Source organism: Paenibacillus sp. DS2015 (assembly GCF_050433705.1).
GTDB lineage: Bacteria > Bacillota > Bacilli > Paenibacillales > Paenibacillaceae > Paenibacillus_AQ.
In genome coordinates this window covers 1-57,671 of sequence record NZ_JBNPWS010000027.1, presented here as the reverse complement: position 1 = coordinate 57,671, position 57,671 = coordinate 1, and the positions used below count along the sequence as shown (strand labels likewise).

Below are 57,671 nucleotides of genomic sequence, written 5' to 3'. Positions count from 1 at the left end.
TTCCCCACACGAGTTCAATTAACTCGCTGCGGGAGAAGAGTCTTCCCGGGTATTGAGCCAGCTGTGCCAGCAATTCAAATTCCTTCACGGGTAGTAGTAAAACATCGTTCCCGTCGCTAATCTCATAATTTTTGCGATCAATGACCAGTCGATTCAAACGGATTTTATCATCAGAAGCGATGGAGTATCGACGAAATAAGGCTTTTATCCGATATAACAACTCCTCCGGTTCGAAAGGTTTGGTCACATAATCGTCCGTTCCGTGTAAATAACCTTGCTCCTTATCACTGAGTTGTTGGCGTGCCGTCAACAGAATGATTGGGATGTCGTAGGTTCCCCGAATATATTGGCATAATTGTAGCCCATCCACATGCGGCATCATAATATCTACGATAGCTAGATCCACGGTAGCCTCTTTCAATTTCTGTATGGCTTCCCGTCCATCAGCGGCTTCAAGAACGAGATAACCTTCGCGGGTCAGAACATGTCTCAATAGTGTGCGAATATGATGATCATCGTCGGCGATTAATAGATTTTTCATGATCTTTCACTCCTGGACTTCTTTTTTTTACCGAGTTTTATCGTACCCAGAGTTGTACCCTCGGGAACTTGTATCCATTGTGATTTGGAAATTCCAATCTGTTGAGAGGTATAGATACCTGTATGACCGGAGAAGAAATAGCTCACGAGACAAGCAATGAACATATAGATGGCGCCATTCGCTCCATTCGATCCGAACAACTCAATACCCATAAGAAAGCAAGCGATAGGTGTGTTGGTGGCCCCGCAGAATACGGCGATAAATCCCAATGATGCCAGAAAAGGGGCGTATAAATGCAGGAAGCCGGATAGCGCATTTCCTAGCGTTGCGCCGATTGCAAATAAAGGCGTTACCTCTCCGCCTTGGAAGCCAGCACCTAGTGTAAGCGAAGTAAATATTAATTTCCACAAGAAAGCAAAGGGGGAAACATCCTCCGTGAAGGAGTCTTGAATAAGTGGAATGCTGAGACCTAGATAATCCCTTGTCCCAAGGAAGTAGACCAAGACGATGATGATACAACCACCGGCTGCGCTTTTGATCATAGGATTGCGAAATACGTAGCTATAGCCCTTCTTTAGAGCATGTGTTAATTGGCTAAACAGCATGCTGGTCAATCCGAATAGGATTGAAGCGAATATAACCTTAAGGAGCACAAGGGTTGATAATTCGGGTACAGCGCCTACATTATATTGAAGATGAGATACACCCCAAAAAGATGTTGTCACTAGATGACCGACGAAGCTTGCCACAAAAGCAGGCAGCAGAGCTTCGTGACGGATTAAGCCGATAGCTAGAACCTCAAGGCCAAAGATAGTACCGGCTAAGGGTGTACCAAAAATTGATCCAAAGCCACCGCTAATTCCGCATATTAATAGAATTTTTCGATCTACCGGACTGACTCGTAGAAGCTTACCGAATCCTTCGGCTAAGCTCGCTCCCATCTGTACAGCAGTACCTTCACGGCCGGCAGAGCCTCCGAACAGATGCGTCACCAAGGTTCCGAACAGAACGAGAGGTGCCATTCGTAGAGGGATAGCCTCGTTCCCGTTATTGATTTGTTCCAGAATTAAGTTGTTACCCTTGGCACTATTCTTCCCTAGCTTCAAGTAAAGTAAGCTAACTAACGCTCCCCCGGCAGGTAAGAGAAACAACAGCCAAGGTTGTCCCATTCTCAAGTCAGTGACGTATTCCAGACTAAGGAGGAATGCGGCAGATGCCGTCCCAGATAATATCCCTACGCCGCTGCCTAGAATAATCCATTTAATAAAAGATCTAAGCAAAGCTGTATGTACAAATCTTTCAGATAATTGTGCCCAGCTCAATCTAATTTTCTGCATCAGTTCATATCTCCTTAAAGCATGTGTGAAATGGGTAAAAAAAAGACCGTTCTTCCTATTTGAATCGTTTGTACCACCAAAAGATTCATAAGGGAGACGATCTCTTAAGAAAATTCTATCACGATCTAGACTAACCTTCAATCGATCGCTTTTGTATCCATGGGGTATTGAGGGTTATAATCAATTTAAGCAAGAAATTGTGAGATCGTTGATTGACCTCAATATAGATTATAGATATAATTAATACTATTTTATGGAATTTTACAACTGAACTATCATAGGAGTGATCTAGATGAAATCTAACACCGCGATCTGCTCAGTACTAGAAGATTACATGAGAAATAATGGAGTCGACCTCCAGGGATTATCACAAGCAACGGGTATCGACAAAGGGATATTAAGTGCGATTATTGAGCGTAATCCCCCCCAAATTATTGCTATAAGTCATGTGGATCTAATTACAGCAGTGATGGGGCTTCCCGAGGGAGTATTATACATATTGTATGTGGATGAATGCTTCATCACGGATGCTCCGAATAGGGAATGGGTAACCCCCTTCCTTCAACGGTGTGCAGAGCTTGAAAGATACGACTGTATGGAGAATATATTGCAACGGCTTGGCGATGATCTATCATTTATGCCTGAACTATTTAACGCGGCAGAATTATTCTACCAACAAGGTTATACCCTAGCCGCAACTTTGTTGTACAAATGTGTTGTTGAAGGTGAGAAGTATCAACATTCCGAGAGGGTAGCTATTTCACAGTATCGGTTGTTCAAAGAAAAGTTAGGGAAAGATAATAGGATTAATTTAAGGGTTGCTAGTCAGTTCGATCCTTATATTCATCGGTTATCTGTGGATGATCAGCTGGATGCTTTAATAGATTTGGGTAATGTATATAGCGAACTTCATGCCTGGAAACGTTTAGAAGAGATTACCGATCAATCAGAAAAATTGGTGGGGGATATATACAAATCTGAATGTGAAACGAATAGATACGATGAATCGAATAGGAAGACTAAACATCCTCTGGTTGTGTATTACGGACAAGTCTATTTGATGAAAGCAGAAGTGTATAATAATCGTAAGGATTACGATCAGGCGAAGGAATACAATAACCGTTATGCTGATTTAAGCTGGTTTAAGGGACTGGGAGAAGAGGGTAAGGCATGTGTCGATAAGTTTAGTGAGTGGTCCAGGGCAAATGCCTATGTTTTTGATCTGAAGTTAGGAAAGACGGAGGTTCTTCCTGAGTATGTATCTTATATTGAGAATAGGGAATGTGAGATTCTTCCGGGCTTAGAAATCATTATGACGGCAGCCAATCAATATGGGATGAATGTGGACCCCGTTCTCCTGAAATTTGAAGATAGTATTTCGTCTTCCTTTCAATTGGAGTCTGAAGTGGAGGGTTATAATCATCAATTAAGTATGGATAGGTATACTATTTTATTTTATGAAGTGGCCTATTATTATTCTAGAAATTCTCAGCCTGAGAGGGCTAATAGATTTCTTTTGATTAGTTTGGAAAACGCTGTTAGAATGAATAATAAGTCAAGTATTATTCTATGTATGAAATTGTTTGAAGAGTTAAGAGATGTTGCCTCTAGAGAAGATTTACATAAGTACAAGACTATAGTTAAAGGAGTTGATGATGATGCGGAAAATGATATCTTCTTTATCGATAGCTAGTCTAGGTCTACTTATTTTCTTTTCAGGTTCAGAAAGCCTATCAAGTTTGATCCATGGTGTTGGATGGTTCTGATTTAGAAGTAACCTTTACTAATAAGTGTAGTTAAGTAACGTAAATAAGAAACAATTCAAGCCACATGCATACGACCCCTGATGGTCATGCATGTGGCTTTTAAATTCAAATAGGATGCTGCTACAATTGTGAAGTAGACGTATTAATAGAGGATAATTGAGTATACTTCTTGAATGATTGTTGAGAATAAACTTACAGTGGGAAGAAGGTTATGAAGTTGATTACAATCGATCCCTTAGACCAAAGTGAACGAGATAATTATAAGTTGCTTATAGGTAGCATTATTCCTCGACCAGTCGCCTTCGTTACAACGCAGACCTGTTCTGGCGTTCTAAATGGGGCACCCTTTAGTTACTTCAATATTGTAACGGCTGATCCTCCAATGGTATCTATATCGGTGGGTCGCAAGAAAGGTCAGCGCAAAGACACGGCTAGAAACGCCTTGGAGACAGGGGAGTTTGTTGTTCATATCTCAGATGAATCATTCATCGAGCAAATAAACGAGACTGCGGCAAGCTTGCCTTCAGATGAAAGTGAAGTACTCTTGGCAGGACTTACCCCTACGCCAAGCACCAAAATTAGTGTTCCAGGGATAGCTGAAGCTAACATTCGGATGGAATGTCATCTCGAACATATCATCCCCCTTGGTGGAACGACAGAATCCCCTGCTACTGATTTACTAATCGGACGCGTGGTATGCTTTCATATTGCAGAATCCTTATATCACAATGGATATATTGATCCCGAAGGACTGAAGCCAGTAAGTCGGCTTGCTGGCAATTCCTACGCGAAATTGGGTGAGATTTTTACTATTGAACGGCCTGAATAAGATAGAACAAGGATCAATGAAGGTCCCGTTTGGGAAACGGAGATCTCGTTGATCCTTTTTTTATTGTGGTCATTTTCTGTATTATGTCTGATCTATATTTATATAGGCCTTCACGGTTGGAGGGTTATAGGTAGTGAACTTCTCAATTAATTCTGCCGGATTAGAATCAATGATCGCCATTGCATGATGCTTATCTTGTAGAAATTGTTGTTCATTCATATGATCAAAAAAAGAAATGAGTAAGTCATAATAATGATTGATATTCAGAATTCCGCAAGGTTTTTGATGAAGTCCAAGTTGGGCCCAAGTGAAAACCTCGAAAAATTCTTCTAATGTTCCAGGTCCCCCAGGTAAAGCAATAAACCCATCTGCTAAATCAACCATTTTGGTTTTTCTTTCATGCATAGAACCTACAATAATTAACTCCGTTAAATTCGGATGAGAAATTTCTCGATCCTCTAACATTTGTGGAATAACTCCAATCACCTGTCCTCCCGATTCCAAGACGGCATCGGCTATTGTTCCCATAATTCCGACGCTAGCCCCACCATAGACAAGGGTAATACCTCGTCTTGCTAATTCTCTACCAAGCTGAATAGCTCCCTCTTTATAAGCAGGTGATGCTCCCTCACTTGATCCACAGAAAACGGCTATTTTTTTCATGTTTACCTCATCCTCCTTTTATTTAAATTATTGCATTGAATCTGAAATAATGGTGTATAACTTTGGTAATAGCATGTAGGTTTATTATACTGTGGTCACCCTGATAACGGAATATAAGTTTAAACAGTAAAGAGGGAACTAGACATACAGTTGTCCACTTCCTCACGGTACAATAGTGAAAACTATGAAAAGAGGAATCATACATGCTAAAGACTAGTCATGAACATAAGCCCCAAATAACACTTACAGGAATAAGTGTTAGAACGACTAATAGACAGGAGGCAGGTCCACAGGGACTGATTCCTGAGTTGTGGGAGCGCTACTTCCAGAGCGATATTGCATCACAGATGGATGTGCGTCATCCCCATTTCATTTATGCACTGTACACAGATTATGAGAGTGATGCGACAGGTGAGTATACCCTTCTTATTGGACACGAGTGTAGTGACAATAGCAGTCCAATAGCGGGGTTGGAGCAGGTTATAATTCCCGAAGCGCAATATATCGTTTTTGAGACGAAAAGGGGTCCTGTCCAACAAGTGGTCATAGAGGCGTGGCAGGAGATTTGGAGGACTTTCGAAGATTCTACAATCAAGAGAACATATAGCGGAGATTTCGAGTTATATCAGACAAGCGATTCTAATCCCGAAGAGTCTGTGGTGCAGATTTATATTGCGGTGGAATCTTAGGGGACAAGCGGAATCCCGCGTCATGCCTACTTACAATTGAAGCTTATGGTGAATAAATGGAAGTAAATTAGAAACTTCACAACCCATGCTGAATACAATGACCATAAGCTTCATTATTGTAAGAAATGGAGGAGCGCGGGGTGCCAAATCAAGATCAGCATGCTAAGTTTAAAAGCATCACCAAACGATATGGGCTGCGTTTACATCGTGTTAAGACGCATGATTCTTTATACAAAAAAAATGCTGTGCATTGCGCGTCAACAGATAAAGGGAGATTTCTAATTAAAGTATTATCCATCCGCAATCTCGATCAGAGATTGACCAAAGAACAGCTCTTTTCGTACATCAAGAAATTAAAAAAAGCACATTATCCGAATTGCCCCAAATGGCTTACAACACGACGAACGGGTAAGTATTACGTAACTAGCCACGGAAAGCGCTACTATGTGACGGAATGGATTACCGGGCGTAGCTTGCAAGATGATGTTCAGGATTATGAGGATCTGGGAAGAGCATTGGCGGGTCTTCACACGCTATTGAAACATAACCACACAAGCATGTCCTCTTTTACCCACAAACAAATGAGTAACTTTCAACGACAAGGCCACCTCTTTCATTCGCATTTACGTAAAATAAACTCTAAGAGTACCGTTTCTAAAAAATGGTTTAAAAAGAATGGGCATCAATGTGCTCATTTAGCTCATGAAGCATGGGCAATGATGAACACGCCTGAGGTTAAGCGGATTCTCGCAGACGAGCGGAACCACCCAGCATTAATACATGGTGATATCACGATACCTAATGTTGTAATTAATTCAAAAGGATTGTACTTGGTCGATTGGGATTGTTTAAGGAAGGGATCTATTTATTACGAAATTGCCAAAACGCTTTCCAATACTACGCATTACAATCCCGTTTATATGCAGGCTTTATTGCGTGGCTATGTAGAAATACGCCCGTTAAATTCGGCTGAGCGGATCTTGATCAGTGCCTTTTTTCGGTTGCCTCGTGAAGCATGGATTGAAGCGCGGAGAATTTCACAGGGGAGAAGTCAACGAGGTTTAGCATTATTAGCTTTATCATGGGATAATCGTTTGAATGCTATAGCCCGACTAGATGAATGGGCTCATGAGTAAGGAAATGGGGATAAAGAGGAGTCAAATATGACGTGAATAAGGTGATAAGAGATGTTCGCATGGTTAAATCTTGAACAGGAATATGGTATTCGAATCGTAAGACAGGTGAGTGTGCGTGACGTATTTAAGATTTATACGCGAGATCATGGCGTTTTATGTTTAAAAGGCTACAATATATCCGAATCAGAGATGGGTTTTATTGCCCAAGTATTCACACATCTAGCTAGACATGAGTTTGTACATTGTCCTAGATTACTTCTAACCACGTCACAAGCTCCTTGGATTACAAAAGATGGCGTCCACTACATGTTGACCAATTGGGTCATTGGCGAACATCCACAATTCAAGAATAAAGAGCATCTCAAGAAGGGAATACGTCTCCTTGCTAGATTCCATACGGTTGCTCAAGGATTAACAGCCCCGCAGATCCTGGAAAGAGTAAGGTATAACAGTTTGCCTGCGCTGATTACATCGTACCGAAGCGACCTCGACAAATATCGGAGTATGAGGTATATGGTTGCCCTTTGTGATCAAGCGCTGGAGCAGTTACAGCATTCCTCAGTGATCAAGGCCATCGCAAATGAACAAGCTGCAGCAGCGTTTGTACATGGGGATTATAATTATCCAAATCTCGTTATAGATACCTCGAAATCGATGCATTTGATTGATTTTGATAACACATCATTAAATGTACGCATGCAGGATTTCTCTCATATTTTGCATCGTAATTTACCATGGAAGGGCCAGCAGACTTTACGTTACATCGAGTATTATGATTCTAAGCGTGCTTTAAGTAAGGAAGATCTGCACTTATTGTATACATTACTGCTGGTTCCATACCCCATCATAAGGGCAATAAGACGAAAAAAATTAATAAAACATGCTCAAATAGCGTCGTTACCAACATCGAAGCAAATAAAGGACTATAAGGTGCAGTTAAAGCAATTAATATAGCTAAAAGGGATCTGTTGAATATAAAAATCAAAATGCCGTAGGCTGTCGTTATAGATAGCTTACGGCATTTTTAATATGTCTGATACGATATTCATTCCCTATTCTTGCTCTTCTTTAGGAATCCAATCGAAAATTTGCCCAGATTCTAATGCGTCGATAAAACGGCCTAACCATTTATAATAATCGATAGCATGAGTCATTTTTTCAATATCTTTATCAACTTGTGTAACTAATATTTCGTTATCTATATGATCTACACGTAGTTTCTGTATCTCTGCTCGTGATTTCGCTAAAGAGTGAAGATTCATTTCCATGGATTTGCGCCATTTAATGGAGAAGTAATCAACAAAATTTTGGTGCCAGTCCCCTTCTACTCCATACAGATCTTTCCGCGAACCTTTTCCCCAAACCTTATTGATCATTTTTAGATCTACTAGAGCACGCATACCTGTACTCATACTGGTCTTGCTCATTCCCATTTCCTGACCCATCTCATCCAGCGTGACGGGACCATCATGGAAGTACATATTTCCGTACAAATGACCAATGGACATCGTGACCCCATAAAGATCCATATTCGTTCCAATAGAATCCATGACGCGTTGGCGCGATTTCTCGATCACTTTAATCTGTTCTTCATTTAATCCATCAAATGTTGTCATATCGTACACTCCCTTGAATAACGCTTGCGATGAGCGGAAACAATATCCACAGCATCCATTGTAAAAAAAAGAGTCTGAAAAGTAAAGAATAAGGCTCTGAAGGAATTGTAAGTTAAACAGAGCATACAGTTAATATAGTATGTAAAGTTTAAACTGTACACTCTATACGGTCATTTTTACATTTTGACCCTTTTTTTGAAGAAGTCTAGACTGTATAAGTGCCATATATTAGATCCGGATGATTGAAAGGGTGATGAAACATGGCGATTATTGAAGTCAAATCGTTAAGTAAGGTGTTTGGCAATGATCCGAAGAGGGCGTTTCCCTTATTAGATCAAGGGTGGTCTAAAGAGCGCATTGCTAAAGAAACGAAATTGACAGTAGGGGTTAATCAGGTCAACTTTTCTATAGAACCTGGTGAGATCTTCGTCATTATGGGCTTATCGGGTAGTGGAAAATCAACGGTGGTCAGATTGTTGAATCGTCTCATCGAGCCTACAGCGGGGCAGGTCCTTATTAATGGTAAGGACATTGTGCGAATGAACAAGGAAGAACTACGACAGGTTAGAAGAAAGACAATGAGTATGATTTTTCAGAAATTTGCGCTTTTTCCCCATCGTACGATATTAGAGAATGTTGAATATGGATTAGAGGTACAGGGGATTGGAAAAGAAGAGCGGGTAAAGAAAGCGATGGAATCCTTAGCATTAGTTGGTTTGGCAGGACTAGAGCATCAGAAACCAGATCAATTAAGCGGTGGGATGCAGCAACGTGTTGGGCTAGCACGAGGGTTGGCTAACGATCCTGACATTCTGTTGATGGACGAGGCTTTCAGTGCACTTGATCCGCTCATTCGTAAAGATATGCAGGACGAGTTACTTGAGCTACAAGAGAACATGAAGAAGACCATTATATTCATCACCCATGACCTCGATGAGGCTTTGCGTATTGGAGATCGAATTGCCTTGATGAAGGATGGGGCTATCGTTCAGATTGGTTCGCCAGAGGAGATTCTTATGAATCCCGCAAATGCTTATGTTGAGCGATTTGTCGAGAATGTAGATTTGTCCAAAGTACTTACAGCGGCTCATGTGATGATTCGTGCGGAGACGATTACTATGGACCGCGGGCCAAGAGTAGCATTACAACTAATGCGTGATCGGTCGATTTCAAATCTTTATGTCGTTGACAAATCTCGTCAACTGATAGGAGTCGTGACAGCAGAGGATGCAGCGGCTGCCATTAAATGGGGACAAACCTTAGAGGATATTATCCTTCGGGATACCCCAATAGTATCACCAGATGTTCTTCTGGTGGAGCTATTCGACGTGGTAAGTAGCACAAAAATTCCAGTCGCTGTTATTGATGAACGGAAACGTTTAGTTGGTATTGTGATTAGAGGAGCAGTCCTCGCAGCGTTAAGTGGAAATAACGAAACAGAAGCAACGGTAGAAGCAGAAGTAGAAGTAGAAGCAGAAGCAGGTGAAACTCAATGAGTATACCAAAGATCCCTATTGCGGAATGGGTAGAAGCGCTGGAAGGCTGGCTCGAGACGAATTTTGAACCCGTGTTCGATGGGGTAAAACTTGTTGTTGGTAATATCGTGAATGGCTTGGCAGATGGATTTAACTTCTTGCCTCCGCTTGTTGTGATTGCTTTGTTTACGATCCTTGCCTATTGGCTAGGAAAGGTTAGACTTGGGGCATTTACACTTCTAGGTCTGTTACTTGTGCTTAATTTAGGCTATTGGGAACATACCATGGATACACTTGCATTGGTACTGACGGCTTCGTTTATTTCTATAGTATTAGGCGTGCCGATCGGCATTCTGTGTGCTGGGAATAAAAGAGCTCAGAGCATCATTACCCCGTTACTTGACTTGATGCAAACGATGCCGGCGTTTGTCTATTTGTTGCCAGCGGTTGCATTCTTCTCATTAGGTGTTGTGCCTGGCGTAATCGCCTCGGTAATATTCTCCATTCCGCCAACTATTCGGTTAACTAGTTTGGGTATTCGTCAGGTTCCTGAAGACTTGGTAGAAGCAGCAGATGCTTTTGGTTCAACGAGTATGCAGAAGTTAATCAAGGTACAGTTGCCGATTGCGGTTCCAACCATTATGGCAGGAATTAATCAGACGATCATGCTTTCACTATCGATGGTTGTTATTGCCTCGATGATTGGAGCTCAAGGTGTGGGTGCTGACGTCTATAAAGCAGTGACACAGGCGAAGACAGGTATTGGAACGGAAGCGGGTCTGGCTGTCGTTGTTCTTGCAATTATGCTGGATCGTATGACACAGAAATTAGCGAAGAAAAATAAGAAGGAGTGATTGTAAGATATGATGAAGAAGAAAATGAGTATATTGTTAATGGCATTTATGGCGGTAACCTTGGTGCTTGCGGGTTGTTCTAGTAACAAGAACAATGCGGAGAATGGAAATACATCAACGGCAAAGAAAGATAAGAAAATTACGATGGCTTATGTAGCATGGGATTCTGAAATTGCCAGTACGAATGTTGTAAAGGAAGTATTGGAAAGCAAATTAAACTATAAAGTTGAGATGCTACAGGTTGATGCGGGGCCTATGTACGTAGGTGTTGCAGATGGTAGTGCAGATGCGATGGTGGCAGCGTGGTTACCGAGCACACATGGTGAGAATTACTATGAACCAAACAAAGATAAACTCGAAGATCTAGGCGTTAATTTAGATGGAACCAAAAGTGGACTGGTTGTACCCTCCTACATGGATATTAAGTCGATTGAGGATTTAAATAAAGAAGAAGTAGGAAAATTAGTTGATTACACGATTACAGGGATTGAACCGGGTGCGGGTATTATGACGCAAACGGAAAAGGCAGTTAAAGAATATGACTTGAAAAAATGGAACGTACTAGAGAGTTCCTCTGCAGCGATGGTCAAAGTACTTCAAGATGCTTATGCTAAAAAAGAGCCAATTGTGATTACAGGTTGGACACCACATTGGATGTTTGCTGATATGGATTTGAAATATCTTGAAGATCCAAAAGGTGCATATGGCGGTGCCGAGCAAATCCACACACTCGTGCGTCTAGGTCTGAAAGAAGATCAACCTGAAGCATATCGTTTCTTAGATCAATTCGAATGGACACCCGCAGATATGGAATCTGTGATGGTTGATATATCGGGAGGCATGTCTGAACAAGAGGCTGCTAAGAAATGGATAGATGCTAACGAAGCTAAGGTTAACGAATGGGTTGCTGGAATATAATGAGTTAGTAGGATAAAGAAGCAGACCCGAATTGAAATCGGGTCTGCTTTTTTGACGGTACGGAAACCATCCAATTACTCACACACAATAATTTGTCTAGAGAAGGCTCTTTTCTTCGCCACACAACGGTCTGTAATCACGAATCCAGCCTCAGCAATCATCTCATCAATCGTTTCAATCGTAATTATAACAACTTTACTTGCAAAACGGCGAGTATGTTGAAGAAGGGAAAGTTGCTCTTCAGGCGTAGTTGATGAGAATAGATTGTATGGCATGTCTATAATAGCTACATCATAATTCGTATGTACATCACAGATATCCCCTAATATTAGTTCTGTTTCATAGCCAAAATGGGCAGTGTTCGCACGTGCCCCTTGAATGATATGAGGATTGAGGTCACGCCCCACAATATTAATCCCCATGGAGAGGGCCTCTATAATGACTGTTCCAATGCCACAGCATGGATCAATGGCAGTGATGCCTAGCGGTTTCGGGATCGCAATATTAACAGCGGCTCTAGCTAGACGTGTACCAAGGGCAATAGAATAGTTGCGAGGCTTCTTCATATGGAGGAACCAGATGGGCTCGTTCTTTACATATTTACCAAAATACCAACGCCCACCAAGTGCTATGATACCGAAGGTATGATCTGGGTGATGGACATCCGCTTCAGCATCAATATGTAATCCAAGATCTCGCTCGATGATACGGCGTTCGTCGTATTCTATTTTGACAGAAGGATCAAGATCATTGATTTTGTTAAAAATAACCTTGAATGTCGAGCCATTCAATTGGATAGCTTCCACTTTCTCTAGTATCTCGGATAAATGATCCCCCTCGTACATGACTTCAATCCGTTCTTTAATAAACGGGCTTCGGTTAGGGTCGACCTCAATGGAGCTTCTTAAGATGTATGATGTGGTATCGATTCCGAAAAAAGAGCGCATCTCTAAATGACATAAGGAGCGTTCGTCATCACTATATGCATAGGTGTAAATATAGTCGGGTAATAGGCTAACTGTATTCAATCTTGTCCCATCCTTTATATTAGGTTGTTCAAAAAGTCACCTATGGATCACGAAGTAACGCTTGAAGGATAGTCGACTTTTTGAACTCACAGTAATAATTAAATTTATATTCGTCTCACCACCATATCCGTAAAAGTGTAGAAAAGCAAAAAATAATGCGAATTTAGCGGCTATGAAATGGTAAGATAAGTACATGCGGTATAACGACTACATGATAAGAATGGAGAACAATAATATGGCTCAGATGGATGCAACAAGAGCAGCACAATTACTAGAAAAGTGGATTTCATTTAATGATATGGACGATAAATCGGCTTGGGAGCCGGGAGAGTACTCTTTTATCCAGAATACCTCGAAAGCCATTCGGTTATCTGTACAAGTCCTTAAGGGGAAATCTTCAGCCAAAGGAGCTCAACTGCAAGACGCCGCCGCACAATTGGAGGAATTTGCTGATGAGTACGGCATGGATAGTCCTGAAGAATGGGAACGAGAGAATGTTGCCTACGTGAAGGAAACGTATGAAGCATTTCAATTTACAGTCTCCTTACTCAGAAAGAAATAGGACCTCTCAGGTAGCTCAACAGATAACACCAACTCGCTAAGGCACTAGCGGGCTTGGTGTTATCTGTTGAGTATTTCTGTACATAAACGTTCTGTTAGGGCTATTAAGAGAGATACAAGGTTTTAGTTAATTCAGTTAGGGTGTGGAACTAAACAAAAACCGCCTATTCGCGGATCGGCGCGAAGGCGGCACTAAAGTATGTATTATTTATGAGATTTGAAGATGCCGAAGGGTGCGCCAACAGGTAAGAATATCCGACCGAAATGTACGTTCAGAACGGCAGCGCCTGTACCATATAGCGACATGATGCCAATACCCAATTCTGCATAGGCTGCAACCGAATGGAATAATTCCGGGGCAATTCCAAATGCGTCGAAGGTTAAACCAAGAAATAGGAAGTCGATGAGTACGAAGATGATGAATAATACTTTATGTGTCTCCATAGCCCCGAGGGTCATGAATAGCGAGAATACCAGGTAGCCAGCGAAGACGAATCCAAGTTGCTTACCGTCTATGTTCGATTGAAGAATGGAGCCAAATACGCCTAGCTTGATGAGCCAACTGGCAGCCATTCCGAACCAGAAGAATGCGAAAGCGCCAAAGGCAGTCGATCCAAAAGTGTTATTATGCTTAGCATCTTGGATACAAGCGAATAACTGAGCGAAAGCTCCAAGAAATATGGCCCAAGGAATAGCGTAGCTTAGTCCCGTTGTGATTCCGAGTTTCTGAGATGAAGCGACGAGCGTAACGATGGCTAGTCCGAACAAGCCCATGGCGCTAGGATCGGCACTGATCATTTTGACGTTAGTATAGGAAAGTGATTCATTCTGCAATTGAAGGCCTCCAGTAATGTTAAGTAACGGAATCCGCCGAATCCGGACACACTTGCCATATTGTAAAACAATTCGACATTATATAAAAGAATATTTTGCATGGAAAGCCAGAAAACAAGTTGTAAATTCAACATTGTTACTGAAATAGACGCATTGTTCCGAATAAATGGATGACAGATTGAGGTGTTTACTTGCTTAAACTTACTAGATTTATTAAACCTTATTGGTTCGTTGCTCTTCTAGGTCCGTTATTTATGTTACTTGAGGTCTGTATGGATCTTCTTCAGCCTAGATTAATGGCCAGTATTGTGAATGATGGCGTTATGTTAGGTGATCTTGGGCATATTGCCCAAACGGGTCTAATCATGTTGATGGTTGCGATTGTTGGATTAGTCGGAGGTGCATGTTGTACCATCTTTTCAACGATCGCCTCACAAAATTTCGGCGCAGATTTACGGCAGAAGTTATTTCAAAAAGTGCAATCGTTATCTATTCGAAGCTTAGACCATTTCGGGGCAGGTACGATTGTAACTCGGCTAACGGGCGATATTACGCAACTTCAGACCGTGGTTATGATGGTGCTTCGTGTCTTTGCACGGGGCTCATTTATGATTATCGGCAGTTTAATTATGGCATTCACCATTAGTCCCAAGCTCTCGTTGATTCTGCTAGCTATGATCCCGTTGTTAGTGGTGTTCCTTGTGGTGACAACGAGAGTAACCATACCGCTATTCTCCACCGTACAGCAGCGGTTAGATCAAGTGAATACAGTGATGCAGGAGAATCTGTCTGGTATTCGGGTGGTGAAGGCTTTCGTACGATCTGATTATGAGGAAGCTAGATTCGGTGAGAGTAATACGAACTTTCTTCACGCGAGTCTTAAGGCTGCTAAAGTGGTGGCTTTAAACACACCTATTATGTCTATTATCCTCAATTTTAGTGTTGTGGGTGCTTTGTATTATGGAGGGGTTCTCTCTGAAGAGGGTTCGCTTTCCGTGGGTAACCTAGCGGCATTCCTAACCTACATTACACAGTTATTGCAATCTACCCTTGGACTCGGTAACCAATTGATGGTGATCTCACGGGCGAAAGCCTCTGCTGACCGAGTGAATGAAGTATTAGATGATGTTTCCTCAGAAGAGGCGGTTGCTGACAAGGAGTCCCTTAGTACGGCATCTACATTACATGCGGGTCGCTTAGAATTCAGAGGGGTTGGGTTTAGTTATGAGGGTAGAACAGCGAAGCACGCGGTTCTACATAATATTAATTTAATTGCTGAGCCCGGTCAGACCCTTGGAATCGTGGGGGTGAACGGAGCAGGTAAATCGACACTGGTAAGTTTAATACCACGTTTCTATGATGTAACCGAAGGAGAAATCCTGATCGATTCGATCAATGTCAATAACCTTGAACCAGAGCAACTTCATCGTCAAGTTGGGATGGTGCTTCAACAAGCATTACTATTTAGCGGTACGATTCGTGATAACATTCGCTACGGAAAGCCTGAAGCCTTGCAAGAAGAGGTAGAAGCAGCGGCCAGTGCTGCGCAGGCACACGATTTCATTATGAATCTACAGGATGGGTACGATACGATGCTTGGCCAGCGAGGCGTTAATTTATCGGGCGGTCAGAAGCAACGCTTGGCCATTGCACGAACGTTACTCATGAAACCGAAGATTGTTATTCTTGACGACTGCACCAGTGCAGTAGACTTGAACACGGATCTGCGGATACGGCAGTCACTGAACAACATCATGCAGGATAGTACCTGCATCATTATAGGACAGCGAATTGCTTCCATCGAGCATGCAGACCGTATTATTGTGCTAGAGCATGGTGAAATTACCGCAGAGGGTACACATCATGAGCTACTTTCACGTAGCCAACTGTATCGGGATATTGCTAGATCCCAGCAAGGAGCCTAACGTATGAATACTACATTATCTTCATTACGCAAACTTGGACGTTATCTACTTCGCCAACCTTTTCGGTTGTTTTCCGTTATTATCCTTACAATTATTGCAGCAGGGTTTGCGCTAGCTGGACCTTATCTTACCGGAATGGCACTGGACCAATATATTATTCCAAGGGCTTACGAGGGCCTATTCCAGTTATGTATGACCATGTTATTGATATATGGATTAGGTAGCCTAGTGACATGGCTACAAGCTTTCATTCTTGCGGATGTATCACAGCGTACTGTGTGGAGTCTTCGAGGAGATCTGTTCAGCCATCTCCAGAAGCTACCGATTCCGTTCTTTGCCAGCAAGAGTCATGGTGAGCTTATGAGCCGTACAACCAACGACATTGATAATGTCTCCAATACGTTGAATCAGAGTCTAATCCAAATGATTTCCAGTGTAACCATGGTGATCGGTTCGTTAACGATGATGTTGATATTGAATGGCTGGCTAACGCTTGTGGCTTTGGTGACGATTCCCCTGATTACGATCATTACGAAGAAGATTGCTAAGTTCACCCAGCGTCAATTCAAAGGTCAGCAACAAAAGCTTGGTGAATTGAACGGCTTCATTGAAGAAACGGTATCGGGTCAGAGAGTCGTCACGTTGTTTCATCAGGAGACGAGAATTGCTGAGGAATTCAGCATCACCAATACGAAGCTAAAAGAAGCTGGAATTAAAGCACAGATATACTCGGGGATGATGGGTCCTTTCATGAATGTATTCAACCATTTGAGCTATCTATTAATTGCCGCAGTGGGTGGTTATCTCGCGATCCATGAGATGGCGACGGTCGGCGTTATCGTCAGTTTTTTAGCTTATGCGAAACAATTTAGTGGACCTCTTAACGAGGTCGCGAATCAATATAATATGATCCAGTCCGGGGTAGCAGGGGCAGAACGAGTATTTGAAATTATGGAGATTCCATCAGAGTATGATGATGTCCAATCGACAAATAACGTGACTTCCATGATGGGTAAGGTTGAATTCAGGGATGTCCACTTTCAGTACGGCATAGGAAATGCAACTTTACGTCACATTACCTTTACGGCCAATCCAGGTGAGACCATTGCTCTGGTAGGACCGACAGGGGCGGGAAAAACGACGATTGTTAACCTCATCGGACGATTCTATGAGATTCATGAAGGTGAGATTCTTATTGATGGAGTAGATATTCGTCATATGGAGAAGAATAGTCTGCGGAGACAACTTGGGATGGTATTGCAGGATGCACACCTATTCTCTGGATCTATCCGTGATAATATCCGCTATGGTCGGCTCGATGCTTCCGATAAAGAAGTCATAGCAGCTGCGATTCAGGGGAATGCCCATCCGTTCATCAGTCAACTTCCACATGGATATGATACGATCCTGTCCGCAGAAGGTGGAAACATTAGTCATGGACAACGACAGCTCATTACCATTGCGCGTGCCATTCTGTCCGATCCTGCATTGCTGATACTGGACGAAGCTACGAGTAGTGTGGACACTTTAGCTGAAATACAGATTCAAGAAGCGATGAACACCCTGCTTCAAGGAAGAACGAGCTTCGTGATCGCCCATCGATTAAGTACCATTCGGAATGCAGACAAGATTCTTGTCATTGAAGATGGACAGATTATTGAGCAGGGGAGTCATGAACAACTTTTAGAACAGAAGGGTTTATACTACGAGCTGCATGGGAATCAATTTCAGGAAAGTGTAGGTGTGTAACAGTAGGAGGTTATAACAGGAAGTGAATTCGATCGCGTGAGTCTGCGATACATACCTTGGTCGGTTGTTCTTACTGATTTGCAATTCCTCATAAATGTAACTATAATAGTTACAGAAAGTACATTTAAGTAATGGGAGGACTAATCAGATGGAAGCTAAGTATAATCCGCTTTTCGAATCATTTACTTTTCGTAGTGGTGTGCAGGTAGGGAACCGTGTTGTGATGGCGCCTATGACGAACTGGTCTTCAAATTTAGATGGAACAGTCTCAGATGCTGAGATTGATTACTATAGCCGTAGAGCGGGTGGAGTGGGCTTGGTTGTTACGGCCTGTACGAATGTCTCCGTAAATGGTCAAGGATTTCATGGTCAATTTGCAGGTTACAGCGATAACTTCATTCCTAGCTTGGCAAGAGTCGCAACAACGATTCAGGAAAAAGGGTCGAAAGCTGTCCTGCAAATTTTTCATGGTGGACGTATGTGTCCGCCTGAACTCGTAAATGGTGATGTTGTCAGTGCTAGCGCAGTGCCAACGGATGATGGCAAAGTGACACCACGTGCCCTTTCAGATGAAGAAATTGTCGCTATAATTCAAGAATTCGGCGAGGTTACTCGTAGAGCTATTGAAGCGGGTTATGATGGCGTCGAAATTCATGGAGCTAACAATTACTTGTTGCAACAGTTCTTCTCTGGATTCACGAATCATCGTGAAGACCGTTTTGGAGGAAGCCTTGAGAAGCGTTTGGCATTCCCACTAGCAATTGTAGATGCTGTAAAGCAAGCAGTAGCTCTACATGCGAAGGGTCCGTTCTTAGTAGGGTATCGTTTGTCCCCTGAAGAACCAGAAGAGGCGGGCATTACGATGAAAGATACATTCGCATTGCTTGATGCATTAGCAGAGAAGGATCTAGACTACATCCACATTTCCCTTATGGACTTTTGGTCCGAGCCAAGACGTGGCGTAGAAGCTAATGGTCTTTCACGGATGGAATTAATTAGAGACTGTGTGGGCAAGCGTGTTCCGATTATGGGAGTAGGTTCTATCCAGACAGCAGATGATGCCTTGAAAGCCCTAGAGATTGGGATCCCTCTGATTGCTCTAGGTCGAGAACTTATTGTTGAACCGGATTGGGTGGAGAAGATCGAATCAGGCAGAGAAGCGGACATAGCTACGACAGTAAGTAAAGATGCACAGAAACTATTGGTGGTTCCAGGTCCATTATGGCAAGGTATGATGAACAGCCCGGGTTGGTTTCCTGTGGTGTAAGGCTGCTATAAGTACAATATTGAATACCAATATACAGAAGTTAAGAGAGAGTTGCTCCCTTCTGTTAAGTACGCCCCATAGAATAGATATTGGCAAAATTGTCGATTTAGCCAATGAAATTCTAGGGGTGTATTTTTGTGTTGAATATTATAAGTAGGTCTATTTTCTCTGTCGTTCCTTATTTGTAGTATTATTCCAGATTATCATTGAATCATATAGAACTAAATACTATAATTAACTATGAATAAATACCTATAAGAGTTCTAGGAAAATATTAAATCCAGTGGGGGATGAGGATGTTACCGTGAGTCGTGATTGTAGGAGTGAGAAGGGTTTTACACTTATCGAGGTGCTGGCATCCATTACGATCTTGTCTATTGCTTCACTAGTACTTATGTCTTACTTCATGAATGCGCTTTCTAGTGCTAAACATAATCAGAGCCAGACCGTCATGGTCCATCTAGCAAGAAACGTATTGTTCTATGTAGAGAAGCAGGACTTCCAAAAGTTAAACAAGTTCTTTGTCGATGATCATCACACCGTTATTTCATCTGACCAATGTACCCGTGAAGTAGATACTCCCGAAGTATTAGACTGTCATGAATTATTCGAAGACTCATCTGTACTCAAGGATATTCTGAACCCTGTAGTCAATGGAATTAACTATCAGGTATCCATTGAATTTCAGGATGACCTATATAATGGCCTGAAGACGGAAGAAGTTAAAGACTTACTACTTCCAATTATGATTACCGTAAGAGGCCCGGGTGACCCAGGTGGACGAAACGAGGCGAAGGTGGAGGGATATGTGACCGATGAGAAAATTCGTTAAGAGATATCGCGACGAGGAAGGGCTGACCTTGGTTGAGCTTATCGCCACCCTAGCTTTGGTATCCATTATGGCGGGAATCATTTCTTCAACCCTCATATTCGGTTTTCGTAGCTACGATAAGATTACGATAGAGAACTCTCTTCGGGAAGAAGCGGATATTGTGATGTCGTCCATCATTACGGAGTTGTACACTTTCGTGCCTGATCGGATACGCCCTTGGAATGACATTGACTTAGATGAAGGAATTATTCTAGAACGTGATAGTGTTACTAGTCCATCCATCAAGGAGTGGGAATCCATTCGAATTATGGATGATGGCTCCATACGTATTGGGAAGATTAATAGACTTGAGTCTCCAACGCTTGTATACGAAGAGGAAGAAGATAGTTCTGACAATACAGACCCGCGAACCATGATTCAGGCAGAAGTTAAACCAGAGTCCTATGTTTCCTTAGAATGTCGTAGACTTACCTCCTGTGAGAGTGGGCTGATCAAGATTAAGCTTGTGCTGTCCCGAAGCTATGATGGTCGGGAATATGATTTGGCAATGGAAAGTAAATTTGGATTTTAGCTAAGGGGGATAACCAATGCGACTGCGCGAGGAACGGGGCTCTTCATTGCTTATGGTTCTGTTCCTGATTCTGCTGCTTACGATGCTGGGTTTGGCCGTTATGGGTGCGGCGATCGGAGGTGCGCAAAGGACCCAAACGAGACAGAACGATGTCCAAAGTCTACATTTGGCTGAGAAGACGCTGGACGAGACGATTGCGTACATTACAGCTACGTTGGATGGGCAGGTAGACATCAGTAATGCAGAACTGGATTCTAGAATTGACACCTTTCTAAGTGATTTAAAGGATAATTTGAACGGTCTTTCTACGAGAACGAAGCTTGTTGGAGGGAGTTCGAGAATAACAGACATCACATATACCCGCGATGATGTAGGGACAGGGAATAAACTGTTGATCAATTATGTGTTGACCCTTACGGCAGAAGCTGAAGTGAATGGAGTCATCCGTAAGCTGAGTCAGGAAGTTATTATTGATACTTTTCCAGATTTCCTTAAATACGCCATTGGTTCCCAGAGCAATCTTACGATTAATGGGGCGCCATCTATAGACGGGAATCTATATGCTGGTAAACAATTTCGAATTAGTAATACAGCAGTATACACATATAAGAATAATCCCAACCTTAGCACAAGTAGTAAGTTTCCGAAGTTGTTGAATGGCGCAGCGTATATTCAGTCTTTGTCTGAATGGAGATATTCCCAAGATGGGGAGCAATTTAAGATAGAGGATGAGGCTCCTGCACAAATGAATGCTACGATCCAAAAAATTCTGGGTATTTCTATGGACCAAGTGAAGATTAGGAATAACCGCGAGTTTGTAGAAATCAACGTACATGATTCCTTTATAGATAAAGTGACGGAAGCGATTGGAAGTGATGGTGACCGTGTGGCTGTCAAGGATAATATAGCTGCAGGAAAGCTAAGTGAATTTCTGAGTACTCATTATTCTGGGAGGTTCGTATCCATAACACCAGATGATTTAGTAAAGCCGGAGGAACCCATCAAGCCCGAGGAGCCAAGTGACATGACTCCAGAAGAACGGACACTCTATGAAAGTAAGGTGGCGATCTATGATCAGCAAATGATTGTCTATGAACAGGAAATGGATCTATATAGACAACATATGAACGAAGTGAACAAGCCAGTGAAATCTACCGTATATAAGGGGAATTTGGTGTTGGATGGTATGGAACTTCAAGGGATTACTTATGAGAGTACCCGAAATTGGTTTATTGTTGACGGTGATCTGACGATTGACCACTTGGATGGAGGCTTTATACCTATTCGCGCCAATATGCTAGTCACGGGCAATGTACTTATTCGTGGTGAGGCTGAGTTCGATGCCACCGTCTTTGTTCTCGGACAGGGGGGAATCCAGCCCGTGTCAGGCTACTCTACTGTTCTTGAAGATGCTACCATTAAAGGGAGGGGTGGTAGTGAATTGGTGCTGATTTCTAAAGGAGGAATATTGATTAATCGGTTAGAAGCCTTTCAATCCACTCCTACAGAGTTGAAAGCCTTCTTCTATACGGACCAGAAAGCAGAACTGTATGGTGTGGGCTCTGTCTTCTCACTGAAGGGGGGATTCTTCGCAAAGGGAGACCTCACGATCAACGCTGTCTTGGGTGAAACGAAGGAGAATTCAGGAGGGGATAGGCTTGACTTCGATCCGTATGGTAATGGTTCGAAACCACGCTTCCAAGTGGAATACAATCAGGAAGTATTCGAACACCAGAATATTGGCCTGCCGCGGGTCAATCAGATTAATGTCAGAGTCGGCAAGATGGAAATGAAATAATTTAGGCATGAGAAAAAGAGAGAACAGCCGATGGGCTGTCTCTCTTTTTGTTGGTGTTAATAGCGGTCGGAGTTAGGTGGTGCTGTGACTTTCACGGTCATTTCAGTGAATATGCTTGGCTTAGACACGAAGAACACTGTAATTGTGGCGTATCCTTTCTTGGCAGCAAAGATATCTCCACCTTGGGAACCGCTCTGTACGATGGTTACATTAGCGTTGCTACTGCTCCAGCGTAAGTCGCTACCGATCTCCTGCAGGGTAAGGGTTTCAGGGAAAATACGTAGATCTCCTGATAGTGAATAAGAGGCACCTTCCACTAACGTAACGTCAGGCAGACGTAGGGCGGTCAGAACAGGACCTATGTCTACAATATGAGTAGCTTCTTTCCCTCCTACTTGAACCCTAGCCGTAACCTGCCCCATGACTCTTCCTGTTATGGTTGCCGTATCACCATGACCCTCTAGCTTGGCTAGGGTACTATCCCCAGCTCCTACCAAGGACCATGTGAAGTCTTCTGGATCTGCATCCAAAGGCTCTAAGATGGCCTTGAGTTCCACTGAGCTATTGACCTTTACACTGGATGGACCTTCAATGTGAACGCCTAGAATAGGATTCGTGACAGTAACCGTAAATTCTTTGGAATAGTGCCCACCTTCAAGGGTAATAACCTCTACCACAAAGGTCACCTCTCCAGACTTCTTCCCTTCAATTTCTCGTTTCCAATCATCTTCGGTTGTTTTAATTTCGGCGTATTGGATGTCCTGTGAGTCCTTGTAAGACCATTGAACAGAAGTCACATGTTCCCCGGCGGCAATAAGCTTGGCCGTGAGGGTGATCGTCTCGTGAACCTTTACTGTATCAGGTCCAATGATGCTCAGATCTGGTGTAATGACGGTTACAGTAGCTGAAGTTTCTTGCGCACTTCCATCTTTGGCTTTAATCGTGATGGTGGATTGACCCGGCGCTATAGCCTGAACAATTCCCAAATCATCGACAGTGGCGATATCGGGTCTACTTGAAATCCAGGTTAGCTCTTTGTTACTGGCGTCTTCTGGTTCGATGACGGGTTGCATCTTTCCGGTTCTTTCTACCAATAAAGTCATATCAGTCAGAGATAACTTGTTTATTAAAGTAATAGCCTCAAATACGATGGAAGGAAACGCAACCGTTGTGGGACTTGAAGCCCCAATGTCGGTAAATGTCAGGTTTGAATGATCTAAAGTATATATTCCATTCTTTGTAGGCTTGACATCTACTGTAAAGGTGATCGGCATCGCTGTATATTTTGTCTTATCTGTTGATAGTGAGTATGTGATATTTCCAAGTGTTCCTGATAGAGTATAGCCCGTCCCTAAAGTTCCAGTTTTCCCTATTGCCGCGGATGGTGGCTTCACTTCTAGACCCGCAGGAAACGATTCATGGAAGGCAACGTTAGGAATGACTATGTTAGCACTGGGTGCAGTCAGAACATTAGGTATCGGCTTGGGAGTAATCGTGTAAGTGATCGCTACCGGTGTGTTTTTAAGTACTTTATGGTTAAGAATGCTGCTGGTTATCGTTCTCTCTGCCAATAAGTTAGCTGAGATTTTGGCTACATTAATATTTAGGGTCTGACGTGAGGTAGCTCCCTTGACATCCCTTGCTGTGATCTCGATCGTCAATTGTCCGCCTTCGGGTAGGGGGTTGCCTAAGGCTGTGGTAACTGTCTCTCCAGAGAGAACCTCCTTGTTGGTGAATATAGCTTTTGTTTTCTCTACGCCATTTACATTGTATTTAAGGGTAACATCCGTAAATACTTTGCGGTCCTGCAAGTCGAGATCGTTGACCGTATAACTCAATGCAATTTGTTGGTGTGAAGGGACAGTGTTTCCCGATGTGGGCGTGTGTACTGTAATCTCCGGTGGATGATTGGAGCCTATGAAAGCTCGGTTCATTGTATTCACAAATAGTTTTTGTTCCCAATCGGGGAATTGGGTATTGGTATGGCCTGTGCCTGAGAACGTGATGTTCCCCTTGGAATAAGTATAGAAATGGTTCCAACTGTCAAATATATCTCTCTTATAAGGATCTTCTGTAGATCTACTCTCAATGTTGAACCAAGGAATGATTTCTTCATCCTCAAGATCCAGCGTAAAGTACTGATTATGCGTAATAGCGATGTCGCCAATTCCCGCCCCCTTACTTAAGTCAAAGGGATACTGTGTCAGTAGTCCTTCATTCACCTTCACGGTACGGTTGGCATTGTTCTCGGCATAAGCACCTAAGTTTGTGAAGTTCTCATGAGGCTGTCCCGCCACGATACCGAAATGATCTCGCCATACCTTCCAGTAGTTACCAATGGTTGGATCAACTTGGGTATTGCTGAATAGCGAGTCATGCGTGAACATAACACTCTGACCTGTATTGATGAAACGTTGTACTGCATTGGCTGCTTCTGATGACAGTGGTGAAGCGTTGCTAACTCTGCTATATTCATCCCCGAAACCAAAGATTAACATGTCATACTTCCCGTTAAGGTTGGTGTATACACCAGATTGATTAAAAGTAGATAACTGCAATGTCTCAATTTTCAGTTCATAATTGGAGTCGTTAAGATAAGATTGCTTCATGTTTTGAGGATTGAGAAGACTACTTTGCTCCTTATCATTTGGCATTACTTGTAGTACGCGAACTACTGTTTTCTCGCCTACATAACGAATGGAGCCGGATTTGTAATCTTTTAATTCAGCTCGATTGAGAGAATCGGTAATTTCCAACTTCCAGTATAAGAGACCTGAATATCCTGGTGGGACTATATATTCTATTGTTCGTTCTCCAGCATCTGTTACTTGTGCAGTTGCAACAAGTTGATCATTCGTCATTTTAGTTGTGGAGTCAATGCCAATGTATAAGTTAGCGTTCAATGGATGGCTAGCATAATCAGACACGTTGGCGGTCCTGAATTTGAATTGAATGGTGTCCCCTGTCCTATAAGCAGTACTGCTGCTAGGCTCTTCGGTGACTGATAGGCGCGGTCGTTGTTGTAACATGGATGTGTAAGGGGTTTTTTTTAGTTTATCTATAAGCCAAGTAGTTTTCATTGCTAGATCATCAGAGCTTAAATAGAATACATTAGGATGATCCGTGGCGAGATTATCATACTTTATAAACGAGTCGTGGAGAATCCTCTGGTCTGAAGGCTTCTTCTGGAGATTTGGAATTTGATTCAGAAGATCATTGTGCAGCATAACGAGAAGGCCCTTGTTAATGTATTGATTGATAATCTGGTTTAACTTCAGATGAGTAATATCGTTCGCTACACCTGTTGTATTATGAGCTCTTTTCAGCTTCTCCCTCACACCATTCTCATCAATATTAATGTTCCGGACATCGACTGGGTTACTTGTACTGTGACTTCCGCTACCAATATAGATAGCATCATATTTTCCATCAAGATCAGTACGCAGGGCGACAAATGTCTTCATGCTTATGGTTTCAAAGGTAATATTGGGGAAAGACGGCTTGATCTTATCGAAATCTGACTCGCCGCTGTCAGTGATCTCTAGAATTTTGCTCTTATACGTATAAGTGTCCGCTAGGACCTTTGAACGTTCTTGCATTGGAATAGTTACTATTAAAAATAAAATAGAAACGGAAACGATGAATAGGATGAAATACTTAGTTCGTTGCATCATTATACCCCCATGAAAATCATGAAATAAGTAATTATTACTATAAAAATGCCTGAATTTGAAATAATTATAGATATTGTTGTTGTAAATGCAGGAATATCGTGCTATATATTAACATTATAAGGAAAGTACTAGTAGTAGGCAATAGTAGATTTCAATAGGCATTAAGAACTAATATAGCGTTTGTCTCACAAATTCTGAAAATGGAGCTGAAAATATTGGCGATCATGAATAAGAGATTGGGCGACTTGTTGGTTGAAAATGGTATCGTTTCCGATACGCAGCTTCAGGAGGCTCTACTAGAGCAGAAGAGAACCAAGCGCAAGCTGGGTGATCTTCTCATTACGCAGGGATATATAACGGAGCAGCAATTAATTGAAGTCCTAGAGTTTCAATTGGGAATTCCTCACGTCAATTTATTTAAATATCAGATTGACCCCGCTATCACTCAGATCATACCCGAAAGTATGGCCAAACGATATCAAGTCCTTCCTTTGATGAAAGAAGGAGGCAAGTTGATGGTCGCTATGGCTGATCCGCTAGATTACTATGCGATTGAAGATTTGCAGATGACCACAGGTTTTCGCATAGAACCAGCCATATCTACCCGTGATGAATTGCAGCGAGCCATTGCTCGTCATTACGGCCTCCAAGACTCCATGAGCAAGATGATGATTGATCTTCCTACACAGGGTGAAATTGAAGAGACAGAAATTACGGGTGATGACTCACCGATTGTTCGTTTGGTCGATCAGATGATTCAACAAGCCGTACAATTAAAGGCTTCCGATATTCATGTAGATCCGGGAGAGAACAATTTGGCGATTCGTTATCGAATCGATGGTACGTTAAAAACCGAACGCCACATTCCCAAGCAGATGCAGGGTTTCATCACAGCCAGACTAAAAATCATGGCCAAGCTAAACATTGCGGAACGTCGATTGCCACAAGATGGTCGGATTAAGGTGCAATTTGATTTTAGAATGGTGGACATTCGGGTGTCGTCATTGCCAACAATATACGGAGAGAAGATCGTACTTCGGTTGCTTGATACAAGTACAGGACTTAAGGACATCGACCATTTAGGATTTAACGATCATAGTCTTAAAATGTTTAAGGAGATGATCGAACGTCCTTATGGGATTATTCTCATCACCGGACCGACAGGGAGCGGTAAGACAACGACTCTATATTCCGTGCTTAGTCAGTTAAATGAGGAAAGTGTCAATATTATCACCGTCGAAGATCCGGTGGAATACCAAGTAGAGGGTATTAATCAAGTGCAGGTCAATACATCGATCGGACTATCATTTGCGGCAGGGTTAAGATCTATATTACGTCAAGACCCCAACATCGTAATGCTGGGGGAAATACGGGATACAGAGACGGCAGAGATAGCGGTTCGCGCTTCCTTAACCGGACATCTTGTACTATCTACGTTGCATACGAATGATGCGATCAGTACCATTACGAGACTGCGTGATATGGGGATTGAACCCTACTTAATAGCCTCTTCGCTGATCGGTATTGTTGCTCAGCGGTTAGTTCGTAGAATATGCGTTGATTGCAAAGGGACCCGAGAACCAACGGAACAGGAAACGATTTTCTTTCGCAGTCATGGGATTGAAGTACAGGAACTACATCATGGGAAAGGGTGCGGTAACTGCAATCATACCGGTTATCGAGGAAGGATCGCTATTCATGAGGTTTTGTTGGTGAATGATGCCATCCGGGAACTGATTACCTCTTCAGCTTCGTTCGACGAACTCCGAACGGCTACGAGAAGTCAAGGAATGATTGAATTAATGGATGATGGCGTCGACAAAGTAGTTCAAGGGTTTACCACTCTGCAAGAGGTTATGCGAGAGACGGTATCACATACATAATGGGGGGACCACGGCGATGGGGCTTTCATTGCGTGATATTGCAGATTTATTAGTACTGACCGTAGATTCTGGGGCATCAGATCTGCATATTTCTGTAGGAGCTCCGCCTGTATTGAGGATAGACGGTGTTCTTCAGTTTACAGAGAGTGCTCCAGTTAGCGCTGCGGAAGCGGAACAAATGGTGAATGATTTACTCGGTAGTGAGCGTGGCGCAGAGTTTCAACAGATGGGAGAAGCTGATTTTGCTTACTCGATTGAAGGGAAGGCTCGTTTTCGGGTAAATGTGTACAGAGAACGTGGCGAAATGGGTATTGCCGTTCGAAATATCCCTTTATACATTCCTACTCTGCAAGAGCTTGCTCTTCCGTCAATCATATCCACTTTAGCATTAAAGACACAAGGTCTTATCCTGGTAACAGGACCTACCGGAAGTGGGAAATCGTCTACACTAGCCGCTATGATAGATGACTTGAATCACAAGAAGCAGAGGCACATTATGACGCTTGAAGATCCAATTGAATTTATATATTCGAACGCGAAGTCCCTGATCCATCAGCGGGAAGTAGGAAGGGATACCTCAAGTTTCGCAAACGGTCTTAGAGCGTCACTTAGGCAGGATCCGGATGTAATCCTGGTTGGGGAAATGCGGGATCTTGAGACGATATCTTCTGCAATCAGTATCGCGGAGACAGGACATCTGGTCCTTGCTACCCTACATACAACCGATGCGCCACAGAGTATTGATAGGATCATTGATGCCTTTCCGGCTCATCAGCAGAAACAGATCCGAGCGCAGCTGGCAGCTGTATTGGTAGCGGTAATATCCCAGCGATTACTTCCTAAGTGCGAAGGCGGTCGTGTCTGTGCTACGGAAATCATGATTAACACACCTGCAGTAGCGAATCTGATTCGTACCGAGAAGACACATCAGATCAAGAGTGTCATGCAGACGAGTCGCATGCAGGGAATGCACACGTTAGAAATGTGTGTTCGAGACTTGCGGAAGAACGGAATCGTTGATGAGGCTGCAAGCGAATATATATCGGAGGTTAAAGACTGATGCCGCAATTTGAGTATCAAGTGAAAACGGGTAGCGGGAAGTCATTAAAAGGGATACTAACGGCCATGGACAAGCCTTCAGCGATGGAGGATCTTCGGAAACGGGGGTTAACCGTTTTTTCACTAGAAGAACAACAGCACACGCTGCTGTCCATGGAGATTTATATTGGAAATCCAGTGAAAATGATCGATTTCATTATTTACTGTCGGCAGTTCTCCACCTTAATTCGCGCAGGTATTTCAATTGTAGATGCTACGTCCATTCTCGCATTGCAAACGGAGAGCAAGGCGCTTCGCAAGTCATTGTTGGAGGTCAACTCGAGTCTGCTCCGGGGAGTATCCTTCTCCCAGTCGGTTCAGGAACACAAGCGAGTATTTCCGGCTCTGTTCGTAAGTATGATTCGAGCTGGGGAGGAATCGGGTGACCTTGAAGGGACACTTGACCGGTTGGCATCCTACTTCGAGAAGCAGCACAAAACCCGGGAGAAGATCAAATCTGCTCTAACTTATCCGATTACAGTGGGACTGCTCGCTTTGGCAGTTGTAATCTACTTGTTGTGGGCAATCGTACCGCAGTTCGTACAAATGTTTGATTCCATGAATGCTGAATTGCCGGCCATTACTAAGATGGTGCTCTCACTCAGTAATAGCATTAAGGGACAATGGTATTTATGGCTTAGTGCACTGATCATAATTGTTAGCGCTTACCAAGTGTTTAAGCGAACCGAACGGGGGGCTTATAGAGTGGATTATATTAAACTCAAACTGCCTGTATTCGGGAAGTTGTTACAGAAAGGCTCTATTGCCCAATTCAGTCGGACCTTCGCCTCCTTATATGCTAGTTCGGTGCCCATTCTGCAATCCTTGGCGATTGTAGAGGATGTAGCTGGGAATAAGGTCGTCGGTGGATTTATTCACAAGGCTGCAGATTCGCTGCGCCAAGGAAATCCATTATCTGAACCTCTCAAGACTGCATGGGTATTTCCCCCTTTAGTAACGCAGATGATTGCTATTGGCGAAGAGACGGGTTCGCTCGATCAAATGTTGGACAAGGTAGCCGATTTCTATGAAATGGATGTCGAGAACACGGTAGACCGGTTGAAATCGCTACTGGAACCCTTATTAATCGCCTTTCTGGCAGGGATCGTTGGGATCATCGTTGCCTCGATTATGCTACCGATGTTCAGTATGTACGGTAATCTGTGAGCCCTTCGTTCACTTTTTATAGTCTTTATTAAAATTAGTAGGGGGAATGTACGATGGAAGCAAGTGTCATGTCTAAGGTATTCAAGAAAGTGAAAAAGGATGAGAAAGGGTTCACATTGATTGAGTTGTTAGCGGTTATCGTTATTCTAGCGATTATTGCAATCATTGCTATCCCAATGATCGGTAATATCATTAACAAGTCAAAGAATGATTCAGATTTGGCTACTGCGCGGCAGATCTATGACGCGGCTAGAATCTATGTAATTGGCGAAAAGAATGGGGATTTTAAAGATGGAACTACCGGAAGAACTGTTACGATCGTTAATGCTTCACCAGCAACTACAGATGATACTTTAACGGCCAAAGGGTATTTAGACAAAACTATTTATCTACCAAGTACTAAAGAGGCCATTACTGAGGGAAGTGTAATTTTTGATGCTACTGGTGCGCTGGATAAGGTTACGCTTGTAACTGCTACACATACCACTGGTTTGGAATTTGATGCTGACGAAGTCCTTAAACAAGAGAAAACTACTACCACTACCACTACACCTCCCGCCGATTAATCAAAAGAAATAATAAATCATTATTCATTAACGCAGTCAACAACCTGAAGCCGGAGCCGGATCTATGTAGTCTGGTTCCGGTTTCAAATTTACTAAGAAGGTGAATGCGATCATGACGATATTCATCGGAATATATGTAACATTGCTGGGTCTGGTGTTAGGCTCTTTTTATAATGTGGTGGGATTACGGATTCCTGAAGGAGAGTCGATTGTACGGCCACCTTCACAATGTCCTCAGTGCGGTACGGTGTTGCGTCATAGAGACTTGATTCCTATTGTGAGTTATTTGTTATCTGCCGCGCGATGTCGCCATTGCCGTGCACGAATTTCATTACAATATCCACTGGTCGAAGCGGCGACAGCGCTACTGTTCTTGTGGGTATATATACGGTTTGGCCTTACGGGTGAAGGAATAATGGGCTTCATCCTTGTCAGTCTGGCCGTCATCATTACGGTAACCGATTGTAAGTTTATGCTTATTCCGAATAAAGTGCTGCTGTTCTTTCTTCCTCTGCTATTTATAATGCGGTTGGTATGTCCACTTGATACGGGATGGAACCATTTACTTGGTGCTGTGGTAGGCGGAGGTGTAATACTGCTCATCATGTTCCTATCACGAGGTGGGATGGGGATGGGGGATGTGAAGCTATTCATATTGTTCGGATGGGTGGTAGGGTTTCCACAGGTGATTCTGGCTTTTATAATCGCTTGTACGCTAGGAAGTATGGTCGGCGGCCTGCTCCTGCTACTTGGCGTCATCAGAAGGAAGCAACCCATACCATTTGGACCCTGGCTGGCCATAGGAACGCTTGTATCTTATGGTTATGGTCAACAGATTATTAGCGGGTATCTCTCGCTCATTCGTTAGGAGGAACCATTGCGCATGTTAGGATTGAATACGAAATGGATCGGCCTTACCATTGAACATACCGGAATCCGTTATGTCAAATTAAAGAGCAAGAAGACGGGAAGGATCGATAAGAAGGGATTTCTTCCTCTACAGCCGGGCGTGATTGTGGATAACCAGGTTGTCAATGTCGAGTCTTTCCAAAAAGAACTGAGCGAATGGGTAAGAAGTGAGGGATTAAATGGATGTGCGGTATCCCTTGCAATCCCCCCGTCACAAATCATTATCCGCAAATTGTCCATCCCGAGCATCAATCGGAAGCAGGTAGAACAATTGGCGGCATTGGAGGTTGAAACGAGCCTACATTTGCCATTCGCCGATCCTATCTATGATTATTTAGAGATTGAAGAAGATGAAGACAGTACTACGTTGCTGGTCTTTGCTGCATCTCGCAAATTAATAGAGAATTATGTAGCCATGCTGGAGACCGCCGGACTCAAGGTTCAAAGCGTGGAAATTTCAGCAATGGCCTTAGCGCGCTTATTCACGTTGAACAATACAGATTCAGAGTCCTTCTCAGAGACAATGCTGATCCATCTGGATCATGGTTTATTAGATATTTATTTGTTTCACAGCAGTCATCCGGTGTTTATGCGAACCATTAATCTCAATGACCGTTATCAGTCGGAGGATTCTAATATAGAAGTAAATCATAGCACGGAAACCTTGTCATACGAACAAATGGTTGAGATAGTTGCAGAAGTTTCTAGAATGATGAACTTCTACCAAAATAGCTTATACGAGGGTTCGAGCCGTCTCTCTGATATCATCATTACAGGGCCTAATAAGAGTAGAGAACAGCTATCGAGTGAGCTGGGTCAAGTACTCCCTGAGATATCTGTTCGTGCTATTGGATTCGAGTCTTATCCGGATGCAGATAGCTTTGAACCAGAGATCAATGAATTCAGGGTTGCTTTGGGAACTGCGTTACGGGCAAAGGGAGGCTTCTCCATCGACCTCCTTCCCCGTGAAGATCGCGAAGCTCAGTTGTTTCCTTATGTGGCAATTGGACTATTTTCTTTATGGATCATCGGGTTGTTGCTATCTAGTGTCACATATATACAGAACCGGAGTGAATCGGATAGTCAAGTACAAGGCATTCAGTCTATGAAAGAGAGGGGAACCTTGCTCGAAGCTGAATTAGCGAGTCTTAATAAGGATCATGGGAAGGAAGGAAGTAATCCAGATGATGTCATTGCTGCGCTTAAGCAATTTCGGATGAACCCGGTTGCTGTATTGGATGAGCTTAGCAGTTACTTGCCAGAGGGGGCAGTCATCCGAGATATTTCGTACGTTCAGAATAGTGAGATTTCTTTAGCCATTGATTTCGTCACAATGGAGGATGCCTCAGCTTATTTAGTTAAGTTACGTACATTGTCGTTCGCGGGCATACCTTCGTTACTGAATCTGCAACGTGTAGCTATTCAGGCTATCGGCTCAGAAGATACGGCGTCGTCTAGGAAGGTGTACGAGATGCAATATGTGATTCGCATGAACAAGGTAGCGGCTGATACAGGGAATGAGACAGATGCAGGGGGGACAACGAACTAATGGAGACTCTTAACAAACATCGCAACCTGATTGTCATGGGTACAGTGATATTGTTCCTGCTCTTATTTGCATTTTATATGCTATCGCTAAGACCATTAACTCTGCAGATCGAAGAACAAAGTATGGAAATGAAGCAGCTAGGTGATCAGAACCAGATGATCAAGGCTAAAGTGGATGAGCTAAAGGCGGAAGATGCTGCCAAGGATGCCATGGACTCTTCCAAGCTTCATGAGCTACTTCCTGATATGGATAACAGTGAGCAACTGTTACTGGATCTGAGTTATATTGGTAATGAAACATATGTTGAATTGACAGATGCCTCATTCACGCTTAGCGATAGTAATCGAGTTCATCTGATGTCAGGCAGCATTAACCCTATATTCCCAGATGTAAAAGAGGTTACGATCGCTGCGGTATTGAAGGGAACCTATGATGAAATAAGGCAATGGATGACCGAGCTTCAGAATCTACCGCGTCTTGTGTCTGTAGATAGCTTTAGTTTCCAACAGCCCTATGAGGAGCGGGATCCTGGCAGCATTCTGACGGCGAACGTTTCCTATACAGCTTACTATATTCCAGTTCCCTAGAGGAATTTGTTAACCAACAAAGTATGGAATAATTCAGCTTCGCAAAAGAAGTTGTAGTACGTAGTTTGATCTTGGTGAACGCTGATTATTCTTATTCCGGGGAAAGGCAATATATTTGATTCAATATGGACATCCTATCAAGTGTTGTTAAGCTTGAAGGGATGTCCTTTTATTGTTACGTATGTTTCTTCCTTATAAACAGCATAGTATCCTCCAGGTAACTACACCACATTAAAGTGCCTACTTACGAAATGGAAAGTTAGGCTCTACAATGAGCAAGTAAACAATAATATGAATTTATGAGGAGAGATTACAATATGGAGCTTCAATTAGCATTGGATCTAGTAGATATCCCAGAAGGAATTAAGATCGTAGCCGAGGTTGCGGAATATATAGATATCGTTGAAATTGGTACACCTATCGTGATTAACGAAGGATTACGTGCTGTCAAAGAAATGAAGGCGGCATTCCCTAATCTTCGTGTACTTGCAGACCTTAAAGTCATGGATGCAGGTGGATATGAGGTTATGAAGGCATCCGAAGCCGGAGCGGATATTGTTACGATTCTAGGCGTTTCCGATGATTCCACCATTAAAGGTGCTGTGGAAGAAGCTAAGAAACATAACAATAAAATTCTAGTGGATATGATTAATGTGAAGAACCTAGAGGAAAGAGCGAAAGAAGTAGATGCACTGGGTGTAGATTACATTTGTGTGCACTCCGGTTACGATCATCAAGCAGAAGGTAAGAACTCTTTTGAAGAGCTTATGACTATCAAACGTGTAGTGAAGACAGCTAAGACAGCGATTGCTGGCGGAATCAAGTTAAGTACGTTGCCAGAAGTAATCAGAGCTAATCCTGATCTTGTTATCGTAGGTGGCGGGATTACGGGCGAGAAGGACATCAAAGCAGCAGCAGCTGAGATGAGAAAATTAGTCAGTCAGGCCTAATCCAATGATGGATACGATTCAATATACCGCCGAGATCATCAAAGAATTGCAGCAAGCGGTGACTTTGATTGCGGAGGAAGAGGCTGAGAAATTAGCAGATACCATTCTGCAATCGGGTAAAGTATTTCTTGCGGGTGCTGGAAGATCAGGGTTAATGGGACGGGCTTTTACCATGCGTCTGATGCATACGGGGATTGAGGCTTATGTGGTCGGAGAAACGGTCACACCAGGCATTGATAAAGGTGATGTGCTCATCATTGGTTCAGGTTCTGGAGAGACAAAGACCTTGGTCTCGATGGCTGAGAAGGCGAAGAGTTTGGATGCTTCTGTGGTTACGGTCACAATTAATCCAGAATCTACACTCGGAAAGTTATCAGACTTTACGGTTAAACTTCCCGGAGCACCGAAGGATCAGGCAAGTGGCAACTACAACACGATCCAGCCGATGGCTTCTCTATATGAGCAGACTTTGTTAGTCTTTTATGATGCGGTTATTCTTCGAATGATGGAGAAACGGGGATTAGACACTAACAAGATGTATGGGAAACATGCTAATTTGGAATAGAACGAATCAACGTGTAATTAAGATCATCTATATCTATATCTATAGATAAAAGACTTTCAAATCCGCAATCTTGGGTTTGAAAGTCTTTTTAGTCTAACTAGAAGATTGAACTAAAGTGTTCTCTCTAGAGCTCTACGAATAATTCGCTCCGAGTGGTAGATCACACTCCTTTATCCCTCAAATATGTGATTGATATGCTCAATTTCTGAAGGAGTCAATTGAATGTTCAGGGTTTTTAGATTATTAAGGACTTGATCCGGTTTCTTAGCTCCCGGAATTAAGGCATCAATAGAATCTTGAGTTAGGTACCATGCGAGTACGATATGAGCAATTTCCGCATCCTTGGCATTTGCGAGCTCGCGTAGCTGTTCAACCTTTTGCAGATTCTGAATGAAGGCAGTCCCTTGAAAGAGTGGATTCTTCGCTCGTCCATCCTCAAAGGTTGTATCCTTAGTATATTTGCCTCCAAGGAGTCCAGCCGCAAGTGGGAAATATGGAACAAAGGAAATTCCATGTTGCTTGGCGTAAGGTAATAAATCTTGTACAGCGCCACGTTTGAAGAGATTATATTCAGATTGTAGTACGTCCACGTAACCATCACGATTAGCTTCCTGTAGCTGTTCAATGGAGAAATTGGATACGCCAATCGCTCGAATGGTGCCTTCTTTTTTTAATCGTTGTAGGGCATCAACGGCCTCATCTTTAGGTGTGCGATCGTCGGGAAAGTGGATATAGTACAGGTCGATATAGTCTGTTTTGAGCCGTTTCAAGCTGTCTTCCACCGATTGTTTCAGAAAAGCTGGAGAGTTGTCTAGGACGATTTTATTGTCTACCCATTTATGGGCGCCTTTCGTGGCAATAACCACATCTTGTCTACGGCCTGTTTCTTTTAACACCTCGCCAATAAGTTGTTCTGAACGCTCAGGACCGTAAAAGTAAGCTGTATCTAGAAAATTAATGCCATTTCTTAGAGCCGTACGAACAACTTCTTTGCCGATCTCTTCATCTAGGTTCGGATAGATATTGTGCCCACCTACGGCGTTCGTACCCAATCCAATGGGATTGATTAACAAATCGGTTCTTCCTAGACGAGTCAATTCAGTCATATCATCCAGCTCCTTTTTCTAATGGTTATATGTGAAGAATGAAATCAATTTCTTGGAAATGGCTTACTTCTGTTAGCCAGCGTGTAGCAACATAGTTCTGATGTACAGGGTGATCATTATAAGCATCATAGGCCGCTTGGTTCGCAAAAACCATAGAGAAACCATAGTCGTACTCATTCTTAGCGCTAACTTGACGAAACACTTTGAATTGCTGTACACCGGGAATAACCGATAGTTCAGTGGCACTTTCCGTAAGGAATGCCTCAGCCTCGGGTGTATCCTTTCCTACGTGAAGATTGAATGTAACCATATGCTTAATATTGCTACTCATCATATCATTTCTCCTTTATCCTAGATTACCTTTTATTATATCTTAAATTACTAGTGTGCCAAAGGATACAGATAAGCCTCGTGAGCGTCGATTCTTTCATCTAATAAATCTAACTGTGTTTTCCGATAAAGAGCTATAAAATAGTATGTTAGAGTACGGCTACTACTATTACATAAGGAAGAGTCAGCGATGAAGAAATTATTTATAAGTTTTTTGGCTTGTTTCATGCTTATTACGTTTACTCAGACACTAACAAGTGAAGCGAAGTCCGAGAAGGTGTCCTTGAAATTATCCAATGGAGCAACGTATTATGGGGAAGTTAACAATGGTAAACCTCATGGGAAAGGGACGATGACTTGGTCTAAGAGCAAAACTTACTCAGGAGAATGGGTTACTGGAAAAAGATCCGGGTACGGAAAATACATAACGACAGAAAAGGATTATGAGTATAGCTCGATGGAAGAAGGCGGAGATCCCACCTTAATTATCTACATGGGATACTGGAACAATGACATGTTTAATGGAGAGGGCGTATATAGACGTCAAGTATTTGCTCCTGTCGTATATGGTTTTCAATATAAAGAACAAAAGGGAACATTTAAAAACAATAAGTTTGTAAAGGGCTATGAAAAAGAAGCATGGGCCACGGGTATGAATTTAAATTATACGGATGGAGCAACCCAATTTTCTATCCATGCTGGATTGGATTCTTGGCAAGATAACTATGGTGCTAATCTGTATGAAATAATTAATAAAGACGTGTATGAGTTCACCTATACCAAAAACGGGAAAAGTGTTGAATACCTTTCTAGTAGTGCATCGTGGAATAAAGACAAATCAAAAATACTTGAGATAATCAAGCCACATAACAAAATGTTCAATCAAATGTTAGATTCTTACCTAACCGATCAAGGATCGAAATACTTCTGATGGTTACTTCAAGCAAGGTTTCACCGAAATAGAACAGTGACTCATAAATAAAGACCTGACGATGAAGCTCCCGTCAGGTCTTTGTGGCTTTACGATAAAGGCTCAAACTTTCGTTAGCTTCGCTTTAGTTCGTCCCTTGTTCCTCATAAAGCTTAATGATCTCAATGACAACCTGTGTTGCCTTGATCATATTATCGACAGAGATGAATTCGAATTTACCGTGGAAGTTCTCTCCACCCGTAAAAATGTTAGGTGTAGGTAGCCCCATATAAGAGAGTTGTGAACCATCAGTACCTCCGCGTATCGGTGAGACTTTAGGTTCAATCCCCAGATTCCGCATAGCCTGATAGGCGATGTCGACGATCTCCTTCACAGGTTCGATTTTCTCTCTCATATTGTAATACTGGTCATTCATATCTAGAATGATATTGTCTTGACCGTATTGATGTTGGAGTTCAGTTACGATTTGTTTCAAGTTTTCTTTTTTTGCATGAAATTGATCTTTATCGAAGTCCCTAATAATGTAGTAGAGGTTAGTCTGTTCAACATCACCGTGAATGGAAAGTAAATGATAGAAACCATCATAACCATCGGTTAGCTCTGGCGCTTCATCCGCAGGTAGTTTACTTTGTAGCTCCATGGCGATTTTGGCAGAGTTGACCATCTTGCCTTTGGCAGTACCGGGGTGAATATTATTTCCTTTAATCGTAATCTTGGCAGCCGCTGCATTAAAGCTCTCATATTCTAGTTCACCAAGTGGGCCACCATCGACAGTATAGGCGTAGGTTGCGTTAAATGCAGCAACGTCAAATTTGGCAGGTCCTCTACCGATCTCTTCATCAGGTGTAAAGGCAACGCGGATGGTACCATGCTTTATCTCAGGGTGAACAATAAGGTAAGCCATAGCCGTCATAATTTCAGCGATTCCCGCTTTATTATCAGCACCCAGTAGTGTCGTACCATCTGTCGTAATTAACGTATGACCGATATAGTTGGCGAGATTGGGGAATTGACGTGGGGAAAGAACAACCTGTAAGGGTTCATTCAAGGTCACATCTTGACCATCGTAGTTCTCAACTAATTGAGGATTTACGTTAGTTCCTGTAAAGTCAGTTGCTGTATCTAGATGTGCTAGAAACCCGATCGTCGTTACTATCTTATCTGTATTGGAGGGAAGGGTGGCCATAACGTAGCCATTATCATCCATAGTTACTTCCTTCATCCCAATCGTCTTCAATTCTTCAACTAGCATATGTCCAAGCGTTAGCTGTCCAGGTGTCGTAGGGCAGGTATTATTGTCTTCATTGGATTGTGTATCAACCTTCACATAGGAAGTAAATCGTTCAATTATTTCTTGCTTCATCTTAGTAGTCGTCTCCCTTTATTGGTATAGCCATATTTTAACCTATAACAGCAGGCATAGAAAGGCAGGAAGGGACGTGACTATGATGACAACCGCTACGCTCAGGAAATGGGGTAACAGTAGTGCAGTGCGTATTCCGAACCAATTGTTGAAACGTCTTAATCTTGAAGACGGAGCAGAAATGCTGATTATGGTGACACCTGAGAATGACATTCTTTTACGTCCTACGACGAAACCACAAGAATCCAATGAGGAACTGCGTAATCATTTAAAAATACTTCTCTCAAGAATCAAGCCTGACGCACCGCGGCATGAAGAATTCGAGTTAGGCATTGAAGGGGACGAATTGATTTGACCACTCCAGCACGAGGTGATTTAGTATGGCTTAATTTCAATCCGCAAGCCGGACATGAACAGGCTGGTCGTCGTCCAGCAATCGTATTATCGGATACAGATTTCAATGATTTAACTGGTTTTGCCTTTGTATGTCCAATCACCAAGGGTTCTAAGGATTACGCCTTCGAAGTTCCTCTTCCGGCTGGACTTGTATTCACGGGCGTTGTCCTTACAGATCAGTTGAAAAGTTTGGATATCAAAAAACACAATATCGAAATTGTGGGTAGCGTCACTGTCAATTCTGATTTCATGAGAGCAGTTCTGCTTAATGTTCGATCTATCTTAGCATAAGCTTGCTTGGCTTCACCTGCCGTAGCTAAGGTATATGTTGGTTTGGTATAACTTAAATTCATCCGATGCATAAGTTTGGATGTTCCCCGAATGGAGAATGTACGTTGGCAGGCTTGTTCAATATGGTCTCAGATCAATTGTAATGTCCAACTATGTTTAGCTGTCGTCCGGTTAAAGCATTTCCTCTAATTTGATTCTTAATATTCATCCCTATGATACCGAACAACAAATGATATGTAGTTCAATTTTTCGTTTTCAAGTAGAGCCTATTGTACATATTGATTAATTCATCTAATCTCATAGACTGTTTTATCACATTTGGGTGTAGAAATCCGCCGTGCTGCTTCTCCATCTGATAAAGTTTCACTCTAGCACTATCTATTCGCTTTAGGATTAGTTCCGGATTCATCATCAACACTACCTCCCTATGTAACATCTTAGAGGTAAATGTCAAAATATAGGTTTTTATCCAAATTGCATTACTAATAACTATACGGTGCCGAAAAAGGCGCTCTCGGATTACTCCGAGAACGCCCTAATTTATTATTTGTCGCTTTCAATTACCATCCTCCGGAACCATGGGTAAGAGGTGTAATAACAATCCCTACTGAAACTGAGCCAGAACTCAACACTGGAAGGAGTACTATCAATAAACTAAATGTTACCACTAGCGAAGCCATTTTTCTTCTCATTGTGTCTCTGCACCTCACTTATCAATTTTTGATATTCCGTTTGTGATTCAAAGGATGTGGCATATCGGAATTGCTCGAACAAACCAACACACCTGATAATACAAGATTCACAATTAATTTTAACAGAAGATTCCAAACTTTCTAAAATACAATTTATACCTATATCATATTTTTTTCTGCTTAGATAATAGAAAGCCACCTCGGCCATAAAGTGAGCATATCGATCCGCTATAACTTGCCGGTTATAGGTTCCTACTTCCTCATGTCGATCTCTATAAGAAGAAATACCTTTTTCAAAGTGTAACAGCATATCATCGACGTTAAACTGATAGAGATTGGCGGCTTGAATTATCTTAAATAAAGCTGGAAGAATTTCATCTTCCTGTTGTTCAATATATGCCACATATTCCGGAAGTACCTCAATATCTCCCTTCATGAGCTTATAGAGATAGGTATTAGCCTTCGCCCAACCTTTACATTGATTCATTAACTGTAATGCTTCCTGTGTATCCTCTTGTACCCAACTCATATCTGAGTAAAGAGAAACATAATATAATGCTTGGTCATAATCTCCGCGCTCATCACAAACGGATGAACATAGTACATGAGAATATAAGATATATGAAAATAACGGCATGCTGGGCTCTTTATGAAGTTCCTCTTTTCTAGCCTCCTCATATCTGTGTTTGTACTGAATAGATGCTTTATTCCCCATTTCCTTGGCCAATTGCTCTACCTTTTCCCAGCGACGCAATGAAATATATGTATTCGCTAAATCCTTCAGTGCATCAAGCTGGTCCACTTCATCAAGCCGATCAACAAAACCTTCAAATTGCACAGCAGTTCGCAAATTCAAGTCCTGGTCGTCACCCAAAGCAATAGTAAATAAGCGGTACTGACAAAGAGCCAATCGCTCCGAATGCTGGTACTTTTCACTCTCAACCACGCTCTCATAAAGCATCACAGCTGCTGCGTGCTTCCCTTGCTTAAAAAAATCTTCTGCTGTATCAAATAATGCGTTAGTATAGGATAGATTATCCATCATTATCCCAACCACGCGTTGAATACACTCCAGCTTGTCCAGCTCCACACAACGATATATAAACGGACGAATACGACGCCAATTAGGGGAGGATTGTAAGAAGCACTCCTCCACATATAAATCATAAAAAGTACCTTGAGCAAGTCCCATGCCATCCGTGATACGGTCTAGTTGCTGCATGGCAATAGGACGATTACCATTGATAATATTACTGATCGTACCCGAATTAACTCCGGATATTTCTGAAAACTGATTAATCGTTGCGCCTTTTTTCTTAAGGAAGTCCTCCAGATATCCGCGTATGCTAGTTATCTTCATTAACTATAGCCTCCCTTCACTGCTCTAATAAATATATAATATGTATTATTAATAATTTTATGGTCAATTCTTCCATTGGTCAATAACTAATATAACATATAACCCCATTTTCTAAAATGAATATTCTAATGAAGTACATTGCTAAATTAGCAGACTCAATTAATTAAATTGCAAAGATAAGAATTGCGGATTTGATTTGTTTGACATGTTAAGTTTGCCTAACTCGGTATTCCACATTATGAACTCGGCGTTTTCATCATACCTACCTTATCAAAATATGGCCGAAGCTCTTCATAAAGCTGATCTAAATATATTTATTCCTCACTTTTTCAGAAGAAAAAGCAATGCTATCGTCCTATATATGGTAATCATATCCTATCAGGTAGATGGGTAATTTGTTATACTACGGGAGTTATATATGTACCTAGCAAAATAGCAGAAGACAGAAAATGGAGGATTTCAATGAAAAAGGTGCTGGCGTTATTATTCATTGCAACATTATGCTTTAGTGGAACTGTACATTCGGTTGTATCAGCAGCAACAAGTGCTTCCTCTTTCAAGAACACCTATCCAAAACTGAATACAGCGGACAAGAGCAAACTCATCTCCTTCTTGTATTATTTCACTGCTGAATATGACCCGATTGTAGTTAAGAAGATGTCGGACTTTGAGATCATGGAATACATACGTAACGGATTCCTTTCTGATGATGTAATATTTACTAGTGAAGACTTAACGCCAGTGTCGAGGGCTATTCCGAAGGAATTCATGGTTGAAATTGAAGCGATAGGCGATGAAGATGTATCCTATACCTATAACGTATACTCTGCGAAACAAGTGAACAAACTGACTCAGAAGTTATTTGGACGTACGATTGCAGCTAAGGATTATATAAAGACGGGTGAATATAAGCAGGAATTGGTTAGGTATAAGGATGGTTACTTTTTCATGCGAGACTATGGGAAGAATGCAGTGGATGGACCGATTTCATCTCAGGTGAACAAACTTTATGCCTTAGGAAATGGATTATATTATGTGAACTTTACCAACTATCAATTTCCTTACACGGAGAATGTGAAATCAGCAGGGAAATACCTTTTGCCTATGGAGTTATGGACCTCAGCGGTGAAGAAGGCTGTCCTAGAAAGTGCAGAGATCTATGGACCACCCACGGTAGGTTATGCTTTTCTAAAAGAGGTTAGCGTTAGTGGTAAAAAGTCATGGAGGCTCCTTGAGTATAACCGAAAGGGCGGAAGTTTAACGGAAAAACAAATAAAGGCATATAAGAATAAATGATATTAGGACAGAACACATATAGATGAAGATGAGCGACCTCTATGAAGGTTGCTCATTCTTATGTGAATGGATAGGTTGAAGGAGACGTATATATGAAAAAAATTAGAATGCTGTCTTGGTTAGTTGTGCTACTGCTCGTAGTTCCCTTTAGCAATGAAGCACTTGCATATAATCAGCCTTCCGCATCTTCAAGTGTTTCGATACCTTGGGGAGGCATTCTGTTAAAAGAAGGACATATCGGTAAAGTAACCATTCTGAAGAATACTACGACATACATTATTAGCGGTTCTAACATGAAAAAAACAAGCAGTGCGTTGAAAAAGGGTAAAGAGGTCGGCGTGTTTCAAATGAAAAAGGAAAAGGGTGTTGTGTTCTATAAGATTAGCGATAACTTGTTTGTGAGGGGCGATGCCTCTGTTAAGTATGAAACATTACCTGTGAGTAAAAGGCAAGAATTAGCTAAAATGAAGGCGGTACAATTGGCTAAACAAGAATTCGCAAAGCGATTGATTTGGGTAAATACGTTAAGTTCCAGACCGGATAGAGATTACATCTTAATAGATTTGAACTTTGATGGAGTTCCTGAGTTACTTGGCGGGATTAATGAGATAAGTTATTCAATGGTGGATTCTGACCTTGCCCTCATCCTGTATAAGGATGGATTAGTCAACATGAAATTTAATGGCGATCAGGCGCTGAATGGCGATATGTTGGGCAATATGGGTCTTAACGCATTTTCAGAAATAAAACGATATAAAGATACACGTACCGATAAATATATTTATATAGCCAAGGAACAGAACTCATGGGATGGCCAAGAGGAAGAGGCTGAGTATGAAGTATTATTAAATTCAAGTGTTATCGAAGTGAAGGAGATCTTTCATTCACGTGCTGATCATGAAGGGGATCAAGGGAAAACGTATTTTAGTCATCTAAAAAAGGAAGTCGAAGAATCCGATTATGTTGCAGCGCGAGAGCGATATTACAAGGACCTTAAACCCGTTAGTTTTAAAATGTATCAAAGCAAAGGGACCCACTTTGATGATCTGAATCTCGAACGATCTGTTGGGGCGTTCTTTGATGAGGCGTTTGTTGTATATTTGGAAAGCTGAATGAGATCTGGATTATTCCTAGTATATCGCTAGGCTTTATGTTATCCTAATAATTAAATTTATTGTAAGAAAGCCAGACAGCTGAGGAGAGATGAACAGTGCTTATTGCTCAGAATATAACAGAACTTATTGGACGTACGCCATTGGTGAGATTGAATCGTACGGTTCCGGATGGAGCCGCTGATGTATATGTGAAGTTAGAAATGTTTAACCCCTCGGGAAGTGTGAAGGATCGAGCTGCGTTTAATCTGATTGATACGGCTGAGAAGAATGGTCTCCTAACCCCCGGAGGAACGATTATTGAACCTACGAGTGGCAACACAGGAATTGGGATTGCGATGATTGCAGCAGCCAAAGGGTATAAGGCGATTCTGATCATGCCGGATAACATGTCCAAGGAAAGAATTAATATATTGAAAGCTTACGGTGCGGATGTGGTTTTGACGCCAAGTAGCGAAAGAATGCCAGGCTCTATTGCTAAGGCGCTGGAGCTACAGGAAGGGATTCCGGGCAGTTTCATCCCACAACAATTCGAGAATCCAGCTAATCCTGATATCCATCGGATGACGACAGCGCCGGAAATTCTGGAGCAGATGGAGCACCGGCTTGATGCGTTCGTAGCTACAGCAGGTACTGGGGGGACAATTACCGGTACAGGCGAGACGTTGCGTAAGGCTTTACCGAATATTCACATTGCTGTGGTTGAACCGCAAGGATCGCCAGTTCTATCAGGAGGAGTGCCGGGCCCACATAAATTGGTGGGAACAAGCCCGGGTTTTGTGCCAAGTATCCTAAACACAGATATATATGATGAAATTATTCAAATTTCGGATGAACATGCGATTGGAATGATGAAGGATTTAGCGCGTTTGGAAGGGGTGCTGGTAGGCCCGTCCTCAGGTGCATCTGTCTATGCGGCGATTCAGGTAGCTAAGAAATTAGGCGCAGGTAAAAGAGTAGTATGTATCGCTCCTGATACAGGTGAGCGTTACTTAAGTATGGATTTATTCTAAGGCTACAGATCGCTCATAAGTCTATAGCTCCATGGTAGAACATGCGAAAGGCACCAAAAAGGCATCCACTCATCGGGGTGCCTTTTTGGTGTTGTATTATGCCTTTTATGATGCAGTATGCAGTGTCTATAGTAGCGCTTTTGTATAATGAAAAGGTACTGTTCCAGACTTAGCAAATATGTATGGTCTCCGCCCCTTCGTGAGCCATGAAATCAAGATATTCTGTGGCACGGTCCGATGAGGGGGCTAAAGTGACATTTATGGGTGCAGGTGAAGGACCATGTATCGTACTGTTGTTAACAGCGGAGGCTCGTAAATATATAGGTACTATGGTTCTTGTGTAGTTGGGTGAAGAGATCTAATCCTTGAGTTGGCGTTAGGAGCAGGATACCCATGGTCCTACTTTTTTTCTGCTTTTTTTCAAGAAGTATGATTGTAACGGAAAGATTTTACAATATTTTCAGAAAATAATGAAAGTGTGTAGAAAAATATCCAAAACGGTAGTAATATGGAACTATTCTGTTTCTAGTTCTTGGAAAAGCATATCGGCAAAACTACTGAAAAGTAGTGACGCAAAGCTATAGGGACTACTTCCTCGAGGAAATGTCAGCCAGTTGCACTTGATTTGGTGGTGCCTATGGCAGTTTTTGCGATATAGGCATCTTTTTTTTTGGATTTTTAGCAGAATATTTATGGAACGATCAGTAAAGGGGGTATTTTAGTATTACGTAGATTTGTCTATATAGTCAGCCGAATTACCTAAACCAAAGTAAATTACATAACAAGAGGAGATAGGAAATGAAGTTGCCACAATTATTTGGATTTTTCACCAAAAGAAGTATTGTTACTAAAAATATGCTTTTGACGAGTCTATTCATCATCTTGACAGGCAGTATATTAATTGCATCCAGTAATTATATTCAGGGACGGGTTCTGACAAATCAATTAAATTCAGATTCAGAAAAAATTATGACTGCTTGGATCAACAAAGTAACACCCGAAGAGGCAGCAGAGGCAAAGGCGAACACTGACCGTAATTCACCCATTCAGAAGAAATTAATGGGGATATTTGATGAATTGTCCATTGTACACCCTAACGTTGCACAAGGATATATCTATGGTTCTGAACTTGAGGACGGCTATAAAACGTCTAATATTGCTTTTCCAACAGCCATATTAGATATCTTTGAAGCGGAGGGTATGCATTTAGGAGACATGTATGATCAGCCTACCCTTATCGTAAATGCTCTTAAGGACATGATGAAGACGAAGCAGATGACCTTCACTAAACCGTATAACGATGATTATGGGAATTGGGTAACGGTACTTTCCCCCCTTCAAGATAGTACAGGAACTGTATTCGCATATATGGCCATGGATATCGATGCAAGCTTAATTGCAGAAGGTAAGCAAGAATTAGTTAAATATACGACACTAGTTTTACTAGCGACATTGATCGTTATAATAACGATGCAATATTTCACTTTGAAGCGAACCTTTGCTCCGGTGAAAGATTTGATGGGCGCCTTGGATAAGCTAAGTCAGGGAGACTTTAGTGTTCAATTAGCAACGGGTAAAGATGAACTTGGTAAGGTAGCCGAGAAGTTTAATATGACCGTAAATAATATAAATAGCTTAGTAACGACAATCAAAACGGTATCTACAGAATCAGCTGAGGAATCCAAAATGTTGTTCTCTACTGTGGAGGATAGTCATGCGAACTCCATGGCAATTACGACGAATATTGAGGAGATATCGGAACGGGTATCTCAGCAAAGTAAGTCTATATCGGAGAGTGTGACGTCACTTGAGGAAATTTCCTCAGGAGTAGGTACGATTGCTGCAAGCAACACGATGTTAACGGATACGTCTATGCAAATGAGAGAACAGTCTCAGCAAGGTAGTGACAATGTAGGTAGAGTGATGAGCCAGATGGACTCGATTCAGAAATCTGTCTTAAATTCGGTGATTTCAATTGAACAGCTTCAGAAGCGTTCTGGAGAAATTGGTGAGATCGTACAAGTCATCACAGAGATTGCCTCACAAACCAACCTTCTGTCTTTAAATGCCAGCATTGAAGCGGCTAGAGCAGGAGAAGAGGGACGGGGATTCGCAGTTGTTGCTAACGAGGTGAAGAAGTTATCTGAACAGTCGGGGAAATCAGCTGAGAAAATTACAGAGCTAGTCCATCATATTCAACAAGAAACATTAATAGCTGTATCGGCGATTAACGAGGGCGAACAGAACGTAGAAGTAGGTATTGAGATTGTGAAAGAAACGGGTATGTTGTTTGAGGGAATATTAGTCGCTACGGAGTCCGTTACAAGTCAGATTCAAGAGGTTTCTGCTGCAACGGAGGAAATGGTGGCAGAGACAGAACAGGTCACATCCTCGATCAAGCAACTTGCTGTATTGGCAGAGAAGAATGCAGTAGTCGCAGATCAGATTATGGAAAGAGCTCAGGAACAACGCTCTTCCTCTGATAAACTTGTCAAATCAGCGGAGCATTTGAATCATATTTCTGATGAACTAGAAGTCCTAGTCGACGGATTGAAGATTTAGTAATGACGTGTCGTCTGCGAATGACAGTCACAAATAATAGCATGAGTTTCTTATTCACTGCAATTCTAGATAGAGAGATAGAAAAGATAGATAGAAAAGATAGAGATATAGGTAAGGAGCGGATACTGTGAATACTTTGTTGATGGCAGAGCATATCAAGACATATTGGTTGGAGGAGCTTAAGGCTCCTCTATCCACATTCGATATATATACGGATTTCCCTAAACACCCCACGGTTAGAGAGGTGCAGCAAACAACCTTTTTATTGAATGTAGATGCAGAGAAGATCAACAAGTTTAAAGATCGAAGTGATATGCATGGTTGGATGCTTAGTTGCTATATAGCGTTTCTGTATAGAATGACAGGTGAGAAAGATCTGGTAATAGGCGTAAAAGATAGCAGAGGAAATGTATTACCGTTCCGGACGTTTTGTGAAGGGAATATTTCATTTCAAGAATTGTTTACACAGATTTCAGATAAATTGGAACATACCTATGCGGCCAGCTTACCCGTCTCGGTAATTGAAGAAATGGTTGGGCAATCTGCCATTGTGAAGACGATCTATGGTGTGGATAGTATGCTTGAGGATAGTTCACTAAACTGGTCTGTACAGGAAGAAGAAGGCCAATGGGTGATCCACATTGCTTATCACAAAAATCTGTTCAAAGAGAGCACTATTCGTAAATTTGCGCGTCACTTCCAGTACATTGTAAAGGCTGCAATGGTGACGGAGGATATTTCTATTGGAAGTATACCAATGCTGACTGAAGAAGACGTGGAAGCCTATGATGTACTTAACGATACAGCAATGGAGCTTCCGCTTGCGATGAGCGTTCCCGCGATGCTTCAATCGGTGTTAAGTCGTTTTCCCAATAGAATAGCTCTTTCTTCTGGAATTACGCGCTTAACTTATAGCCAGTTGGATCAATTGTCCAATCAAGTAGCTCATATGTTGTTAGCTAAAGGGCTTGTTAAAGGTGGATTTGTCTCCATATTCATGGAGAGAAGTATCGAAGCCATTATAGGGATGCTTGGTGTTCTGAAAGCTGGTGGAGCATATGTCCCTCTTGATCCAGAGCACCCAGACGATCGGAATGCCTACATTATAAAGGATACACAATCTAAATTTATCATTACAAAAGATCACTATACAGCCAGGTTAGACGTGTTATTGGATCAACATGGTGCAGACGATGCGGTCTTCTGCATAGATACTCAACTTCATTTGTATCCTCAGGATCCTATCGATGTACAGATAGATGGAGACGATCTGGCTTATGTGATCTACACTTCGGGCTCTACAGGTAAGCCTAAAGGGGTTATGATCGCGCATGCAGGTGTTATTAACCTTGCCACTGCAACGATGAATCACCTGGAGTTGAACGAAGAAGATGTGATCATGCAGTATTCTACCTTTAGCTTCGATGCATCGGTATATGACATATTTAGTTCGATAAGTAGTGGTGCTAGGCTACATTTACTTTCCAATGAACAGCGTTTCTCGATTGAATCATTTACAGCAGCTATTGAAGAGGTCAAGGCAACGCGTATTGGTATTCTGCCTACGGTATTCTTCAATCAGTTATCCGCATATCTCAGTGATGAGGACGCACCGAAGCACAGCCAGATTAAGAGTCTTGTCATTGGCGGCGAAGCTTTGACTGGGGAGTCCGTTCGGGTATTCCAGAAGAAGCTTAATCACAGACCTATCATCGTAAATGCATATGGTCCTACAGAGGTAACGGTCGTGACGACCACGCATACTATTGATTATGAAGTTCCGGATCAATTATCTAACATTTGTATCGGGACACCAATCTCGAATTACGAAGTGCTTATTGTGAACGAGAATAATCAACTTTGTCCATTGAACGTTATGGGGGAATTGCTGATCAGTTCCATAGGTATGGCAAAGGGCTATTTGAATCAACAAGCAAAGACAGATGAAGTATTTGTCTCCGATCCTATGAACCCGAATTCCGGCAAAAGATATTATCGTTCGGGTGACATGGTCACATTAACGGAGAATGGCATACAGTACATGGGCAGAAAGGATTTACAGGTTAAGATCAGAGGATATCGGATCGAAATTGGAGAAATAGAGGATAACCTAGCCAAACTCGATAATATCAAAGATGTTGCCATCATTGCCAAAGAAGAAGCGGACGGAACGAAAATATTGGTTGCCTTTTATACTTCAAAGGATGGAGATGCGATAGGCAAGCATGAACTCGTCCAATCTCTAAGCACGAAGGTGCCGGCCTATATGATTCCGAGTCACTTCGGTTATTTGGAAGTGATGCCAGTATCTCCTACGGGTAAAATAGATCGCAAACAGCTTGCGGTGTATGAAGTGGAGGTAGTGGAAGAGGAGAATACGCATTATGACGCTCCTCGAAATGAACTGGAGCAAGAAATTTCAGCGGCTTGGGAGAAAGCGATCAAACGGACACGCATCGGTATTCATGATGATTTCTTCGAAGTTGGAGGGCATTCACTGAAGATATTGGAGATTCTCGTTATATTAAAGCCTAAGTTTCCAAATTTAAAAATAAACGATTTCTTCGCCTTTCCTACCATTGCACAATTGGCAGAAAGAGTTCTCGAACTAAAGTCCACTGTTGTGATCCATGACAGTGTAATCGATCCTTCCCTGATTCAAGACTTAGAGGAATTTCCTCGTTCATTTATGGCGAATACCCCAAGGGTAACTCATGAATACATCTATCAGAATATTTTATTAACAGGAGCTACGGGTTACTTGGGTTCACACCTACTGTATGAGCTGTTGTATACTACCGAGGCTGTCATTTACTGCTTGGTCCGTTCATCGGGTTCTGAAGATCCATACAAGCGTCTGACAGACACAATGAGGTCTTATTTTGGAAGTAGTATTGTAAATAAGATGGATGGGCGAATTGTTGCTGTACAAGGGGATCTGGAGAAAGAACAATTAGGGATACATGATACGGTTATGGCTATATTGCATGACAAGATTGATTCGATTATTCACTGCGCAGCCGAAGTGAAACACTTCGGAGAACCTGAGTACTTTGCCAGAGTTAATGTAGAGAGTACGAATCGACTTCTTGATATCGCCAGAAGGAAATCACATATTCGCTTTCACTTTGTATCTACATTAGGAATTCCAGAAGACTTGGCATCGAGTGATCAGTGGCAGACATTTATGGATCATGATACTTACGATTATACGGTGAGCATTGAGAATGTATATACGAACAGCAAGCTTGAAGCGGAGAAGCTCGTAGTCAGAACTTGTCAGGAAGAGGGCGTTGCGGTAACGGTATACCGTGTGGGCAATTTATCCTGTCACTCTCGTACAGGAGCATTTCAGAGCAATATTGATAGTAATGCATTCTATAGAATGCTCAAAGGAATGCTATTGTTGAAAAAGGCACCTCAGGTCAGTTGGCAGGTTGATATTACGCCAATCGATTACGCTGGACAAGCTATTACGGCATTGATGCATCATGAGGATACGGTAGGGAAGATGTTTCATATTTGCAATCCTATACAAATTCCATATGAAGAAATGATCGGATTCTTTCACAAATATGGGTATGACATCACCCTTTTGGATTGGACAGCGTACGAAGCGTGGGTATTAGATAGTAGCCAACCAAAGGAACAGGCTGGATTGGAGCTAGCGATGGCCCAATTAGAGGGAGATGGCGCGAAAAACTCCATCTACAGATACACCTGTCCACAGACGAGCGAGTATTTATTGCCCTCTAATGTGACATGCCAGGAACCTAATGAGGCATTCTTTAAACTCATGATTGATCATGCCATCGCTGTTGGTTACTTCGATAAGCCATAATGTAGTTTTATTTAGAGGCGGATTACTAAATCGAGCCAAGACAAGACAAGTGTGACGGGACTTAGCTTGGAAGGCCATCTGTCTACTATAAAAGTGTTTGAACAAAGAGCGGTCCACACTATGAAATCATAGGGTGGACCGCTCTTTAGGTTATTGTCGTAAATCCCCAAGAATGAGAGTCTATTATTTACCAAATATGTTGAAAGGTATGGTACAATTGGCGTTATTAGTAATACGAATATATCCAATTACAGATTACATATCTAAGTCGCATATTCATATTTCCATATATCCCTTTCAGGTTTATATGTTGTAAAGGAGAAAACGAATGTTAACTTCAAATCATCGTTCTGATCAGGATATGGACAACAAGAGTTTCAATCTACGACTTAATGCATTCTTTTTCAGTACATTCTTTATTTTTTGCATCATTATTATAAGACTGGCTGTTCTCCAATTTGTAGAAGGCCCTAAGTTAGCCATCAAGGAAACGAATAATCGGGTGAAGATTATTGCGCTGCCACCTGTAAGAGGGACCATTTATGATGCAACACATACGGCTATTGCCTATTCAACTCCGATGCAATCCCTTTTTATAACACTGAAGAAGGATTACAGCTTGAATAAAGATAAAGCTATTAAGAAAGATAAGGCTAGGGTTAGACCGGAAGCATTTCAACTAGCTGGGGATATGGAGAAGATATTTAATGATCTGGGTGATCCTAAAGCGGAGAGGCTCACGAAGGACAACATTGTCAGTGCTATGGATTTAGAATCTACTAAGATTTCAGGATTTGCTCCTCGCCGAATTAAGGCTGAGTTGAGTGATGAAGAGGTTGCTTATTTTTCTGAGCATAAGGCCGATTTCCCGGGTATTGATATCGTAGAGGAGAGTGTTCGTCACTATCACCCAGACACGATAGCGACACAGACGGTAGGCTATATTAAATATTTCAAAAGCTCCGAGAAAGCGAAGGATTCAGATGGATCACAGAAATATAGTCTAATCGATGCGCTTCAAAGAGACCCCGAGGCTGTCAATGATCCAGGGTTAACGTATACGGAGGATGAAATTGTCGGTTTCGATGGCTTGGAAATGACCTTTCAGGATGATTTGAGAGGAAAGAATGGGTATAACGAGGTTGCTATCAATCCCCAGAATATGGCGATCGGTGTAGAGAATGTGGTTCCGCCTGAGAAAGGTCATGATATCTACATGACCATTAATAAGAATGTCCAGTTAAAGACTGAGACTGCTATTATGGACCAGCTCCGTTTATTACGCTCCAATAGTAGTAAGCCTCAGCCTAATGCTCTTACAGGATACGCTGTAGCTATGGAAGTGGACACGGGCAATATCATTGCGATGGCTAGCATGCCAGACTACGATACGAATGTGTGGAGATCGTCAGGAAGTAAGAACATTTCTACCGAGGATTGGGAGAAGATACAAGCCAATTATCAGAATGGCACGATTACCCCAATCAGCTCGGGTAAATCTGGGAATGGTCTTGATTCTATGTTGCTGCTTGGATCGACGATTAAGCCGCTCAGCGTACTGATTGGTTTGGAAGAAAACTTGTTCGGTATAAATGACTATTATTCAGATCAAGGTGTCGCATACATCGGTAAAGAAGGGCATGAGACAGCGATCAGGAATTCCTCGGGTCATGTCATTGGTCAAATTGATCCTACACGTGCCATTCAGGAATCATCGAATGCTTTTATGGTCGATATGGTAGGTAAGAGGTTGAACAGAAAGTATCCGGGTGAGCAAGGAATTGGCGTATGGGATAAACATATGAAAAAATTTGGTCTGGGTGTCTCCACGGGCGTAGATTTACCGAATGAGTATCTAGGTAGACTCGGTTATAAGAATATTGAACAGGCGGGCAGTTATTTAGCGGCGTTATCTTATGCATCATTCGGTCAACAGGGTCAATATATGACAATACAGTTAGCACAGTACACCGCCATGTTAGCAAATGAAGGCAAGCGGATTAAACCGCAACTGGTGAGCGAAATCAAAGATCAAAGTGGGAAGACGGTTAAAAAGTTCGGACCAGAAATATTAGATGAAGTGCAATTTGATCAAAGTTTCTGGCGTGAAGTTATACAAGGAATGAACACGCAAAACTTAGCTGCCTTTGATGGCTTTCCTTATGATTATGCTAGGAAGACAGGAACTTCTCAACAGGATGCCAAAGGAACAATGAGAGATAACGGAATATTCATAGCCTTTGCTCCTCGTGATAACCCTAAGCTGGCGATTGCGGTTGTGATCCCTGAGGGAGGGTTCGGTTCTCAAAGTGCAGCTCCCGTGGCTCGAAAGATATTTGACGCCTATGATGAAGAATATGGGCTAACGGGAACACCTAGGAAGAATATTGAAGCACCGGATAAGGTGGAGCAGTAAGAAAGGGCAGTAAATCTCTACGACTTCACTTCATAGCGGGTACGTAGTGTCTTAGTCATTTTTAGAACTTCACATACTGCGGGTAAGTATAGCTTGCTAGCTGTATCCGTTAAAACAGAGGGTGTCTGATGACTCTGAATGACTCGTTTCACAGCATCGGCGAAGGTATGGGCTGCGCCTTGCTTCATGTTCGTTAATTCCTCTAGACTTGCGGTGCTATTCGTTACTACTTGCGGATAATCATCTAAGCTATCTGCACCTGTAGTAGCTTGCTTATAGAATTCATGCACAAGCTGGGCTCGTTCTTGACCTGAGCCTTCGGCAATGACAAACGCTTGTACAACGTAAGCGTGTGCTTGGCGGCGTTGGGCAATGCCACAGAACTTGCGTCCAGCAATACTTAAATCGAAATCGCCTGGGCAATAAGCTCCGGCGATTTCGCCTTTATCAACATAGGAACCTGTTTCTATTAGAGCCAGTTGAATGAGCTTGTACATCCGTTCAAAATCGCGGTGGAAATGAAGATCGGCTTGAGCTTGTTTGGGTAAAATCAGCGAAATATTGACGACTCCGAGGTCTAATGGAACAGCTGCACCTCCTGAATTGCGAATGGCAACTTCATAATCTTGTGATTCAAGCCATTGTCTTGACTGCTCTGCTTGTGGCAATCGACTATCACGGAGCCCCATAATAAAGGCTCTAGGATGACGCCAAATATGGCATACGGCGGGTCCGCCTTTCCCTGTATGTCTGCATAGAAGTTCGTCTAAAGCAAATGGGTAGAGTGCGTCGCTTACCGTTAGGTCATTCATTCGATCTAGAATTAATATATTTTCAAGTTGTACATGCTCTGCATCGTTCATCATGCTTACCTCCCTGCATCATCTAGTCTGATCTTCAGTTTACCATGATCTATTGTGAAGCTGTAACCGATTATACACGAGGTGGCTACAATGTTTACACAAATTAAATATCTTTACAGGTTGATTACAGATAAAATGATTATAATGAATAAGAAAGTCTAAATGATAGAGCTAAAGTAGGTGTATAAAGTGATGGGTACGCTGGATATCATGTCGATTCTGACAGAAGAGAATATAAAGGAAATACTGGATCGATATCGAGATTTCGGCCCTTTGCCGGGCATTCTATTAACATTTATGAAATCCTTCATTCCACCACTACCGACGTTTGTGATTGTAGGTGTGAATGCTGCCGTATACGGACTTTGGCTTGGATTCCTATATTCGTGGATCGGCATGATCTGTGGTTGTCTGGTCACTTTTATGGTCGTGCGCAAGGTAGCGTCAACGCCTTATCTCCAGAAGTGGGCTCAGAAACCTAAGGTTCAGAAAAGTATGATATGGATTCGACGAAATGCCTTTAGTTACGTATTTCTACTTAGTATATTTCCCGTAGGACCTTTTGTTGTTATTAATATAGCGTCGGGAGTAGCGGGTATGCGGCTTCGATCCTTTTTTATTGCTGTGTTTTTTGGCAAAGCTATCATGATATTTTATGTATCTTATATTGGTTATGATCTGAGGAGATTTGTAGAGCATCCGTTTCAATTGCTGTATGTCTTCTTGTTTATTGGCCTATCCTTGTTCATAAGTAAAAAGATCGAACATCACTTCACGAAAACGCCTATAGAATCTACAGAGTCATAGCTTTTTTGCTCTCTATCCGAATAATCTCAAATCCTCCTACATAGGATGGGATATATAAGAGGGAGGGGTAGTCCATGATTATTGAGATTAGTGTGGCCGTGATTGCACTTGCTTTTGCAACAGGTATTTATTATCTTGTTCGTCTACTTCAAAAAGGCACGGTTTCATTAGAGGAGACGAACAGGACACTAGCTGAGGTACGGAATGCCGTTCATGGCTTGACGAATGAATCGACACAACTAATTCATACGGCGAATCAAATTACGAGGGATGTTAAAGGGAAGATAAAGGCCGTAGAGCCTTTGCTCGAATCGGCCCATGATGTCGGAGAAGTACTCCATAGTGTGACGAATACCGTTAAGAACGCGGCAGTTGCACTTGGAGGTGTCATCCCCGTTCAAGAACATCTTCCTACGAATAAGGTGAATATAAGAGTGAAATAGGAGCAACGGTAGTCTACCTAAGTAGATTGCCGTTGTTCTTTCGTTTGTTATAAGGTTCAACGACTTAATGTTTCCCCATGTCTTCTGGTATAGTGATACTAATGAATATTGATTAGGAATAGGTGGGGAATTCATGAAAAAAGTAGGTTTGGTCATGAGAAAAATTCAGTTTACAGAAGCGCAGGGGCCCCGTGTATTTGCGGATCGTCTGCAACAAATAGGTAGGGAGCTAGGTGTGGAAATTGTATTTATATCTCCTGAACGCCATGTAAGTGGGCATGATTGGCTTCCGGGTTACGAGCATGAGAAGGGCGATTTAGTGAACTATGATATTGTATTGGATCAGATTCATTCACATAACATTGAGCATGTGATCTATACCGTTTCGGGGTTTACATATTTGAAGATGTTCGTTAAGAACAGTGTTCTTTTTCCACATAGTTTCCCGGATCCGGCATTAACGGGCTATGAGATGATGAAGCCCTTTTATCAGATGGTTGACAAAGCTGTCGTGCAGACGGAATTTCTTAAACGTGAACTGGATCGGAACTTTGGTGTAGAAGATGTGACGGTCATTCCCATTGGGTTCAGTGAAGCCTTAGCAGAACGGCACTTTGATCCATCACAAGTGATCCAGAACCGTGTGCTCTGGATCGGTAGAGACGAGGAGAATAGACGCCCAGATCTAGTGCTGGAATATGCACGGCAGAATCCAGATAAAGAAGTATTTATGGTCTTTGGTGGAGTACGATACAAAGAAAGTATGAAGAAATATAATATTCCAGACAATGTGAAATTACAGTTCGCTTTAACACAGGATGAGATATTTGCGCTTATGAATTCATCGAAGGTGTATTGGAGCTGTTCGAAATTTGATACGTTTGCTATGCCGCTTACGGAAGCATTAGCGATGGGCAAAATCGTGGTTAAACCAGAGCATCCTTGTTACGACCATATCAGCTCGAAGCATGCCTTCTCAGGAAACGAGAAGAATTGGTTCGAGCTTGTGAATATGGCGGCTGCGTCACCACTTAACGTCTCAATGGATAACCGGGATTATGCATTTGGGAAGTTCTCAAGTCGGGTCATGAAGGAAGGCTACCGGGACTTTTTTGATTCATGGCTCCGTAATTAAGTAATACTACTTGGGTAAATAGGACGGGCTCTTGAGCATAGATGAATCAAGTCTTCATACTATCCCGATATTGACCCGGTGTCATACCTTCAGAATGATCTACATGGTGAAGGAGCCTGAGTGATGGCATGCGTTGAAATGGATTCCTTCTTAAAGGGTTAACTCGGTAGACTTCTTCATAATAAAAGGACTTGGTTCTCTATGTCAACACCAACTTAATAATCCCCAAAAGTAGCAGTTGAAAATTCCCTACATCGAGCAATTATGAATCTTTATCTTCCGTAGAATCTGGTTTGAAAAACCCAGCCTTTTTCTTTTCTTTAATTCTGTAGCTCTCCCCTTTGATATTTATGGTTACGGAATGATGGAGGAGACGG

52 protein-coding genes and 1 riboswitch (1 of these 53 running past the window's edge) are annotated in these 57,671 nt (G+C 42.2%); of the genes, 37 read left to right on the top strand and 15 right to left on the bottom strand.

Annotated elements, in window-relative coordinates; all coding sequences use genetic code 11:
- A protein-coding gene (locus tag J2T13_RS19805; protein WP_429374089.1) for a response regulator transcription factor crosses the window boundary here: on the bottom strand, window positions 1-541 show its 5' portion. Its footprint begins 137 nt before the window's first position; 541 of the gene's 678 nt are visible here — the first part of the coding sequence; its start codon is at window positions 539-541; its stop codon lies off the left edge, out of view.
- On the bottom strand, window positions 538-1,878 hold the full coding sequence (locus J2T13_RS19800) for a voltage-gated chloride channel family protein (protein WP_429374088.1): 1,341 nt from the start codon (window positions 1,876-1,878) through the stop codon (window positions 538-540). Before J2T13_RS19800 ends, J2T13_RS19805 begins: the two co-directional genes overlap by 4 nt.
- 292 nt (window positions 1,879-2,170) lie before the next feature.
- Between J2T13_RS19800 and J2T13_RS19795 the strand changes: the two genes are divergently transcribed.
- Window positions 2,171-3,571, top strand: coding sequence for a hypothetical protein (locus J2T13_RS19795; protein WP_429374087.1), 1,401 nt, complete (start codon window positions 2,171-2,173; stop codon window positions 3,569-3,571).
- A gap of 284 nt (window positions 3,572-3,855) precedes the next feature.
- Entirely contained in the window at window positions 3,856-4,473 is a 618-nt protein-coding gene (locus J2T13_RS19790; protein ID WP_429374086.1) for a flavin reductase family protein, read from the top strand.
- A gap of 81 nt (window positions 4,474-4,554) precedes the next feature.
- Here the strand turns inward: J2T13_RS19790 and J2T13_RS19785 are convergent, their stop codons facing one another.
- Window positions 4,555-5,136 carry a TIGR00730 family Rossman fold protein gene (locus J2T13_RS19785; protein ID WP_429374085.1) on the bottom strand — a complete coding sequence of 194 codons (582 nt, stop codon included), beginning with the start codon at window positions 5,134-5,136 and terminating at the stop codon, window positions 4,555-4,557.
- 203 nt (window positions 5,137-5,339) lie between these two features.
- On the opposite strand from J2T13_RS19785, the gene J2T13_RS19780 reads away from it, so the two are divergent.
- The 3 genes from J2T13_RS19780 (at window position 5,340) to J2T13_RS19770 (ending at window position 7,915) form a co-directional block, all read left to right on the top strand.
- On the top strand, window positions 5,340-5,825 hold the full coding sequence (locus J2T13_RS19780) for a GyrI-like domain-containing protein (protein WP_429374084.1): 486 nt from the start codon (window positions 5,340-5,342) through the stop codon (window positions 5,823-5,825).
- 140 nt (window positions 5,826-5,965) lie between these two features.
- Window positions 5,966-6,961: a phosphotransferase gene (locus J2T13_RS19775; RefSeq protein ID WP_429374083.1), complete on the top strand. Its 996-nt coding sequence runs from the start codon at window positions 5,966-5,968 to the stop codon at window positions 6,959-6,961.
- A gap of 51 nt (window positions 6,962-7,012) precedes the next feature.
- The gene (locus tag J2T13_RS19770; RefSeq protein ID WP_429374082.1) at window positions 7,013-7,915 is read left to right on the top strand and encodes a phosphotransferase; all 903 of its coding nucleotides are present in this window, start codon (window positions 7,013-7,015) and stop codon (window positions 7,913-7,915) included.
- Between the two features lie 98 nt (window positions 7,916-8,013).
- Here the strand turns inward: J2T13_RS19770 and J2T13_RS19765 are convergent, their stop codons facing one another.
- Window positions 8,014-8,577: a GbsR/MarR family transcriptional regulator gene (locus J2T13_RS19765; protein ID WP_429374081.1), complete on the bottom strand. Its 564-nt coding sequence runs from the start codon at window positions 8,575-8,577 to the stop codon at window positions 8,014-8,016.
- 260 nt (window positions 8,578-8,837) lie between these two features.
- On the opposite strand from J2T13_RS19765, the gene J2T13_RS19760 reads away from it, so the two are divergent.
- Genes J2T13_RS19760 through J2T13_RS19750 form a run of 3 tightly spaced genes read left to right on the top strand, consistent with a single transcriptional unit; the run spans window position 8,838 to window position 11,824 of the window.
- Entirely contained in the window at window positions 8,838-10,073 is a 1,236-nt protein-coding gene (locus J2T13_RS19760; protein WP_429374080.1) for a quaternary amine ABC transporter ATP-binding protein, read from the top strand.
- On the top strand, window positions 10,070-10,906 hold the full coding sequence (locus tag J2T13_RS19755) for an ABC transporter permease (protein WP_429374079.1): 837 nt from the start codon (window positions 10,070-10,072) through the stop codon (window positions 10,904-10,906). The genes J2T13_RS19760 and J2T13_RS19755 overlap by 4 nt, the downstream gene beginning before the upstream one ends.
- Window positions 10,907-10,915: 9 nt before the next feature.
- A complete protein-coding gene (locus J2T13_RS19750; RefSeq protein ID WP_429374078.1) occupies window positions 10,916-11,824 on the top strand; it encodes a glycine betaine ABC transporter substrate-binding protein in 909 nt (302 codons plus the stop codon).
- A gap of 74 nt (window positions 11,825-11,898) precedes the next feature.
- Here J2T13_RS19750 and J2T13_RS19745 read toward each other — a convergent pair whose 3' ends face one another.
- Window positions 11,899-12,852: a TRM11 family SAM-dependent methyltransferase gene (locus J2T13_RS19745; protein WP_429374077.1), complete on the bottom strand. Its 954-nt coding sequence runs from the start codon at window positions 12,850-12,852 to the stop codon at window positions 11,899-11,901.
- Window positions 12,853-13,087: 235 nt separating this feature from the next.
- Here J2T13_RS19745 and J2T13_RS19740 point away from each other — a divergent pair, with 235 nt between their 5' ends.
- The gene (locus tag J2T13_RS19740) at window positions 13,088-13,414 is read left to right on the top strand and encodes a hypothetical protein (protein ID WP_429374076.1); all 327 of its coding nucleotides are present in this window, start codon (window positions 13,088-13,090) and stop codon (window positions 13,412-13,414) included.
- A gap of 203 nt (window positions 13,415-13,617) precedes the next feature.
- Here the strand turns inward: J2T13_RS19740 and J2T13_RS19735 are convergent, their stop codons facing one another.
- Entirely contained in the window at window positions 13,618-14,247 is a 630-nt protein-coding gene (locus J2T13_RS19735; protein WP_429374075.1) for an acetate uptake transporter, read from the bottom strand.
- 191 nt (window positions 14,248-14,438) lie between these two features.
- Here J2T13_RS19735 and J2T13_RS19730 point away from each other — a divergent pair, with 191 nt between their 5' ends.
- The 6 genes from J2T13_RS19730 (at window position 14,439) to J2T13_RS19705 (ending at window position 22,389) form a co-directional block, all read left to right on the top strand.
- Window positions 14,439-16,172, top strand: a complete 1,734-nt coding sequence (locus J2T13_RS19730; protein ID WP_429374074.1) for an ABC transporter ATP-binding protein — start codon at window positions 14,439-14,441, stop codon at window positions 16,170-16,172.
- Window positions 16,173-16,175: 3 nt separating this feature from the next.
- Entirely contained in the window at window positions 16,176-17,921 is a 1,746-nt protein-coding gene (locus J2T13_RS19725) for an ABC transporter ATP-binding protein (RefSeq protein WP_429374073.1), read from the top strand.
- Between the two features lie 148 nt (window positions 17,922-18,069).
- Window positions 18,070-19,188, top strand: coding sequence for an NADH-dependent flavin oxidoreductase (locus tag J2T13_RS19720; protein WP_429374072.1), 1,119 nt, complete (start codon window positions 18,070-18,072; stop codon window positions 19,186-19,188).
- 304 nt (window positions 19,189-19,492) lie between these two features.
- Window positions 19,493-20,020 (top strand): type IV pilus modification PilV family protein, encoded by a 528-nt coding sequence (locus J2T13_RS19715; protein WP_429374071.1) that lies wholly within the window; start codon window positions 19,493-19,495, stop codon window positions 20,018-20,020.
- Complete coding sequence (locus tag J2T13_RS19710) at window positions 20,004-20,591, top strand: pilus assembly FimT family protein (RefSeq protein WP_429374070.1); 588 nt, start codon at window positions 20,004-20,006, stop codon at window positions 20,589-20,591. Before J2T13_RS19715 ends, J2T13_RS19710 begins: the two co-directional genes overlap by 17 nt.
- Before the next feature lie 16 nt (window positions 20,592-20,607).
- Window positions 20,608-22,389 (top strand): hypothetical protein, encoded by a 1,782-nt coding sequence (locus J2T13_RS19705; RefSeq protein WP_429374069.1) that lies wholly within the window; start codon window positions 20,608-20,610, stop codon window positions 22,387-22,389.
- A gap of 56 nt (window positions 22,390-22,445) precedes the next feature.
- Here J2T13_RS19705 and J2T13_RS19700 read toward each other — a convergent pair whose 3' ends face one another.
- On the bottom strand, window positions 22,446-26,060 hold the full coding sequence (locus tag J2T13_RS19700; RefSeq protein WP_429374068.1) for a DUF5057 domain-containing protein: 3,615 nt from the start codon (window positions 26,058-26,060) through the stop codon (window positions 22,446-22,448).
- 227 nt (window positions 26,061-26,287) lie between these two features.
- Between J2T13_RS19700 and J2T13_RS19695 the strand changes: the two genes are divergently transcribed.
- From J2T13_RS19695 to hxlB, 9 genes are all read left to right on the top strand, one after another.
- Complete coding sequence (locus J2T13_RS19695) at window positions 26,288-27,946, top strand: GspE/PulE family protein (RefSeq protein WP_429374067.1); 1,659 nt, start codon at window positions 26,288-26,290, stop codon at window positions 27,944-27,946.
- A 16-nt stretch (window positions 27,947-27,962) separates the two neighbouring features.
- On the top strand, window positions 27,963-29,006 hold the full coding sequence (locus tag J2T13_RS19690) for a type IV pilus twitching motility protein PilT (RefSeq protein ID WP_429374066.1): 1,044 nt from the start codon (window positions 27,963-27,965) through the stop codon (window positions 29,004-29,006).
- The gene (locus tag J2T13_RS19685; RefSeq protein ID WP_429374065.1) at window positions 29,006-30,211 is read left to right on the top strand and encodes a type II secretion system F family protein; all 1,206 of its coding nucleotides are present in this window, start codon (window positions 29,006-29,008) and stop codon (window positions 30,209-30,211) included. The genes J2T13_RS19690 and J2T13_RS19685 overlap by 1 nt, the downstream gene beginning before the upstream one ends.
- Window positions 30,212-30,264: 53 nt before the next feature.
- Complete coding sequence (locus J2T13_RS19680) at window positions 30,265-30,777, top strand: prepilin-type N-terminal cleavage/methylation domain-containing protein (RefSeq protein ID WP_429374064.1); 513 nt, start codon at window positions 30,265-30,267, stop codon at window positions 30,775-30,777.
- Window positions 30,778-30,889: 112 nt separating this feature from the next.
- Entirely contained in the window at window positions 30,890-31,645 is a 756-nt protein-coding gene (locus tag J2T13_RS19675) for a prepilin peptidase (protein WP_429374063.1), read from the top strand.
- A gap of 15 nt (window positions 31,646-31,660) precedes the next feature.
- Complete coding sequence (pilM, locus tag J2T13_RS19670; protein ID WP_429374062.1) at window positions 31,661-33,235, top strand: pilus assembly protein PilM; 1,575 nt, start codon at window positions 31,661-31,663, stop codon at window positions 33,233-33,235.
- Complete coding sequence (pilO, locus tag J2T13_RS19665) at window positions 33,235-33,822, top strand: type 4a pilus biogenesis protein PilO (RefSeq protein WP_429374061.1); 588 nt, start codon at window positions 33,235-33,237, stop codon at window positions 33,820-33,822. Before pilM ends, pilO begins: the two co-directional genes overlap by 1 nt.
- Before the next feature lie 317 nt (window positions 33,823-34,139).
- The gene (gene hxlA / locus J2T13_RS19660; RefSeq protein WP_429374060.1) at window positions 34,140-34,772 is read left to right on the top strand and encodes a 3-hexulose-6-phosphate synthase; all 633 of its coding nucleotides are present in this window, start codon (window positions 34,140-34,142) and stop codon (window positions 34,770-34,772) included.
- 7 nt (window positions 34,773-34,779) lie between these two features.
- Window positions 34,780-35,337 (top strand): 6-phospho-3-hexuloisomerase, encoded by a 558-nt coding sequence (gene hxlB, locus J2T13_RS19655; protein WP_429374105.1) that lies wholly within the window; start codon window positions 34,780-34,782, stop codon window positions 35,335-35,337.
- A 170-nt stretch (window positions 35,338-35,507) separates the two neighbouring features.
- Here hxlB and J2T13_RS19650 read toward each other — a convergent pair whose 3' ends face one another.
- Both J2T13_RS19650 and J2T13_RS19645 read right to left on the bottom strand, forming a co-directional pair.
- Window positions 35,508-36,443 (bottom strand): aldo/keto reductase, encoded by a 936-nt coding sequence (locus J2T13_RS19650; protein ID WP_429374059.1) that lies wholly within the window; start codon window positions 36,441-36,443, stop codon window positions 35,508-35,510.
- 25 nt (window positions 36,444-36,468) lie between these two features.
- Complete coding sequence (locus J2T13_RS19645) at window positions 36,469-36,777, bottom strand: Dabb family protein (protein ID WP_429374058.1); 309 nt, start codon at window positions 36,775-36,777, stop codon at window positions 36,469-36,471.
- Between the two features lie 186 nt (window positions 36,778-36,963).
- Here J2T13_RS19645 and J2T13_RS19640 point away from each other — a divergent pair, with 186 nt between their 5' ends.
- Window positions 36,964-37,704 (top strand): hypothetical protein, encoded by a 741-nt coding sequence (locus J2T13_RS19640; protein ID WP_429374057.1) that lies wholly within the window; start codon window positions 36,964-36,966, stop codon window positions 37,702-37,704.
- A gap of 124 nt (window positions 37,705-37,828) precedes the next feature.
- Here the strand turns inward: J2T13_RS19640 and pepT are convergent, their stop codons facing one another.
- A complete protein-coding gene (gene pepT / locus J2T13_RS19635) occupies window positions 37,829-39,067 on the bottom strand; it encodes a peptidase T (protein ID WP_429374056.1) in 1,239 nt (412 codons plus the stop codon).
- A gap of 82 nt (window positions 39,068-39,149) precedes the next feature.
- On the opposite strand from pepT, the gene J2T13_RS19630 reads away from it, so the two are divergent.
- The gene (locus tag J2T13_RS19630; RefSeq protein WP_429374055.1) at window positions 39,150-39,422 is read left to right on the top strand and encodes an AbrB/MazE/SpoVT family DNA-binding domain-containing protein; all 273 of its coding nucleotides are present in this window, start codon (window positions 39,150-39,152) and stop codon (window positions 39,420-39,422) included.
- Window positions 39,419-39,754 carry a type II toxin-antitoxin system PemK/MazF family toxin gene (locus tag J2T13_RS19625; RefSeq protein ID WP_429374054.1) on the top strand — a complete coding sequence of 112 codons (336 nt, stop codon included), beginning with the start codon at window positions 39,419-39,421 and terminating at the stop codon, window positions 39,752-39,754. Before J2T13_RS19630 ends, J2T13_RS19625 begins: the two co-directional genes overlap by 4 nt.
- Here J2T13_RS19625 and J2T13_RS19620 read toward each other — a convergent pair.
- The 3 genes from J2T13_RS19620 to J2T13_RS19610 form a co-directional block, all read right to left on the bottom strand.
- Entirely contained in the window at window positions 39,640-39,876 is a 237-nt protein-coding gene (locus J2T13_RS19620; RefSeq protein WP_429374104.1) for a winged helix-turn-helix domain-containing protein, read from the bottom strand. The genes J2T13_RS19625 and J2T13_RS19620 overlap by 115 nt on opposite strands.
- Window positions 39,877-39,995: 119 nt before the next feature.
- Window positions 39,996-40,166: an aspartyl-phosphate phosphatase Spo0E family protein gene (locus tag J2T13_RS19615; RefSeq protein ID WP_429374053.1), complete on the bottom strand. Its 171-nt coding sequence runs from the start codon at window positions 40,164-40,166 to the stop codon at window positions 39,996-39,998.
- Between the two features lie 242 nt (window positions 40,167-40,408).
- Window positions 40,409-41,806, bottom strand: coding sequence for a transcriptional regulator (locus J2T13_RS19610; protein WP_429374052.1), 1,398 nt, complete (start codon window positions 41,804-41,806; stop codon window positions 40,409-40,411).
- A gap of 462 nt (window positions 41,807-42,268) precedes the next feature.
- On the opposite strand from J2T13_RS19610, the gene J2T13_RS19605 reads away from it, so the two are divergent.
- The 7 genes from J2T13_RS19605 (at window position 42,269) to J2T13_RS19575 (ending at window position 54,046) form a co-directional block, all read left to right on the top strand.
- Window positions 42,269-43,102 carry a hypothetical protein gene (locus J2T13_RS19605; RefSeq protein ID WP_429374051.1) on the top strand — a complete coding sequence of 278 codons (834 nt, stop codon included), beginning with the start codon at window positions 42,269-42,271 and terminating at the stop codon, window positions 43,100-43,102.
- Window positions 43,103-43,194: 92 nt separating this feature from the next.
- Entirely contained in the window at window positions 43,195-44,214 is a 1,020-nt protein-coding gene (locus tag J2T13_RS19600) for a hypothetical protein (RefSeq protein ID WP_429374050.1), read from the top strand.
- A 98-nt stretch (window positions 44,215-44,312) separates the two neighbouring features.
- Window positions 44,313-45,227 carry a cysteine synthase A gene (gene cysK / locus J2T13_RS19595; protein ID WP_429374049.1) on the top strand — a complete coding sequence of 305 codons (915 nt, stop codon included), beginning with the start codon at window positions 44,313-44,315 and terminating at the stop codon, window positions 45,225-45,227.
- Between the two features lie 206 nt (window positions 45,228-45,433).
- Entirely contained in the window at window positions 45,434-45,571 is a 138-nt protein-coding gene (locus J2T13_RS19590) for a hypothetical protein (RefSeq protein WP_429374048.1), read from the top strand.
- 193 nt (window positions 45,572-45,764) lie between these two features.
- Window positions 45,765-45,849: riboswitch (cyclic di-GMP riboswitch) on the top strand.
- A 176-nt stretch (window positions 45,850-46,025) separates the two neighbouring features.
- Entirely contained in the window at window positions 46,026-47,789 is a 1,764-nt protein-coding gene (locus tag J2T13_RS19585; RefSeq protein WP_429374047.1) for a methyl-accepting chemotaxis protein, read from the top strand.
- A 127-nt stretch (window positions 47,790-47,916) separates the two neighbouring features.
- Window positions 47,917-51,630, top strand: a complete 3,714-nt coding sequence (locus J2T13_RS19580; protein ID WP_429374046.1) for an amino acid adenylation domain-containing protein — start codon at window positions 47,917-47,919, stop codon at window positions 51,628-51,630.
- Between the two features lie 328 nt (window positions 51,631-51,958).
- Window positions 51,959-54,046 carry a peptidoglycan D,D-transpeptidase FtsI family protein gene (locus J2T13_RS19575; protein ID WP_429374045.1) on the top strand — a complete coding sequence of 696 codons (2,088 nt, stop codon included), beginning with the start codon at window positions 51,959-51,961 and terminating at the stop codon, window positions 54,044-54,046.
- Between the two features lie 17 nt (window positions 54,047-54,063).
- On the opposite strand, the gene J2T13_RS19570 is transcribed toward J2T13_RS19575, so the two are convergent.
- Complete coding sequence (locus J2T13_RS19570) at window positions 54,064-54,909, bottom strand: lipoate--protein ligase family protein (protein WP_429374103.1); 846 nt, start codon at window positions 54,907-54,909, stop codon at window positions 54,064-54,066.
- Window positions 54,910-55,101: 192 nt separating this feature from the next.
- On the opposite strand from J2T13_RS19570, the gene J2T13_RS19565 reads away from it, so the two are divergent.
- From J2T13_RS19565 to J2T13_RS19555, 3 genes are all read left to right on the top strand, one after another.
- Window positions 55,102-55,716: a TVP38/TMEM64 family protein gene (locus J2T13_RS19565; protein ID WP_429374044.1), complete on the top strand. Its 615-nt coding sequence runs from the start codon at window positions 55,102-55,104 to the stop codon at window positions 55,714-55,716.
- Between the two features lie 74 nt (window positions 55,717-55,790).
- Window positions 55,791-56,159 carry a DUF948 domain-containing protein gene (locus tag J2T13_RS19560; RefSeq protein ID WP_429374043.1) on the top strand — a complete coding sequence of 123 codons (369 nt, stop codon included), beginning with the start codon at window positions 55,791-55,793 and terminating at the stop codon, window positions 56,157-56,159.
- Window positions 56,160-56,292: 133 nt separating this feature from the next.
- On the top strand, window positions 56,293-57,294 hold the full coding sequence (locus J2T13_RS19555) for a glycosyltransferase (protein ID WP_429374042.1): 1,002 nt from the start codon (window positions 56,293-56,295) through the stop codon (window positions 57,292-57,294).
- Window positions 57,295-57,556: 262 nt separating this feature from the next.
- Here the strand turns inward: J2T13_RS19555 and J2T13_RS19550 are convergent.
- The coding region (locus tag J2T13_RS19550; RefSeq protein WP_429374102.1) for an ATP-binding protein at window positions 57,557-57,671 on the bottom strand (115 nt) is incomplete at its 5' end.

Bases quoted from the DNA above. Each gene is read 5' to 3' on its own strand.
- J2T13_RS19785 (WP_429374085.1), bottom strand. From the start codon at position 5,136: ATGAAAAAAATAGCCGTTTTCTGTGGATCAAGTGAGGGAGCATCACCT.
- J2T13_RS19675 (WP_429374063.1), top strand. From the start codon at position 30,890: ATGACGATATTCATCGGAATATATGTAACATTGCTGGGTCTGGTGTTA.
- J2T13_RS19695 (WP_429374067.1), top strand. From the start codon at position 26,288: ATGAATAAGAGATTGGGCGACTTGTTGGTTGAAAATGGTATCGTTTCC.
- J2T13_RS19565 (WP_429374044.1), top strand. From the start codon at position 55,102: ATGGGTACGCTGGATATCATGTCGATTCTGACAGAAGAGAATATAAAG.
- J2T13_RS19605 (WP_429374051.1), top strand. From the start codon at position 42,269: ATGAAAAAGGTGCTGGCGTTATTATTCATTGCAACATTATGCTTTAGT.
- J2T13_RS19680 (WP_429374064.1), top strand. From the start codon at position 30,265: ATGGAAGCAAGTGTCATGTCTAAGGTATTCAAGAAAGTGAAAAAGGAT.
- J2T13_RS19575 (WP_429374045.1), top strand. From the start codon at position 51,959: ATGTTAACTTCAAATCATCGTTCTGATCAGGATATGGACAACAAGAGT.
- J2T13_RS19570 (WP_429374103.1), bottom strand. From the start codon at position 54,909: ATGAACGATGCAGAGCATGTACAACTTGAAAATATATTAATTCTAGAT.
- J2T13_RS19800 (WP_429374088.1), bottom strand. From the start codon at position 1,878: ATGCAGAAAATTAGATTGAGCTGGGCACAATTATCTGAAAGATTTGTA.
- hxlB (WP_429374105.1), top strand. From the start codon at position 34,780: ATGGATACGATTCAATATACCGCCGAGATCATCAAAGAATTGCAGCAA.
- J2T13_RS19590 (WP_429374048.1), top strand. From the start codon at position 45,434: ATGAAATCAAGATATTCTGTGGCACGGTCCGATGAGGGGGCTAAAGTG.
- J2T13_RS19690 (WP_429374066.1), top strand. From the start codon at position 27,963: ATGGGGCTTTCATTGCGTGATATTGCAGATTTATTAGTACTGACCGTA.
- pilM (WP_429374062.1), top strand. From the start codon at position 31,661: ATGTTAGGATTGAATACGAAATGGATCGGCCTTACCATTGAACATACC.
- J2T13_RS19755 (WP_429374079.1), top strand. From the start codon at position 10,070: ATGAGTATACCAAAGATCCCTATTGCGGAATGGGTAGAAGCGCTGGAA.
- J2T13_RS19705 (WP_429374069.1), top strand. From the start codon at position 20,608: ATGCGACTGCGCGAGGAACGGGGCTCTTCATTGCTTATGGTTCTGTTC.
- J2T13_RS19795 (WP_429374087.1), top strand. From the start codon at position 2,171: ATGAAATCTAACACCGCGATCTGCTCAGTACTAGAAGATTACATGAGA.
- J2T13_RS19760 (WP_429374080.1), top strand. From the start codon at position 8,838: ATGGCGATTATTGAAGTCAAATCGTTAAGTAAGGTGTTTGGCAATGAT.
- pepT (WP_429374056.1), bottom strand. From the start codon at position 39,067: ATGAAGCAAGAAATAATTGAACGATTTACTTCCTATGTGAAGGTTGAT.
- J2T13_RS19790 (WP_429374086.1), top strand. From the start codon at position 3,856: ATGAAGTTGATTACAATCGATCCCTTAGACCAAAGTGAACGAGATAAT.
- J2T13_RS19710 (WP_429374070.1), top strand. From the start codon at position 20,004: ATGAGAAAATTCGTTAAGAGATATCGCGACGAGGAAGGGCTGACCTTG.
- J2T13_RS19555 (WP_429374042.1), top strand. From the start codon at position 56,293: ATGAAAAAAGTAGGTTTGGTCATGAGAAAAATTCAGTTTACAGAAGCG.
- J2T13_RS19610 (WP_429374052.1), bottom strand. From the start codon at position 41,806: ATGAAGATAACTAGCATACGCGGATATCTGGAGGACTTCCTTAAGAAA.
- J2T13_RS19640 (WP_429374057.1), top strand. From the start codon at position 36,964: ATGAAGAAATTATTTATAAGTTTTTTGGCTTGTTTCATGCTTATTACG.
- J2T13_RS19770 (WP_429374082.1), top strand. From the start codon at position 7,013: ATGTTCGCATGGTTAAATCTTGAACAGGAATATGGTATTCGAATCGTA.
- hxlA (WP_429374060.1), top strand. From the start codon at position 34,140: ATGGAGCTTCAATTAGCATTGGATCTAGTAGATATCCCAGAAGGAATT.
- J2T13_RS19560 (WP_429374043.1), top strand. From the start codon at position 55,791: ATGATTATTGAGATTAGTGTGGCCGTGATTGCACTTGCTTTTGCAACA.
- J2T13_RS19765 (WP_429374081.1), bottom strand. From the start codon at position 8,577: ATGACAACATTTGATGGATTAAATGAAGAACAGATTAAAGTGATCGAG.
- J2T13_RS19685 (WP_429374065.1), top strand. From the start codon at position 29,006: ATGCCGCAATTTGAGTATCAAGTGAAAACGGGTAGCGGGAAGTCATTA.
- J2T13_RS19725 (WP_429374073.1), top strand. From the start codon at position 16,176: ATGAATACTACATTATCTTCATTACGCAAACTTGGACGTTATCTACTT.
- J2T13_RS19615 (WP_429374053.1), bottom strand. From the start codon at position 40,166: ATGATGAATCCGGAACTAATCCTAAAGCGAATAGATAGTGCTAGAGTG.
- J2T13_RS19645 (WP_429374058.1), bottom strand. From the start codon at position 36,777: ATGATGAGTAGCAATATTAAGCATATGGTTACATTCAATCTTCACGTA.
- J2T13_RS19740 (WP_429374076.1), top strand. From the start codon at position 13,088: ATGGCTCAGATGGATGCAACAAGAGCAGCACAATTACTAGAAAAGTGG.
- J2T13_RS19750 (WP_429374078.1), top strand. From the start codon at position 10,916: ATGATGAAGAAGAAAATGAGTATATTGTTAATGGCATTTATGGCGGTA.
- J2T13_RS19700 (WP_429374068.1), bottom strand. From the start codon at position 26,060: ATGCAACGAACTAAGTATTTCATCCTATTCATCGTTTCCGTTTCTATT.
- pilO (WP_429374061.1), top strand. From the start codon at position 33,235: ATGGAGACTCTTAACAAACATCGCAACCTGATTGTCATGGGTACAGTG.
- J2T13_RS19780 (WP_429374084.1), top strand. From the start codon at position 5,340: ATGCTAAAGACTAGTCATGAACATAAGCCCCAAATAACACTTACAGGA.
- J2T13_RS19585 (WP_429374047.1), top strand. From the start codon at position 46,026: ATGAAGTTGCCACAATTATTTGGATTTTTCACCAAAAGAAGTATTGTT.
- J2T13_RS19650 (WP_429374059.1), bottom strand. From the start codon at position 36,443: ATGACTGAATTGACTCGTCTAGGAAGAACCGATTTGTTAATCAATCCC.
- J2T13_RS19630 (WP_429374055.1), top strand. From the start codon at position 39,150: ATGATGACAACCGCTACGCTCAGGAAATGGGGTAACAGTAGTGCAGTG.
- J2T13_RS19600 (WP_429374050.1), top strand. From the start codon at position 43,195: ATGAAAAAAATTAGAATGCTGTCTTGGTTAGTTGTGCTACTGCTCGTA.
- J2T13_RS19720 (WP_429374072.1), top strand. From the start codon at position 18,070: ATGGAAGCTAAGTATAATCCGCTTTTCGAATCATTTACTTTTCGTAGT.